The organism is Synechococcus sp. CS-603 (assembly GCF_977929215.1).
In genome coordinates, this window is the sequence record NZ_OZ376778.1 from 663,251 (window position 1) to 720,465 (window position 57,215).

The 57,215-nt window shown below is 66.2% G+C and carries 48 protein-coding genes, 1 tRNA gene, 1 other RNA gene and 1 pseudogene (1 of these 51 cut by a window edge); 24 read left to right on the forward strand and 27 right to left on the reverse strand.

All coding sequences use genetic code 11. From position 1 onward, the window contains the following. Together uvrA and recN are read right to left on the reverse strand one after the other, a co-directional pair. Positions 1-2,246, reverse strand: the 5' portion of a protein-coding gene (gene uvrA / locus ACXMDM_RS03515) for an excinuclease ABC subunit UvrA (protein ID WP_071800620.1). Its footprint begins 790 nt before the window's first position; 2,246 of the gene's 3,036 nt are visible here — the first part of the coding sequence; its start codon is at positions 2,244-2,246; its stop codon lies beyond the left edge, outside the window. Positions 2,247-2,296: 50 nt separating this feature from the next. Next, complete coding sequence (gene recN / locus ACXMDM_RS03520) at positions 2,297-3,997, reverse strand: DNA repair protein RecN (protein WP_071800621.1); 1,701 nt, start codon at positions 3,995-3,997, stop codon at positions 2,297-2,299. Positions 3,998-4,076: 79 nt separating this feature from the next. Between recN and ACXMDM_RS03525 the strand changes: the two genes are divergently transcribed. From ACXMDM_RS03525 to ACXMDM_RS03560, 8 genes are all read left to right on the forward strand, one after another. After that, positions 4,077-5,993: an ABC1 kinase family protein gene (locus ACXMDM_RS03525; protein WP_071800622.1), complete on the forward strand. Its 1,917-nt coding sequence runs from the start codon at positions 4,077-4,079 to the stop codon at positions 5,991-5,993. A 26-nt stretch (positions 5,994-6,019) separates the two neighbouring features. Then, positions 6,020-6,604, forward strand: coding sequence for an alpha/beta hydrolase (locus ACXMDM_RS03530; protein ID WP_071800623.1), 585 nt, complete (start codon positions 6,020-6,022; stop codon positions 6,602-6,604). A gap of 85 nt (positions 6,605-6,689) precedes the next feature. Then, on the forward strand, positions 6,690-7,748 hold the full coding sequence (gene thrC, locus ACXMDM_RS03535) for a threonine synthase (protein ID WP_071800624.1): 1,059 nt from the start codon (positions 6,690-6,692) through the stop codon (positions 7,746-7,748). 605 nt (positions 7,749-8,353) lie between these two features. Continuing rightward, the gene (gene dnaN, locus ACXMDM_RS03540; RefSeq protein WP_071800625.1) at positions 8,354-9,514 is read left to right on the forward strand and encodes a DNA polymerase III subunit beta; all 1,161 of its coding nucleotides are present in this window, start codon (positions 8,354-8,356) and stop codon (positions 9,512-9,514) included. A gap of 4 nt (positions 9,515-9,518) precedes the next feature. Further along, positions 9,519-10,415 (forward strand): RNA methyltransferase, encoded by an 897-nt coding sequence (locus ACXMDM_RS03545; RefSeq protein ID WP_233831191.1) that lies wholly within the window; start codon positions 9,519-9,521, stop codon positions 10,413-10,415. 48 nt (positions 10,416-10,463) lie between these two features. After that, positions 10,464-12,857, forward strand: coding sequence for a phosphoribosylformylglycinamidine synthase subunit PurL (gene purL / locus ACXMDM_RS03550; protein ID WP_071800626.1), 2,394 nt, complete (start codon positions 10,464-10,466; stop codon positions 12,855-12,857). Between the two features lie 113 nt (positions 12,858-12,970). Next, entirely contained in the window at positions 12,971-14,401 is a 1,431-nt protein-coding gene (gene purF / locus ACXMDM_RS03555; RefSeq protein WP_222428268.1) for an amidophosphoribosyltransferase, read from the forward strand. Positions 14,402-14,496: 95 nt separating this feature from the next. Then, entirely contained in the window at positions 14,497-15,108 is a 612-nt protein-coding gene (locus ACXMDM_RS03560; protein ID WP_233831292.1) for a DNA-3-methyladenine glycosylase I, read from the forward strand. Between the two features lie 37 nt (positions 15,109-15,145). Here the strand turns inward: ACXMDM_RS03560 and ACXMDM_RS03565 are convergent, their stop codons facing one another. Together ACXMDM_RS03565 and ACXMDM_RS03570 are read right to left on the reverse strand one after the other, a co-directional pair. Next, the gene (locus ACXMDM_RS03565; RefSeq protein ID WP_071799672.1) at positions 15,146-16,084 is read right to left on the reverse strand and encodes an IS481 family transposase; all 939 of its coding nucleotides are present in this window, start codon (positions 16,082-16,084) and stop codon (positions 15,146-15,148) included. Positions 16,085-16,203: 119 nt separating this feature from the next. Next, positions 16,204-17,640 (reverse strand): four-carbon acid sugar kinase family protein, encoded by a 1,437-nt coding sequence (locus tag ACXMDM_RS03570; protein WP_399252946.1) that lies wholly within the window; start codon positions 17,638-17,640, stop codon positions 16,204-16,206. 38 nt (positions 17,641-17,678) lie between these two features. On the opposite strand from ACXMDM_RS03570, the gene ACXMDM_RS03575 reads away from it, so the two are divergent. Beyond that, positions 17,679-18,863, forward strand: coding sequence for an FAD-binding oxidoreductase (locus ACXMDM_RS03575; RefSeq protein ID WP_071800630.1), 1,185 nt, complete (start codon positions 17,679-17,681; stop codon positions 18,861-18,863). Here the strand turns inward: ACXMDM_RS03575 and ACXMDM_RS03580 are convergent. Together ACXMDM_RS03580 and ACXMDM_RS03585 are read right to left on the reverse strand one after the other, a co-directional pair. Then, positions 18,850-19,770 (reverse strand): aldose epimerase family protein, encoded by a 921-nt coding sequence (locus ACXMDM_RS03580; protein ID WP_071800631.1) that lies wholly within the window; start codon positions 19,768-19,770, stop codon positions 18,850-18,852. The two genes, ACXMDM_RS03575 and ACXMDM_RS03580, sit on opposite strands and share 14 nt — an antisense overlap. Before the next feature lie 19 nt (positions 19,771-19,789). Beyond that, positions 19,790-20,671, reverse strand: coding sequence for an alpha/beta fold hydrolase (locus tag ACXMDM_RS03585; RefSeq protein ID WP_499570097.1), 882 nt, complete (start codon positions 20,669-20,671; stop codon positions 19,790-19,792). A gap of 104 nt (positions 20,672-20,775) precedes the next feature. Here ACXMDM_RS03585 and ACXMDM_RS03590 point away from each other — a divergent pair, with 104 nt between their 5' ends. After that, positions 20,776-21,051: a hypothetical protein gene (locus ACXMDM_RS03590; RefSeq protein WP_499570099.1), complete on the forward strand. Its 276-nt coding sequence runs from the start codon at positions 20,776-20,778 to the stop codon at positions 21,049-21,051. 7 nt (positions 21,052-21,058) lie between these two features. Here the strand turns inward: ACXMDM_RS03590 and ACXMDM_RS03595 are convergent, their stop codons facing one another. Together ACXMDM_RS03595 and ACXMDM_RS03600 are read right to left on the reverse strand one after the other, a co-directional pair. Next, positions 21,059-21,598, reverse strand: a complete 540-nt coding sequence (locus ACXMDM_RS03595; protein WP_071800632.1) for a methyltransferase family protein — start codon at positions 21,596-21,598, stop codon at positions 21,059-21,061. After that, positions 21,579-22,916, reverse strand: a complete 1,338-nt coding sequence (locus tag ACXMDM_RS03600; RefSeq protein ID WP_071800633.1) for a cation:proton antiporter — start codon at positions 22,914-22,916, stop codon at positions 21,579-21,581. The genes ACXMDM_RS03595 and ACXMDM_RS03600 overlap by 20 nt, the downstream gene beginning before the upstream one ends. A gap of 310 nt (positions 22,917-23,226) precedes the next feature. On the opposite strand from ACXMDM_RS03600, the gene ACXMDM_RS03605 reads away from it, so the two are divergent. From ACXMDM_RS03605 to ACXMDM_RS03615, 3 genes are read left to right on the forward strand one after another with little or no spacing between them, the layout of a single operon-like run. Beyond that, entirely contained in the window at positions 23,227-25,662 is a 2,436-nt protein-coding gene (locus tag ACXMDM_RS03605) for a phosphoketolase family protein (RefSeq protein ID WP_071800635.1), read from the forward strand. A gap of 51 nt (positions 25,663-25,713) precedes the next feature. Further along, positions 25,714-28,287, forward strand: a complete 2,574-nt coding sequence (locus tag ACXMDM_RS03610) for a glycogen/starch/alpha-glucan phosphorylase (RefSeq protein ID WP_071800636.1) — start codon at positions 25,714-25,716, stop codon at positions 28,285-28,287. Then, positions 28,256-29,383: an acetate/propionate family kinase gene (locus ACXMDM_RS03615; RefSeq protein WP_071800637.1), complete on the forward strand. Its 1,128-nt coding sequence runs from the start codon at positions 28,256-28,258 to the stop codon at positions 29,381-29,383. The genes ACXMDM_RS03610 and ACXMDM_RS03615 overlap by 32 nt, the downstream gene beginning before the upstream one ends. Here ACXMDM_RS03615 and ACXMDM_RS03620 read toward each other — a convergent pair. The 5 genes from ACXMDM_RS03620 to ACXMDM_RS03640 form a co-directional block, all read right to left on the reverse strand. Then, positions 29,337-29,864 (reverse strand): DUF8661 family protein, encoded by a 528-nt coding sequence (locus ACXMDM_RS03620; protein WP_071800638.1) that lies wholly within the window; start codon positions 29,862-29,864, stop codon positions 29,337-29,339. The genes ACXMDM_RS03615 and ACXMDM_RS03620 overlap by 47 nt on opposite strands. 56 nt (positions 29,865-29,920) lie before the next feature. Beyond that, positions 29,921-30,265 carry a DUF8670 family protein gene (locus ACXMDM_RS03625; RefSeq protein ID WP_071800639.1) on the reverse strand — a complete coding sequence of 115 codons (345 nt, stop codon included), beginning with the start codon at positions 30,263-30,265 and terminating at the stop codon, positions 29,921-29,923. Positions 30,266-30,579: 314 nt separating this feature from the next. Further along, entirely contained in the window at positions 30,580-30,726 is a 147-nt protein-coding gene (locus tag ACXMDM_RS03630; RefSeq protein ID WP_186437625.1) for a hypothetical protein, read from the reverse strand. Between the two features lie 165 nt (positions 30,727-30,891). Next, the gene (locus tag ACXMDM_RS03635) at positions 30,892-31,320 is read right to left on the reverse strand and encodes a type II toxin-antitoxin system VapC family toxin (protein ID WP_071800640.1); all 429 of its coding nucleotides are present in this window, start codon (positions 31,318-31,320) and stop codon (positions 30,892-30,894) included. Next, entirely contained in the window at positions 31,320-31,586 is a 267-nt protein-coding gene (locus ACXMDM_RS03640) for a ribbon-helix-helix domain-containing protein (protein ID WP_071800641.1), read from the reverse strand. Before ACXMDM_RS03640 ends, ACXMDM_RS03635 begins: the two co-directional genes overlap by 1 nt. A 195-nt stretch (positions 31,587-31,781) precedes the next feature. On the opposite strand from ACXMDM_RS03640, the gene ACXMDM_RS03645 reads away from it, so the two are divergent. The 4 genes from ACXMDM_RS03645 to ACXMDM_RS03660 all read left to right on the forward strand — a co-directional run bounded on the left by ACXMDM_RS03645 (position 31,782) and on the right by ACXMDM_RS03660 (position 35,265). Then, complete coding sequence (locus ACXMDM_RS03645; protein ID WP_071800642.1) at positions 31,782-33,083, forward strand: NupC/NupG family nucleoside CNT transporter; 1,302 nt, start codon at positions 31,782-31,784, stop codon at positions 33,081-33,083. 130 nt (positions 33,084-33,213) lie between these two features. After that, positions 33,214-33,672, forward strand: coding sequence for a GNAT family N-acetyltransferase (locus ACXMDM_RS03650; RefSeq protein WP_071800643.1), 459 nt, complete (start codon positions 33,214-33,216; stop codon positions 33,670-33,672). Next, a complete protein-coding gene (locus tag ACXMDM_RS03655) occupies positions 33,669-34,157 on the forward strand; it encodes a hypothetical protein (protein WP_071800644.1) in 489 nt (162 codons plus the stop codon). Before ACXMDM_RS03650 ends, ACXMDM_RS03655 begins: the two co-directional genes overlap by 4 nt. Next, entirely contained in the window at positions 34,150-35,265 is a 1,116-nt protein-coding gene (locus tag ACXMDM_RS03660; protein WP_071800645.1) for an alpha/beta hydrolase, read from the forward strand. Before ACXMDM_RS03655 ends, ACXMDM_RS03660 begins: the two co-directional genes overlap by 8 nt. Here ACXMDM_RS03660 and ACXMDM_RS03665 read toward each other — a convergent pair. After that, a complete protein-coding gene (locus tag ACXMDM_RS03665; protein WP_499570105.1) occupies positions 35,249-36,793 on the reverse strand; it encodes an arginine repressor in 1,545 nt (514 codons plus the stop codon). The two genes, ACXMDM_RS03660 and ACXMDM_RS03665, sit on opposite strands and share 17 nt — an antisense overlap. Before the next feature lie 28 nt (positions 36,794-36,821). Between ACXMDM_RS03665 and ACXMDM_RS03670 the strand changes: the two genes are divergently transcribed. After that, entirely contained in the window at positions 36,822-36,974 is a 153-nt protein-coding gene (locus ACXMDM_RS03670; protein WP_499570107.1) for a hypothetical protein, read from the forward strand. Positions 36,975-37,110: 136 nt separating this feature from the next. On the opposite strand, the pseudogene ACXMDM_RS03675 reads toward ACXMDM_RS03670, so the two are convergent. From ACXMDM_RS03675 to ACXMDM_RS03690, 4 genes and pseudogenes are all read right to left on the reverse strand, one after another. Then, positions 37,111-37,350: pseudogene (locus ACXMDM_RS03675) on the reverse strand (IS1595 family transposase); the annotation flags it as partial. A gap of 155 nt (positions 37,351-37,505) precedes the next feature. Beyond that, the gene (locus ACXMDM_RS03680) at positions 37,506-37,607 is read right to left on the reverse strand and encodes a hypothetical protein (RefSeq protein WP_499570109.1); all 102 of its coding nucleotides are present in this window, start codon (positions 37,605-37,607) and stop codon (positions 37,506-37,508) included. Positions 37,608-37,639: 32 nt separating this feature from the next. After that, complete coding sequence (vapC, locus tag ACXMDM_RS03685) at positions 37,640-38,068, reverse strand: type II toxin-antitoxin system tRNA(fMet)-specific endonuclease VapC (protein ID WP_071800647.1); 429 nt, start codon at positions 38,066-38,068, stop codon at positions 37,640-37,642. Continuing rightward, positions 38,065-38,298 carry an antitoxin gene (locus tag ACXMDM_RS03690; protein ID WP_071800648.1) on the reverse strand — a complete coding sequence of 78 codons (234 nt, stop codon included), beginning with the start codon at positions 38,296-38,298 and terminating at the stop codon, positions 38,065-38,067. Before ACXMDM_RS03690 ends, vapC begins: the two co-directional genes overlap by 4 nt. A gap of 162 nt (positions 38,299-38,460) precedes the next feature. On the opposite strand from ACXMDM_RS03690, the gene ACXMDM_RS03695 reads away from it, so the two are divergent. Continuing rightward, positions 38,461-39,633, forward strand: coding sequence for a Fic family protein (locus ACXMDM_RS03695; protein ID WP_071800649.1), 1,173 nt, complete (start codon positions 38,461-38,463; stop codon positions 39,631-39,633). Positions 39,634-39,802: 169 nt separating this feature from the next. On the opposite strand, the gene ACXMDM_RS03700 is transcribed toward ACXMDM_RS03695, so the two are convergent. Continuing rightward, positions 39,803-39,876: transfer RNA gene (locus ACXMDM_RS03700), tRNA-Arg, on the reverse strand. 126 nt (positions 39,877-40,002) lie between these two features. Between ACXMDM_RS03700 and rnpB the strand changes: the two genes are divergently transcribed. Further along, positions 40,003-40,410, forward strand: an RNA gene (rnpB, locus tag ACXMDM_RS03705) — RNase P RNA component class A. A 27-nt stretch (positions 40,411-40,437) separates the two neighbouring features. Continuing rightward, entirely contained in the window at positions 40,438-41,181 is a 744-nt protein-coding gene (rnc, locus tag ACXMDM_RS03710; protein WP_071800650.1) for a ribonuclease III, read from the forward strand. Here the strand turns inward: rnc and ACXMDM_RS03715 are convergent. After that, positions 41,172-41,357: an NAD(P)H dehydrogenase subunit NdhS gene (locus ACXMDM_RS03715; protein WP_071800651.1), complete on the reverse strand. Its 186-nt coding sequence runs from the start codon at positions 41,355-41,357 to the stop codon at positions 41,172-41,174. The two genes, rnc and ACXMDM_RS03715, sit on opposite strands and share 10 nt — an antisense overlap. A 111-nt stretch (positions 41,358-41,468) precedes the next feature. Here ACXMDM_RS03715 and rimM point away from each other — a divergent pair, with 111 nt between their 5' ends. Both rimM and ACXMDM_RS03725 read left to right on the forward strand, forming a co-directional pair. Further along, positions 41,469-42,101, forward strand: a complete 633-nt coding sequence (rimM, locus tag ACXMDM_RS03720; RefSeq protein WP_071802062.1) for a ribosome maturation factor RimM — start codon at positions 41,469-41,471, stop codon at positions 42,099-42,101. Positions 42,102-42,164: 63 nt separating this feature from the next. Beyond that, entirely contained in the window at positions 42,165-43,691 is a 1,527-nt protein-coding gene (locus ACXMDM_RS03725) for a mannose-1-phosphate guanylyltransferase/mannose-6-phosphate isomerase (protein WP_071800652.1), read from the forward strand. Here the strand turns inward: ACXMDM_RS03725 and selD are convergent. The 7 genes from selD to ACXMDM_RS03760 form a co-directional block, all read right to left on the reverse strand. Further along, complete coding sequence (selD, locus tag ACXMDM_RS03730; RefSeq protein ID WP_071800653.1) at positions 43,635-45,842, reverse strand: selenide, water dikinase SelD; 2,208 nt, start codon at positions 45,840-45,842, stop codon at positions 43,635-43,637. The genes ACXMDM_RS03725 and selD overlap by 57 nt on opposite strands. Next, complete coding sequence (galE, locus tag ACXMDM_RS03735; protein WP_071800654.1) at positions 45,839-46,867, reverse strand: UDP-glucose 4-epimerase GalE; 1,029 nt, start codon at positions 46,865-46,867, stop codon at positions 45,839-45,841. The genes selD and galE overlap by 4 nt, the downstream gene beginning before the upstream one ends. 191 nt (positions 46,868-47,058) lie before the next feature. Beyond that, positions 47,059-49,224: a transglutaminase family protein gene (locus ACXMDM_RS03740; RefSeq protein ID WP_071800655.1), complete on the reverse strand. Its 2,166-nt coding sequence runs from the start codon at positions 49,222-49,224 to the stop codon at positions 47,059-47,061. A gap of 1 nt (position 49,225) precedes the next feature. Beyond that, positions 49,226-51,679 carry a glycogen/starch/alpha-glucan phosphorylase gene (locus ACXMDM_RS03745; protein ID WP_071800656.1) on the reverse strand — a complete coding sequence of 818 codons (2,454 nt, stop codon included), beginning with the start codon at positions 51,677-51,679 and terminating at the stop codon, positions 49,226-49,228. A gap of 116 nt (positions 51,680-51,795) precedes the next feature. After that, positions 51,796-52,686: a transglutaminase family protein gene (locus tag ACXMDM_RS03750; RefSeq protein WP_071800657.1), complete on the reverse strand. Its 891-nt coding sequence runs from the start codon at positions 52,684-52,686 to the stop codon at positions 51,796-51,798. Next, on the reverse strand, positions 52,671-53,753 hold the full coding sequence (locus ACXMDM_RS03755; protein WP_071800658.1) for an alpha-E domain-containing protein: 1,083 nt from the start codon (positions 53,751-53,753) through the stop codon (positions 52,671-52,673). Before ACXMDM_RS03755 ends, ACXMDM_RS03750 begins: the two co-directional genes overlap by 16 nt. Further along, positions 53,747-55,186, reverse strand: a complete 1,440-nt coding sequence (locus ACXMDM_RS03760) for a circularly permuted type 2 ATP-grasp protein (protein WP_071800659.1) — start codon at positions 55,184-55,186, stop codon at positions 53,747-53,749. Before ACXMDM_RS03760 ends, ACXMDM_RS03755 begins: the two co-directional genes overlap by 7 nt. 428 nt (positions 55,187-55,614) lie before the next feature. Between ACXMDM_RS03760 and ACXMDM_RS03765 the strand changes: the two genes are divergently transcribed. Then, positions 55,615-57,180, forward strand: coding sequence for a ferredoxin--nitrite reductase (locus ACXMDM_RS03765; RefSeq protein ID WP_071800660.1), 1,566 nt, complete (start codon positions 55,615-55,617; stop codon positions 57,178-57,180). Positions 57,181-57,215: the final 35 nt, after the last annotated feature.

Here is a 57,215-nt window from a genome sequence, read left to right on the forward strand (position 1 = left end):
TCGATCACGATCACCTTGTCGATCGACTTGATCCCGCGCAGCTCCTGGAGCCCGGAGGGGAAGGGCACCTTGAGGCCGAGCTTGTGCTCCAGGGCCGGATGCAGCAGCTCATTCACCAGGGTGCTCTTGCCGCTGCCGCTGACGCCGGTGATGCAGACCAGACGACCGAGGGGAATGTCGAGATCGAGGTCCTGAAGGTTGTTGCGGCGGCACTGCACCAGGCTGAGCTTGCGGCTGCCGGCGTTGCGGCGCTCCGGCGGTGTGGGGATCGAGCGGCGACCGCTGAGATAGGCACCGGTGATGGAGTCTTCCGCCTCCAGCAGGTTCTGCAGCGAACCCTCAGCCACGATGTGGCCGCCATGTACGCCGGCCCCCGGCCCGATGTCGACCAGATGGTCAGCAGCGCGGATCGTGTCCTCGTCGTGCTCGACCACGATCAGGGTGTTGCCCAGGTCGCGAAGTTTGAACAGGGTGGCGAGCAGGCGGTCGTTGTCGCGCTGGTGCAGGCCGATGCTTGGTTCATCGAGCACGTAGAGCACGCCGGTGAGGCCGGCGCCGATCTGGGTGGCCAAGCGAATGCGCTGGGCCTCGCCACCGGAGAGGGTCATCGCCGGGCGATCGAGGCTGAGGTAGTCGAGCCCCACATCCAGCAGGAACTTCAGCCGCATGCGGATCTCGCGCAGCACCAGATCGCCGATCTGGATCTGGCGCGCGTTGAGCAGGGGAGCTGAACCCTCGGCCGCACCCACACCCATCAGGGCCTCGATGCGCTCCAGGGTGTCGGCCACGCTGACGTTGGTGAGATCCGTGATGCCATAGGGACCCACCTTGACGGCAAGGGCCTCGGGCCGCAGCCGCAGGCCATGGCAGGTGCCGCAGGGCACCAGATCCAGGTACTTCTCCAGCTTCTGGCGGATCGCCTCACCGCTGGCGTCGCGCAGCTGGCGCTCCAGGATCGGCAGGATTCCCTCAAAGGGCCGCAGGTAGCCCGGACCCTTGGCGTAGCGGCTGTCGGCCTGCACGGCGATCGGCTCGGGGCTGCCCTGCAACAGGATCTGCTGCTGCTCCAGCGTGAGCTGGTTCCAGGGCTGTTTGATTTCGAAGCCGAAGGCTTCGCCCACACTGAACAGCAGGGAGAAGTAATAGCTGTTGTCCTTCTCGCTCCAGGGGGCGATCGCCGCATACACCGGCAGGCTCGGATCCGGCACCACCCGCTCAAAGGTGAAGGTACGCAGGTGGCCGAGGCCGTGGCAATCCGGGCAGGCGCCGTAGGGGCTGTTGAACGAGAACAGCCGTGGTGAGAGTTCCTCCATCACCGCGCCATGGACCGGGCAGGCGAAGTTTTCGGAATAGAGCCGCTCCCGCTCCACCCCTTCCGGCGGCTCCTCACCCGCCTTGGGCACCACCTCCACCAGGGCCAAGCCATCGCCCCGTTTCAGGCAGGTGCGCAGCGAATCGGTCAGCCGCTCGGCGATGCCCTCACGGGCCACCAGCCGGTCGACGACGACCTCGATGTGGTGGGCGTGGTTCTTGTCGAGCTCGATGTTGTCGGAGAGCTCACGCACCTCGCCATTGATCCGCACCCGGGCGAAGCCTTCGGCCACCAGGCCGCTGATCAACTTGGCGTGGGTGCCCTTCTTGCCCCGCACCACCGGAGCCAGCAGCTGGTAGCGGGTGCCGTCGGGCAGGGCCAGGATCCGGTCGACCATCTCATCGATGCTCTCCGGCCGGATCGAGCGCTCGCACTGGGGGCAATGGGGCTCACCGGCACGGCCAAAGAGGAGCCGCAGGTAGTCCTGAATCTCGGTGACCGTGCCGACGGTGGAGCGGGGGTTGTGGCTGGTCGACTTCTGGTCAATCGAGATCGCCGGTGAGAGCCCCTCAATGGCATCCACGTCCGGCTTGTCGACCTGGCCAAGGAACTGGCGGGCATAGGCGGACAGACTTTCGACGTAACGACGCTGGCCTTCAGCGAAGATCGTGTCGAAGGCCAGAGAGCTCTTGCCACTGCCACTGACGCCGGTGAACACCACCAGGCTGTTGCGCGGAATGGTGAGGTCGAGGTTGCGCAGGTTGTGCTGGCGGGCGCCCCGCACCCGGATCACGTCTTCGACGCTGCCGTCGAGGTTGAGGGTGTGATCCGCCGTTGGCGCCTGCTTCGGCGAGCCCTTCTTCTTTGCCGCCGGCTTCCCTGCCGGCTTGGGTGCTGTTGTGTCCTGCCCGTTGACGCCAGCCAAGCGACCCATGCCTTCTGTTCGTCAGCCAGTCATTGTACGAAGCCGCACCGGGCGGCGAGTCAGGCCGCGCCCCGGCCCAGCAGGCTGGCGGCGTAGCTGTGGGCCTCACCGGAATCACCACCGGCCAACTCGGCCAGTTCCCGCTGCCGCGCCTGGGTGTCCCGCAGGTGGGACACCCGCGTCAGCGTGCGGCCGTCCTCCACCTGCTTGCTCACCTGGAAGTGGTGGTCGGCGGCGGCCGCAACCAGGGGCTGGTGGGTGACGCAGAACACCTGGCGTTGCTGGGCCAGGCGCCGCAACAGCGCCGCGATCGCGCCGCTCACCCGGCCGCTGACGCCGGCGTCGATTTCATCGAAGAGCAGGGTGACGTGGGGATCGGCCGCCGCCAGGCAGGTGGTGAGCGCCAGCAGGAAGCGGCTCATCTCGCCACCGGAGGCCACCTCCTGCAGCGGGGCCAGGGGCTGGCCGGGGTTGGCCGAGAACAGGAACTGGACCAGATCGGCGCCGTCATCTTTTGGTGCGACGGCCTCCAGCGCCACGCTGAAGCGCACATTGGCGAGGCCAAGCGGTCTGAGTGAATGAGTCAGTTGCTCCTCCAGGAGACGGGCCGCCTCGCTGCGCCTGGTGCTGAGCAGGGCGCAGGCCCGATCCCGCGCGCTGCGGGCAGCGGCCTCAGCGGTCTCCAGGCTTGCGAGCGTCTGGGCTTCGCCGCCGGGGGCCAGCAGCAACCGCAGCTGGTCACGCCGGGCAATCAGGCCGGCGAGATCCTGGCCATGGCGGCGCTCCAGGCCCTTGAGCTGGGCGATCCGCTCCTGCAGACCGGCCAGGCCGGCCGGATCGCTCTCCAGGGCGGCGCCGTAGCGCTCCAGGCCGCGGGCCAGATCCTGCAACTGCTGCAGGGCCTCGCCGCAGCGCTGCTGTAGCGGCTCCAAGCTGCCGTCGAGGGCGGTGATCAGTTGCAGTTCCTGCTCGCAGGCGCCGAGATGGTCGAGAACCGACGGGGCCTGCTCGGCCCCTTCCACCAACCGGCCCAGCAGTAGAATCACCCCCTCCTGCAGCCGCACGCCGTGGGAGAGACGGTCCTGCTCAACTTCAAGCGCCTGCCGCTCGCCTGGATCGTCGAGATGGGCCGCGTCGAGATCCTCGAGCTGCTGCTGCTGAAGCTGGCGGCCTTGCTCCAGTTGCTCGCGATCGGCTCGGGCGGCCTCAAGAGCAGCCGCCGCCTGCTTCCAGCTCTGGTGGGCGGCGCGGACCGGGCCGAGGGCCGCCGCCAGGGGCTCACCGCCAAAGCGATCCAGCCAGCGGCGCTGCTGGCCGGGGCGGGCGAGTTGGCGGGTCTGGCCCTGAACGGTGAGCTCCAGCAGCAGGGGCCGCAGCTCCAGCAGCTGGCTGCGGTTGACGGCCACGCCGTTGAGGCGGCTGCGGCTCTGGATGCGCTCGCCGCTCTGCCGCCACTCACGGCTGAGCAGCAGCTCCGGCTCGTCGCCATCCAGGTTGCCATCGAGCTGCTGGGCCTGGAGCCAGGCCTGCAGCGGCGGCGAAGAGGCAAAACTGGCCTCAATCAGGCCACGGTCACAGCCCTGGCGCAGCAAGCGGCTGCCCTGGTTGGCCGGGCCGCCGCCAAGCAGGGCATCCAAGGCATCGAGCAGCAGCGACTTGCCGGCACCGGTTTCGCCGGTGAGCACCGTAAAGCCCCGGTCGAAGCTGAGCTCCAGGCCGTCAATCAGAGCGATGTTCTCAAGGCGCAGACCCGTGAGCACCAGGGTCTCCGGTCAGGGACCCGACCGTAGCGAGGGTTGGATTCGTTTAGAAGGGAATCAACGATTCCTGAGGGGGCGATTGACTCTCCCGACCACGACGGGGCTCAGCGATTTCACCGAAGCCGCTGGCCTGCTCCGCTACGACCCGGCCGCCATCAGTCGGATTTATGCCGGCCATCCCAGGCGGCTGTTCCGGCGGGTCTGGCAGACCCTGGTGCCGATCGGTCTGTTTCTGCTCGGTGTGGGTTTCGATCGCTTCAGCGGCCGGCTGGCCAACAAGGAGCGTGCCCAGGCCAGGGCGCGGCAATGCACTGAGCTGCTGGCCAGCCTCGGCCCGGCCTTCATCAAGGCCGGCCAGGCCCTCTCCTCACGTCCCGACATCGTGCCGCCGCTGTTGCTCGATGAGCTCGCCGGCCTGCAAGACCAGCTGCCGGGCTTCGACAGTGAGCTGGCGATGGCCTGCATCGAAGAAGACCTGGGGGCAGCGGTGGGTGAGATCTACGCCCAGCTCGATCGTGAACCGATCTCGGCGGCCTCCCTGGGCCAGGTGCACCGCGGCCGGCTCAAGGATGGCCAGGCGGTGGCGGTGAAGGTGCAGCGTCCGGGGCTGCGCGAGCAGATCACGCTCGATCTCTACATCGTGCGCAACATCGCCAGCTGGCTGAATCGCAACGTCAGCCTGATCCGCAGCGACCTGGTCGCCCTGATCGACGAGCTCGGCATGCGGGTGTTCGAGGAGATGGACTATCTCCACGAAGCGGAGAATGCCGAAGCCTTCGCCAGGCTCCACCAGCACAATCCCCGCATCGCCGTGCCGGCCATCTACCGCCAGGCCACCAGCCGGCGGGTGCTGACGATGGAATGGATTGATGGGGTCAAGCTCACCAACCTCAAGGCCGTCGAAGCCCTCGGCATCGACCCCGATGACATGGTCCAGGTGGGGGTGAACTGCTGCCTGGAGCAACTGCTGGAACACGGCTTCTTCCACGCCGATCCCCACCCCGGCAACCTGCTGGCGATGGCCGACGGCCGGCTGGCCTTCCTGGATTTCGGCATGATGAGCGAAGTGAGCCGGGCCTCACGCACCGGCCTGATCCAGGCGGTGGTGCACCTGGTCAACCGAAATTTCGATGCGCTCTCCACCGATTTCGTCACCCTCGGTTTCCTGGGCGAGAAGGTGAACCTGGCACCGATCGTGCCGGCGTTCGAGTCGGTGTTCGGCCAGGCCCTGGAGATGGGGGTGAGCCGGATGGATTTCAAGGCCGTCACCGACGACCTCTCCGGGGTGATGTATCGCTTCCCCTTTCAGGTACCGCCCTATTACGCCCTGATCATTCGTTCGCTGGTGACGCTGGAGGGCATTGCCTTGAGCGTGGATCCGGAGTTCAAGATCCTCGGTGCCGCCTATCCCTACTTCGCCCGTCGGCTGATGGAGGATCCCGACCCGGATCTTCGCCGCAGCTTGCGCGAGATGCTCTTCGACGGTGACGACTTCCGCTGGCAGCGGCTGGAGAGCCTGATCAGCAGCGCTTCCCTGCAGGAGCAGCTGGATGTGGAGGGATTGCTGGATCAGGTGCTGGATTTCCTCTTCTCCGCCAACGGTGGGATGCTGCGCCAGCAGCTGGTGGACGGCCTGGTGGATCAGGTCGATGCGCTCGGTTGGCGGGCGTTTCAGAGGCTGGGTCGGCGACTGCCGAAGCGGTTGCAGCCCCCCGGGCTGCGCTCCAGGCCCGTGGTCGCCATCGAGAGCGATCCGTTACTGAACCTGGAGCCCATTCAACCCCTGCTGGAGATCCTGCGCCAACTGCCGGGTTTCGAGCCCCAACTGCTGCTGAACCGCCTGCCACGACTGCTGGCCGAACCGGACCTGCGCCGCATGGGCGTCAAGGTGGCCCAAGGGTTGGCCGAACGCAGCGTGGTACGGCTGCTGCGGGACGTGCTTGTGACCCAGGAGATCCGTAGCGAAGCGGGATTGACGCCAGCGACAAGCTTCTAGAGTTCGGCTGCGAACAGGAACGCACCTTGCCCAAACGCTCGAAACTCCTTGGGGCCCTGCTCGGTCTCAGTCTCAGCCTGGCTGGGCCAGGGCTGCAGGCGGCCGAGCAGATCGTTTTGGTGAGCGGAGCCTTCCGCCGCTCGATTCCTGTGGCCGATTTCACCCATCTCGCTGAAACAGGCCAGGCCAGGGGCCTTCTGGCCGATCTGCTCAGCTTGAGCCGCCAAGATCCTGCTGAGGTTTCGAAGCTACTGAATCAGCCTGTGTCACTGCCGCTGGTGCTGACCAGCCGCCTGCTGGGCACTCGAATCGGCGAGGTTCTGCTGGAGCGTCTGGCCCGGATCATCGCGCCACTCAGCGCTCCTCAGACTGGCGTTCCGGCACTCCGGGCCGCCGTGATCCTGGGTCTCCATGCAGGCGACGGCACGATCACCCCAGTCGGCTTCCTGCAGGCCTACCCGGTTAATGAATTGGCGATCAGCCTGCCGGCCCTGGTTGCCCTAGCTGACAAGGCCAGTTCGATTGCCGATCTGGTGCGCTTCTTCTCGGAATCACCGCTCGATGGCCTGCGCGAGGAGGCTGAGCCTCCAGCCCAACCGAAGGAGCCCTGAGCCGGCGCGTAGATTCGAATCCGCCCCTTTTGCTTCGATCGTGCCCGTTCTCTCCGCTCTCAGACGTCTGGGCGCGAGGCCGACGATGCAGGACTGGCCAGGTCTGATCGAAGCCTATCGGCGCTGGTTGCCGGTCACCGATCAGACGCCGGTGGTGACCCTGCGCGAGGGGGCGACCCCCTTGATCCCGGCCCCATCGCTTGCTGAGCGCATCGGACGTGGCGTCCGGGTCTTTCTCAAATACGACGGCCTCAATCCCACCGGCAGCTTCAAGGATCGGGGGATGACGATGGCGGTGAGCAAGGCCAAAGAAGCGGGCGCCGAAGCGGTGATCTGCGCCAGCACCGGCAACACCTCAGCCGCCGCCGCCGCCTATGCCCGCCGCGGCGGCATGCGGGCCTTTGTGATCATCCCCGACGGCTATGTCTCCCAGGGGAAACTGGCCCAGGCCCTGGTGTACGGCGCCGAAGTGCTGGCCGTGAAAGGCAACTTCGATCGGGCCCTTTCGATCGTGCGCGAGCTGGCCGATCGCTATCCGGTCACCCTGGTGAACTCGGTCAATCCCTACCGCCTGCAGGGCCAGAAGACAGCGGCCTTCGAGGTGGTCGATGCCCTCGGTGAGGCCCCGGACTGGCTCTGCATTCCGATGGGCAACGCCGGCAATATCAGCGCCTATTGGATGGGTTTTCAGGAGTATCAGGCGGCGGGCCACTGCCGCCGCCTGCCGCGGATGATGGGCTTCCAATCGAGCGGCTCAGCGCCGCTGGTGCTGGGCCACACCGTGGAGCAGCCCGACACCATTGCCACGGCGATCCGGATCGGCAATCCCGCCAATCGCGAGAAGGCCCTGTTGGTGCGCGAACAGAGCGGTGGCGCCTTCCAGGCCGTGACCGACCAGGCCATCCTGGAGGCCTACAAGCTGCTGGGCCGCGAGGAAGGCATCTTCTGCGAGCCCGCCAGTGCCGCCTCGGTGGCCGGACTGCTGCAACACAGTGATGAGCTGCCAGCAGGCGCCACGGTGGTGTGTGTGCTCACCGGCAATGGCCTCAAGGATCCCGCCACCGCCATCGACAACAGCGACGGCAGCTTCCACGCCGGCCTGGACCCTGAGGTGGATGTGGTGGCCTCTGTGATGGGCTTCTGAGCGCTCCGGCGCCGACAACCTGCTGACTGCTTACCGCGATGTCGAGGACATGGCTGAGGGCATCGCCTGCGGAGAACGGCCACGAGCTGCTGAAACAGGCTGGCCACTGCGGGGGTGTCGGCATGCCTCCAATCGCACCACCGCAAACATCTCCAGAGGCCTGAAACCGGTCGTTAGGCCATGACTGCGGCAGAAAAAGCCTTAGCCAGTCGAGGAACTGGCCGAAATCGGGCTGCGGAAAACCGCGCCGGCATCGGGGAGAACCGGCAGAGAACTCGACCGCCGAAGTGCGCCAACGTTTCCCCCAGGCAGGGGAATTTGTGGGAAACGTTTGATCAAGGGTTCATGGTCTTTTTCATTCCCCAATCAACAAAGCTGAAAAACCTTGAAATCACTGGGCTTCAAACGTTTTCCACCGGTTTCCACAACCCCTACGGCTACGGGTCTTTTCTTCTTTTTTTTAATCCTTTTAAACCCGTAGTGAGCAGAAGCAAAAAGAGCGTGATCGCCCTGGCTTGTGGCTCTGTGCCGTTGCGGATGGAGCCCGGTTGTGGAACCGTGGTGGGGCCTGTGGCGGGGTGTCTGTCCCCGATGTGTCAAACGCCATGAAGCTGGTCTGCTCCCAGAGCGAACTGAGCACCAGCCTTCAGCTGGTCAGCCGGGCGGTCGCCAGTCGTCCGACCCACCCCGTGCTCGCCAACGTGCTGCTCACCGCTGATGCCGGCACCGGCCGGCTCAGCCTCACCGGCTTCGATCTCAGCCTCGGCATCCAGACGAGCCTGCCGGCGGCGGTGGAAACCAGCGGCGCCATCACCCTGCCCTCCCGCCTGTTCGGCGAGATCGTCTCGCGGCTCTCGCCCGAAAGCCCGATCACGCTCAGCTGCGAGGAAGGCCAGGAGCAGGTGGAGCTCACCAGCCTCTCGGGCAGCTACCAGATGCGGGGCTTATCGGCCGAAGACTTTCCCGATCTGCCGTTGCTGCAGACCGGCGCCCCGATCCGCCTCAACGTGGATGCGCTGGTGAAAGGCCTGCGCGCCACCTTGTTTGCCAGCAGCGGCGATGAGGCCAAGCAACTGCTCACCGGCGTGCACCTCGGCCTGGAGGCCCGCGGCCTGGAATGCGCCGCCACCGACGGCCATCGCCTCTCGGTGCTGCGCCTCGACAATGCCGCCCAACCCTCTGACAACCAACCCAGCGACAGTGAGGCCAGCGAGAGCTTTGCCGTGACGGTGCCAGCCCGTTCCCTGCGCGAACTGGAGCGCCTGCTCTCCGGCCGTCAGTCGCAGGAGCCGGTGAGCCTGTATTGCGACCGGGGCCAGGTGGTGTTCCTCTGGGCCGACCAGGTGCTCACCAGCCGCAGCCTTGATGGCACCTACCCCAACTACGGCCAGCTGATCCCCACCAGCTTCAGCCGCAGCCTGGAAGTGGATCGTCGCGGTTTCATCACCGCCTTGGAGCGGGTGGCCGTGCTCGCCGATCAACACAACAACGTGGTGAAAATCAGCAGTGATCCGGCCGCCGGCCGCCTGCAGATCAGCGCCGATGCCCAGGACGTGGGTTCGGGCGCCGAGGAATTGGCCGCCGTGGTGAGCGGGGAGGCGATCGCCATCGCCTTCAACGTCCGCTACGTGCTCGAAGGGCTCAAGGCGATGGCCGCCGAACGGGTGGAGCTGCGCTGCAATGCCCCCACCACCCCAGCCGTTCTCGTGCCGGTGGAGGATCCCGGCTACACCTATCTGGTGATGCCCGTGCAGATCCGCAGCTGATCCCGTGCCCCTCCCCCAGCAGTTGCTGCTCAGTGACCTGCTGCGATTGCGGGTGCGTTGCGATCAGGGTCTGGAGCATGGCGCCGGCCTGATCGGCTGGATGCACCCGCCGGTGCACCGGCTGCTGGGCTGGGCGAGCAAGCCTTCCGCCTTCGGTGGCCGCCGTCTGATCTGGCGGCTGAACCAGCTGCGCGGCCTCAGTGAGCTCGAAGCGATGGTGCAGGGGGAGCCAGCTGAAACCGAGCAAAGCGTTCTCGATCGCCTGCCCACCCTGTTCGACGCGGCTTTAACCGGCAGCGATGGCAGCGTGCTCGCCACGGTGGTGGATGCGGCGGTGGAGCTGCGCACGGGCCGGATCCTGCATTACCTGGTGGCCCGCAGCGATCCCCGCCTACCGGGCAGCAGCCGCTGGCGACTGACGCCCGATCGCATCGTCGATCAGCAACCGGGCCTGGTGGCCACCGGCCTGGCCGGCCTCGACGACCTGCCGCTGGCGCGGGCCAGTGTGCGCCAGGAGCTGCTGCGCCGGTCTCGCCGCTGGAGGGATCAGATGGGCGAGGAAACCAGCCGGTTGCGTGGCCAGTTTCAGCAGGTGGGTGATCGCTTTGAGGAGCGGCTGGAGGGCTGGCTGGAAGAGCCCCGTTGGGATGACCCCGATCCCCGCGAGCCCAGCGATTCCGCTGAACCCAGCCCCCACGGCCCCCGGGCCAGCGATCCCCTTGATGACTGGGACGAAGCCGGTTGGTTAGAGCCGGAAGCTGAACGCGAATTTGAACCCGAGCTGGAACCTGACTTCGAACAGGATTTCGAACAGGAGCTGGAACAGGACGATCATCCGGATGCCCCCGCGGCGGCCCGGCGCAGCCACGACTCCAGTCGCGATCCCGATCCCTGGGTCTGAGGGCCGGATCGCCCTCCGTCAGACTGAACTCCTGTCGTCGGCCTTGCCGTGGTTGCTTCCTCGCCTTTTTCGGTGGCCGATGCCCTGCGGCGCGAAGGGCTCTCCCAGGCCGATTACGAGGAGATCGTGCGGCGGCTGGGCCGGGAGCCGAACCGGGCTGAGCTGGGCATGTTCGGGGTGATGTGGTCGGAGCACTGCTGCTACCGCAACTCCAGGCCCCTGCTGAGCGGTTTTCCCACCACCGGGCCCCGGGTGCTGGTGGGGCCAGGCGAGAACGCCGGTGTGGTGGATCTGGGCGAGGGCCAGCGGCTTGCCTTCAAGATCGAGAGCCATAACCACCCCTCGGCGGTGGAGCCGTTCCAGGGGGCGGCCACCGGCGTGGGCGGCATCCTGCGCGACATCTTCACCATGGGCGCCCGACCGATTGCCCTGCTCAATGCCCTCCGTTTTGGCCCCCTCGACGACCCCCGCAACGTTGGCCTGATCGAGGGCGTGGTGGCCGGCATCGCCCACTACGGCAATTGCGTTGGCGTACCCACCGTGGGCGGAGAAGTGGCCTTCGATCCCAGCTACAGCGGCAACCCCTTGGTGAACGCCATGGCCCTGGGGCTGATGGAAACCGAGGAGATCGTCTGCTCGGGGGCGGCCGGGGTCGGCAATCCGGTGGTCTATGTGGGCAGCACCACCGGCCGCGATGGCATGGGCGGGGCCAGCTTTGCCTCGGCCGAGCTCAGCGCCGCCTCTCTCGACGATCGCCCCGCCGTGCAGGTGGGTGATCCCTTCCTCGAGAAGGGTTTGATTGAGGCCTGCCTGGAGGCTTTCAAGAGCGGGGATGTGGTGGCCGCCCAGGACATGGGCGCCGCCGGGCTCACCTGCAGTTGTTCGGAGATGGCGGCCAAGGGTGGCCTGGGGATCGAGCTGGATCTCGATTTGGTGCCGGCGCGAGAAACGGGAATGACGGCCTACGAGTTCCTGCTCTCGGAATCCCAGGAGCGCATGCTGTTCGTGGTGAAACCAGGCCGCGAGGAGGCGCTGATGGCGCGCTTTCGCCGCTGGGGCCTGCAGGCTGCCGTGGTGGGACGGGTGCTGGAAGAGAACGTGGTGCGGGTGCTGCAACACGGTGCGGTGGCGGCCGAGGTGCCAGCCAATGCCTTGGCCGATGACACCCCGATCAACCACCATGAATTGCTCGCTGAGCCACCGGCGGAGATCCAGCGCCACTGGCAATGGCGGGAAGGCAGCCTGCCGCCGGCGCTGCGCGAAGGCATCACCCCCGCTAGCGGCCAGCTCCTGCCGTGGGGCGCGGTTCTCAAGGCATTGCTGGATGACCCCACCATCGCCAGCAAGCGCTGGGTTTACCGCCAGTACGACCAGCAGGTGCAGGCCAACACGGTGCTGTTGCCGGGTGGCGCTGATGCGGCGGTGCTGCGGCTGCGGCCCCAGGACGGGGAAGGGGCGCTTCAGGCCTCCAGCCGGGGCGTGGCCGCCACGGTGGATTGCCCCAACCGCTGGGTGGCGCTCGATCCGCAGCGCGGTGCGATCGCGGCGGTGGCAGAGGCGGCCCGCAACCTCAGTTGCGTCGGCGCCGAGCCGCTGGCTGTCACCGACAACCTCAATTTCCCTTCACCGGAAACACCCACCGGCTACTGGCAGCTGGCGATGGCCTGTCGGGGGATCTCCGAGGCCTGCACGGCCCTGGCCACGCCGGTCACCGGCGGCAATGTCTCCCTCTACAACGAAACGCGCCGGCCCGATGGCGGCCTCCAGCCGATCCAGCCCACGCCGGTGGTGGGCATGGTGGGTTTGGTTCACGACCTCACCCGGGTGACGGGCCTGGCCTGGAAGCAGGCCGGCGACACGATCTGGCTGCTGGGCGTGCCGCTGGAAACCGGCCCGGACAACCAGGCCAAGCAAGCCTCCGAGGATCGACTCGGGCTGGCCGGCAGCAGTTACCTCGAGCGGATCCATGGACGGGTCACGGGCCGCCCGCCCCGCACCGATCTGGCCCTGGAGTGCCGCGTGCAGGCCTTGCTGCGCGAAGCGATCAGCCAGGGCCTGCTGGCCTCCGCCCACGACCTCAGCGACGGCGGCCTGGCGGTGGCCGCGGCCGAGTGCTGCATCGCCTCGGGCCTGGGGGCCGAGCTGGCCTTGCCGACTGGCGACTGCCGCCTGGATCGGCTCCTGTTCGCCGAAGGCGGTGCCCGGGTGCTGGTGAGTGTGTCGCCGGCGCGGCTGCCGCAGTGGCAGGCGCTGCTGGCCTCCAAGCTGCCGGAAGCTGAACCCGGCCAGCCGGCGTTTCCCGCCCAACCGCTCGGCCAGGTGGCCGCCGATGGCCGGCTGCAGATCAGCGCTGGCGGCGCGGCGCTGCTGGGCGAGCAGGTGGACGACCTGGCCGAGATCTATGAGCAGGCCTTGCCCAGTCGTCTGGCTGCCACGGCCTGAGGCACAATGCAAGCAGCACTTTCATGGTGAACGGGCCTGTGGCTTCTGCGCACCCCAGGCTTCACCAGCCCGAGCCGGCCGAACGTCCCGATCTGCCCGAGCGGCCCGACCGGATGGAGGAGGCCTGCGGCGTCTTCGCCGTTTACGCCCCCGGCCAGCCGGTGGCCAACCTCACCTACTTCGGCCTCTACGCCCTGCAGCACCGCGGCCAGGAATCGGCTGGCATCGCCGTGTTCAACGGCGCCAAGATCAGGCTGCACAAGGACATGGGCCTGGTCAGCCAGGTGTTCGATCAGGACGTGCTGGAGCGCATGCCCGGCGACCTGGCGATCGGCCACAACCGCTATTCCACCACCGGCAGCAGCAAGGTCTGCAATGCCCAGCCCGTGGTGCTGATGACCCGGCTGGGCCCCTTCGCCCTGGCCCACAACGGCAATCTGGTCAACGCCACCGAGCTGCGCAGCTCGCTCGACCACCTCGCCGGTGAATTCACCTCCACCACCGATTCCGAGCTGATCGCCTTTGCGCTCCAGGAGGCGGTGGATGGGGGTCTGGGCTGGGAGGCGGCGATCAAGGCGGCGGCAAGCCAGTGCCGTGGTGCCTTCAGCCTGGCAATCGGTACGCCGGAAGGGCTGTTTGCGTTGCGTGATGGTTACGGGGTGCGTCCTTTGGTGTTCGGTCACATCGGCGAAAAGCACGAGGGCCAGTGGGTGGTGAGCAGCGAATCCTGCGGTCTCGACATCATCGGCGCTTCCTATGACGGTGATGTGGCACCCGGTGAGCTGATTCATTTCCAGGCCGGTGAGTCGGTGCCACTGCGGCAGCGCTGGATTGAGGAACCCGCCAAGTTGTGCGTGTTCGAGATGATCTACTTCGCCCGCCCGGACAGTCGCTTTTTCGGCGAATCGCTCTACAGCTACCGCCACCGCATCGGCATGGTGCTCGCCAAAGAATCAGAGGTGGAGGCCGATATCGTGATCGGGGTTCCCGATTCCGGCATTCCAGCGGCGATCGGTTTCTCCAAGGCCAGTGGCATTCCCTATGCCGATGGCCTGATCAAAAATCGCTATGTCGGCCGCACCTTCATCCAGCCCACCCAGGCGATGCGGGAGGCGGGTATTCGCGTCAAGCTCAATCCCCTGCCCGATGTGCTGGCCGGCAAGCGGGTGGTGGTGATCGATGACTCGATCGTGCGTGGCACCACAAGCCGCAAGCTGGTGCAGGCCCTGCGCGAGGCCGGTGCCACGGAGGTGCACATGCGCATCAGCTCACCGCCCGTCACCCATCCCTGCTTCTACGGCATCGACACCGACAACCAGGAGCAACTGATTGCCGCCCGCTACACCCTCGAAGAGATCACCGCGCATCTGGGGGTCGACTCCCTGGCCTACCTGAGCCAGGCCGGCATGCTCGAGGCCGCCCACGACAAGGCCGCCAACTTCTGCACCGCCTGCTTCGATGGCAATTACCCGATTCCGATGGATGATTCAATTCGCTCCAGCAAGCTGATGCTCGAACCGGCCGGTATTGCGGCCACGGTCTAGAACAACCACACCCGTTTAGATCAACCACTTCGACGAGAAGCATCGACCTGGAAAACGGTTCCGATCAAGGGTTTCTGCTCACAGCCGATGACGGTATCTGCCGCTGTTGGTGGGGCGCCAGGCACCCTGACTATCGCCACTACCACGACCACGAATGGGGCCACCCCACCCGTGACGACCAACGCTTGTTCGAAAAGATCTGCCTGGAGGGCTTTCAATCGGGCCTCTCCTGGCTCACCATCCTGCGCAAACGCGAGAATTTCCGCGAGGCCTTCGATGGCTTCGACTTCACCAGGATCGCCGCCTACAACGACGGCCCGGCCGTGGCCCGTCTGCTCGGCAATGCGGGCATCATCCGCCACCGCGGCAAGATCAAGGCCACCATCCACAACGCCCGCCGCGCCCTGGAGCTGGTGGAGGCCTACGGCAGCCTGGCCGCCTACCTCTGGCAGTGGGAGCCGCCTGGTCGGGAGCCCGATCTCGGCAGCGCGCCCGCCCATTCCCCCCTTTCCAGCAGCACCCGCACGTCCAAGGCCCTGAGTGCCGACCTCAAGGCACGGGGCTGGATGTTCGTTGGCCCGACCACGGCCTATGCCCTGATGCAGGCCTGTGGACTGGTGAATGATCACCTGGAGGGATGCGCCAGCTTTGCCGCCGTTGAGGAGCTGCGGGCTGGCTTTGTGCGGCCGGCTTCCTGCCGTCTCTGACTGAACCGCTGCTGGTTAAGTGTGCTTTCTCACCAGGTCATTCAGCGATCAGCAGCCGCTGGAGGCATTGCTGAGGAGTGAGGCCACCGAGAGCCATGTGGCACCTGCTGCCGTTATAGATCCCCAGATAGCGGGGTAGCCAGCGGTTGCGTTCATCCGATGTTTGGTAGGCGATCACATAGGCCCATTCCGACAAGATGGTTTTGATGAACCGTTCGGCCTTGCCGTTGGTCTGCGGGGTGTAGGGCTTGGTGCGGATGGGTTTCAGATCCAGAGCCCGACAGGCTTTTCGCCAGTCATCCGAGCGATAGGAGGGGCCGTTGTCCGAGAGGATCCGGCGACAGGTGATCCCCTGTTCAGAAAACCATCCGACGGCACGGGCCAGGAAGCCAACGGTTGTCGCCTTCTGCTCGTCTGCGAGCACCTCGACGTAAGCCAGGCGGGTGGCGTCGTCGATCGCGACATGTACCTTCTCGTAGCCGGCACCTCGGGAGGAGCCTTGACGACGGTCGCCGGTGATGCGGTGGCCGACCCGCTCAAACCTGGCCAGCTGTTTGATGTCGACATGGATCATGTCCCCGGGGCGCTCCCACTGGTAGCGACGAACAAGACGTTTGGGGTCAAGGTTCTTCAGGCGTCCCAGGCCCAGGCCCTTCATGAGCCGACCAACGGTGGAGAGGGGCGCACAGAGAGCCCTGGCGATGCGGCGGAGCGTGCAGCGCTGGTGCCGCAGGTCTACAGCCTGCTGGAGTTGCTGCGGATCGAGCGTCCGCCGCTGGCTGCGGCGAACACTCCGTCGATCCGCCAGTGCCGCTACGCCGCCTGCTCGAAACCTGGAGAGCCACTTGTAGGCCGTACGCAGGCTGATCCCGGCTTGTGCTGCAAGGGCTTTGAGTGGCACGCCTTCATCGAGATGCCGGCGGATGAGCCGTTCCCGACTGATGGGTGTCAGTCGGGCCAGAGGGTGGCTATGCATGGTGTGTGAGGTCTTGGGACGGTGGTGACACTCCGACCCTGGCGACCTCACACCCCCTTGTCAGCTGAACAACGTGGTGGGACTACACAGTTAAGCCCCATGGATCGATCTGCTGCTGATCAGGGCGGCAAGTCATCGAAACCTTGCATGCGCCGCCAGGCCTGGCGCAGGGTGCCGGCTGTGCCGAGGTTGCCCGGAAAGGTGAGCAGGGGCAGGGCGGGGAAGAGCGGGTGATCGGCTGGCAGCCGCAGCAGTGACAGCCCTGGCAGCAATTGACCCTCCAGCCGCACCGTGCCCAGGTCGAGGCCGGAGCTCAGGAGCGTCTGGCTGGTGGTTCCTCCTTTGCTGATCAGATAGCTCAGCTCGACGGGGAGCCGGGCGGCCAGGCGGGCGATCTGAAGCGCCAGAGCCCGGCCCAGCCGTTGGCGTTCCTCGGCGTCGTGGCAAATAGCCTCCCCCCGGCTGGTGAAAAGCACCGGCGTGCGGCCAGCGGCGATGACGTTGGCCATCACTTCAGCAAGCTCAAGTTCCAATTCCAGCTCAAGTTCCAGGTCCCGATCCAACTCCAGATCCCGCTCTTGCTCGCCACCGAGGCTTTCCGCGCTGGCCGTGTGCGCCTTGCGCAACGCTGCAAGCACCCGCGTCACCGGCAGCTCCACGCCCAAACAAGCCGGCTCCAGCAGCAGCTCCTGCAGTTGCCGGTTGCTGAGCGGCACCCAGGAGCCCACTAGCACGGCACCCGGTGCTCCACTGCGGCGCAGCTGGGCCAGGGCCGCGGGCTCCAGCGGTTGAGGTGGCAGGTTTGCCAGGCCATTCAGCAGGCTGGCCGCCGATTGCAGTAGCAAGCGCCGCGGCCGCGGCCCCTCCCGGCCAGGCAACGGCACCGGCCGCACCACCTGGCGCAGCGCCGCCCCCAGGGCCCTGAGCTGCTCAGGCTTCTCCGCATCCACCACCAGCAGCGGGTTGCCGGCCAAGGCCGCCAGTCGGGCGCTGAGCCCAATGGCGTTCGCGGGCTCCAGTTCCGCCAGGCCGATCCTGCCCACCTGGGCCGCCTTCCGCCTTCCGCCACTCTTGGCTTCCGCCCAGTCGGGCAGAAAGCTGGTGGCGTAGCTGAAGCGGCTGTCGGCGGCAAAGGGGGAGTGGTGCACCGGTTCACCGTGCAGCAGGTGCACCCCCTCCACCGTGGTGCGTCCGCCCTCCACGAAGGCCGGAACCAGCAAGGTGGCATCGAAGGGGCCGAGCTCCTGCTCGATCACCTCCACCTCCAGCGGGAAGTGACCCCGCAGGGTGGAGTCACCGCGGCTCACCAGCAGCCACTGCTCCAGACCGGCTTCGGCCAGGGCCGGTTTCAGGGCCCGGCAGATCTGGCGCACCCGGGCCGCCGCCGCCGCCGGGCCCAGGGCGCGGGTGTCGGCCAGCAGGAAGACCAGGGGGGAGGGATCCCGCAGGCCGGCCAGCAGGGTCGGCCGATCCCAGCGCAACAGCAGCGGGCAGCTGTGCACCGTCTGCGAACCGGTGGGATCGTCGTCGATCACGACAATCTTCAGGGCCGGCACTCCATTCGCTACTCCATGCGCCATGGCACCATCGTGCCGTGATCACGCCTGAGCCCCACGAACTGAGCGAGCTGGTGCGGCAGCTGCATGGCCAGGCGACCCCCTGGCTGCCGGCTGGCTTCGGCAGCCGCCTGGGCTGGGGACCCGCCGTGCAGGACACGGCCACCGTTGTCAGCTGCCAGCGCCTCAACCGCATCCTCGACCACGCCGTCGGTGACTTCACCGTGACCGTCGAAGCCGGCACACCGCTGCGCCAGCTGCAGGAAACGCTCTGGAGCCACGGGCAGTGGCTGGCGATCGACTGGCCCTGGGGCAGTGAGGCCGATGGCTCGGGGGCCGGCTCGGTCGGCGGCCTGGTGGCCCGCGGCCTGGCCGGTGGGCTCTGCCATCGCTACCTCGGTGTGCGCGATCAACTGATCGGCATCGGCCTGATGCGAACCGATGGGGTCGCGGCACGGGCCGGCGGAAAGGTGGTCAAGAATGTGGCCGGCTACGACCTGATGCGGCTGTTCACCGGCAGCTGGGGGTCCCTCGGCCTGATCACCGAACTGACCCTGCGCACCACCCCGATGCCCCCCCAGCGGCGGGGCCTGCTGCTGCAGGGACCGCTCGAAGCCCTCGATGGCCTGCGCCGCTGGCTGCTGCGCTCCAGCCTCACGCCGGAGTTGATCGACTGGTGGAGCCCGGCCCTGAGCCTGCGGGCGGCCCGTGAGCCGAAGAATGCTTTGTTGCTCAGCCTGGCCAGCGTCAGCGCCGAGGCCCTTGCCGACCAGAGCACGGAGATCCAGGGCCGGGCCGAGGCGCTGGGCCTGCACGGCCAGCGCCTCGATCCCGAACGGCTCGAAGCCTTGCGGGCCGTGGCCCTCGGCGAGCGCAGCGCCCAGGGTTGGCTGCTGCGCCTCGGGCTGTTGCCCAGCCATGCCAGCGAGCTGCTGGCCGACCGCGCCCTGCGCGATCTTCCGCTGGTGCTGGGCGCCGGCAGTGGCCTCGGTTACGCCTGGGCCACCGCCGAAGCCCTGCCCGCCTACCGGGTGGAGGAGCTGCGCCGGCTCTGCTGCCGGCACGGCGGCTACCTGACCGTGCTGCAACAACCGCAGTCCACGGCAGTGCCCGCCTGGAGCGATGCCCCCTCACGCGCCCTGATTGAAGCGGTGAAGCGGGAGTTCGATCCGAAGCAGCAGCTGGCCCGCGGCCGCCTGCCCGGGGTGCTCAAAGCAGCCTGAGGGCGTAGCGGCACTGCAGCCTCTGCACGCCGCCGGCGGGCACCACCAGGCGACGGTCGCCACTGACTAAGGCGCCGCGTGGAGCGGTCCAGGGCTCGAGGCAGAGCATCGACCGCGGCGGTTCGGTCCAGATCACCGCCAGATCGAAGGGGGGTGTGGGCTGCAACTCAAGGGCGAGGCCGGCGGCGGGATCCAGCAGCCGCACGGCTCCTGCAGGGGCGGCCAGCAGGTCGACGCCAACCGCCAGCCGCTGCAGCTGGGGCGCGGTGGCCTCCTCGGCCATGGTCAGGTGGTTGAAACAGTGTTCGGGCAATCCCTCCAGCCGCAGAGCGTTTCCACTGGCTGCCTCTTCACCAGCCGCCTCGGCTGTGGCCAGCCCCGGGGCCTGCAAACCCGAGACATTGAAATAGGGGTGGAGGCCGAAGCTGTAGGGCATCGGCTCGTCGCCGCAGTTCTCGATCCGCACCTTGATCGCCAGGGCCGCCGCTTCGAGGCGATAGGCCAGTTGCAGGTGGAAGCGAAACGGGAAAGCGGCCAGGGTCGCGGCTGTGTCAGTGAGGCTCAGCTCCACCCCACCGCCCTTGCCACCTGCGGGCTCAAGCGGGGCGAGCTGCCAGGGCAGATCCCGGGCAAAGCCGTGTTGCTTGAGCTCAAAATCGCCCTGGGGTAAGGGCAGCCGGTCGCCCGGTAGGTTGCCGCAGATCGGGAATAGAACCGGGATTCCCCCCCGCACCGACAGGGCCGGCTCGGCGAAGCGGGCCTGATCCAGGTAGAGCAGCTCATGGCCAGAGCAGCGCCAGCCGCTCAGCAGCCCGCCCCGCTCGGGCACGACCCGGAGCAGGTCGCCGCTGAGTGGATCCTCGTACTGCCAGTGGGGATAGGGCGTGTCGCGTTGGAGCAACGGCATCGCGGTGATCTCGGATCTCTCAGGCCAACTCCAGCTTGGCGAGCCACTCCAGCAGGGCGGCGTTCACCTGATCGGGCACCTCGTCGTGGGGGCAGTGGCCAGCCTCCAGCACCACCTCGGTGGTGGCGGCAGGGGCGTGGCGCTGGAAGTCGCCGCGCCGGCCGACGGCATTGATCCAGGGATCGCGGATGCCCCAGAGCAACAGCAGGGGGGCCTGCAGCTCGGCGAACAGTTCATCGAGCGGCTGGCCGCGGGGGATGTCGAAGACGGTGCGGAAGACACCGAAGGCCCCAGGGTCGAGTGACGGCCGCCGGATCGCCTCCACCAGGGCGTCGTCGACGTTGGTGCGATCGATATAGACCTGGTTCAAGGTGCGGCGGATCGTCGCCGGTCGCCGCAGGTTTTCGAACAGCAACCGCTGCAGCACCGGGCTGCGTAGCAGGGCGCCGCCGATCGTGCGGCGTGCGATGGCGCCCCAGCCGCCCGGTTCGGCTTTTTCATCACTGAACGGTCCGGCTGCATTGATCAGCACCACCCCGGCGGCTTGGGGGCCCAGGGCGGCACCGGCGGCGAGCACGGCGAAGCCGCCCAGGGAATTACCCACCAACACGGTGGGCCGGCCGATCCGCTCGTTCACATAGGCCACCAGCTGGTCACGCCAGAGGCCGCCGCCGTAGGGCAGACCCACAGGCTTGGCACTGCGGCCGAAGCCGATCAGGTCGATGGCATGCACCTCGTGCTGCTCGGCCAGCACGGGGATGTTGAAGCGCCAGTGGTCGGTGGAGGCGCCGAAGCCATGAACCAGCAGGACGGCCGGACCTTCGGGCTGGGCCGGTGCCTGGCAGACGCTGTGGACGGGATGGCCGTGAAAGGTCCAGCCCTCCGCTCGATCGATGGACAACCGATCGATGGACAACAGATCGATGGACAACACGGGCCAGGTCGGGTGGTCGATGCTAAGGATCCATCCCCGGGGTGCGTTCCTTGCTCGATTGGTCCAGCCTGTTGCCAGGAACGGCTCTCTGGGCCCTGGCGCTCTACCTGCCGCTTTCCGTGCCATTGAGGCGGCTGGAGGCGGCCCTGGCGGAGGGCACGCTCAGCGAAGGTCTGCGCCAGATCGCCCTGCTGCTCAGCAGCGTGGCCCTGGCCCTGGCGGTGGGTGCCCTCACCCAGCTGGCCCTGAGCGTGCTGCTTGGTCCCAGCTGGGGCGCCAGCCTCGGACTAATGGCTGTGCTGGCTGGTGCTTTCTGGAGCCTGGCCAGCCGCAGCCAGGACGATTGAATCCGGCTCAATGGCGCCAGTCGAGCCAGGGCAGGCCGGGAATGATCGCGGCGGTTTCGGCTCTGTAGCTGGCGTAGGCGGGATGCTGGGCGATCAGACCCCGCTCCTCGCGCCTGGCTTTGCCGCCGAGCACCGCAATGAGGGCGAGCAACAGGGCCAGGTGCAGCAAGCTGCCCAGCGCCAGGCTCAACCCGAGGCCGCAGATCAGCACCGCCTGATACAGCGGGTGGCGGCAGCGGCCGTAGGCGCCGCTGGTGACCAGGCCAGCGCCGGGTTTCGGGTCAGGCAACGGGCTGAGGCTCGACCCCAGGCGCAGGAAGGCTGCGGCGGCCAGCAGCAGGCCGATCGCCAGCAGGCTCCAGCCCACCAGCGCCAGGGGCCAGGGCCACACCAATCCCAGCGATAACGGCGCCGGGGTGGCCGGCAGGAGGTTGAGAAGGATGAGCACGCCCTGGGCGGCCAGCCACCATTCGCCCTGGCGGTTGTCGCGCAGGCCTGCCCAGCTCAGGCCCCAGCCTTGAAAGGCCTCAGGCAGGTTGTTCGGCAACGTCGGTCTTGCGGCTCAAGACCAGTCTGAGCAGAACCGGCGCCAGGAAGGTGGTGCCGATCACCATCAGCAGCACGGCCGCCTCCAGCGACGGGGTGAGCAGTCCAGCGCTGGTGCCCAGGCCCAGAAAGATCAGTCCCACCTCGCCGCGGGGCATCATGCCCAGCCCCACCACCAGGCGATTGGTGGGCTTGTCGCTCACGAAGCTCCAGCCCGACGCCAGCTTGCCGAGAACGGCCACCACGAACAGGAAGGCCGCAATCACCAGGCCGGAGCGGTTGGCGGGGTCGGCCGGGTTGATCACCGAAAGATCCATGCTGGTGCCGATCAGCACGAAGAAAATCGTCGCGAATAGCGACACCAGCGGAACCACGGCGGTCTGAATGGCGTGGGTGCGCTTCGAGCCACTCAGGATCAAGCCAGCGGCGAAGGCGCCCAGGGCGGCCTCCAGGCCGATCGCCGTGGCGGCGAAGCAACACAGACAGAGCACCAGGAAGGAGGCCACGATCACTTCGCCCGGTGCCTTGAGCTGATCGAGCACCCAGTCGAAGGCCGGTGCGGCGGTGCGGCTCAGGGCCAGGGCCACCACCACGAACAGCGCCGCTGCGATGCAGAGCTTGACGATCGGACCGATTTCCAGCTGGCCGCCACCGGCCAGTGCCACCACCACCGCCAGGATGACGATGCCGAGGATGTCATCGAGCACGGCGGCGCCGATCACGATCTGACCCTCGCGGGTTTTCAGGTATTTGAGTTCGCCGAAGACGCTGGCGGTGATGCCGATGCTCGTCGCTGTCATCGAGGCGCCGGCGAACACCGCCGGGATCAGATCCACCTGGAAGATCGCCATCAGGCCGAAGGTGCCCAGGGCAAACGGCAACACCACACCGGCGAGGGCCACCGTCGAGGCCTGGGCGCCGACGGCGACCAGTTCATCGAGCTCACTTTCGAGGCCGGTGAGAAAGAGCAGGGCGTAGAGGCCGAGGGTCGAAACCCCCTGCAGGATCGGGAAGGTCTCGTCGTAGATCGGCTGGACCGAGTCAGGCGGGATGGCGGAGAGGGTGCTCACCAGCCGGATCAGACCCTGGTTCAGTTCCGCGTGGGTTTCCGGTGGTACCACCAGATGGAGCCCGGAGGCGCCGATCAACACACCCGCCACCAGTTCGCCAAGGATGGTGGGCAGCTGGAAGCGCACCAGCAGTTCAGCGAGGGCGCGGGCCGCCACAAAGATCACCAGAAAGCGACCGACCCCGATCAGGGTTTCGGCCACTTCTATTTGGTGGTTGCCCAGTTCGAGCAATAGGGAAGGAACGATCATTCAGCCAGCTGACACCCTGGGTGGGAGTTGGAAATGCGGCGACCTTAGGGTGTTTGCCAGCGAGCTGACCGTCCAGCCCTGCGAACAAGCCATGGGCGTTGTTTGATGGGCTTGCCTGCATGGGCGCAGTGCAACGGGACGCCGCCGGCGATGGATCCGCCGTGATCGGGCTGCCCAGTCCGAAAAAGCTGATGTTTCATGCAGCCAAGAGCCAGGCCAGGGATGCTGAAGGCTCACCCGTTTTGCCAAAAGTTGATCAGGGCTTGAGCCAGCCAAGCCCTGATCAACTGTCTCCCCTGCCGCCATTCCCATGACAAAAAGCCTCACCACGGATCTTTCCCGCGAAACGGCTCCCCTGGGCACAGAGGAACTCAGCCTGGTCGATGCCTGGTGGCGCGCGGCCAACTACCTGGCTGTGGGCATGATCTACCTCCAGGACAACCCCCTGCTGCGCGAACCGCTTGTCCCGGAGCACATCAAGAACCGGCTGCTCGGCCACTGGGGCTCGAGTCCTGGTCAGGCGTTCATCTGGGCCCACGCCAACCGGCTGATCCAGGCCAACGATCTCGACATGATCTACCTGTCGGGGCCTGGCCATGGTGCCCCCGGCGTGCTCGGACCCACCTACCTCGACGGCAGCTACAGCGAGATCTATCCCGACAAATCCCAGGACGCGGAAGGGATGCGCAGCTTTTTCAAGCAGTTCTCCTTCCCCGGCCACATCGGCAGCCACTGCACCCCGGAAACGCCCGGCTCGATCCATGAGGGCGGTGAACTCGGTTACGTGCTCTCCCACGCCTGTGGCGCCGTCTTCGACAACCCCGACCTGATCGCCCTGGCCTGCGTCGGTGATGGCGAGGCCGAAACCGGCCCTTTGGCCACCTCCTGGCACATCAACAAGTTCCTCAACCCGATCAGCGACGGCGCCGTGCTGCCGGTGCTGCACCTGAACGGCTACAAGATCGCCAACCCCAGCCTGCTGGCCCGGATCGGCCACCAGGAGCTGGAGCATCTGATGCGGGGCTACGGCTGGAATCCGCTGTTCGTCGAGGGGCATGAGCCCGAGGCGATGCACCAGGCGATGGCCGCGGCGATGGATACGGCCGTCAGCCAGATCCTGGCGATCCGCCAGCAGGCCCGCCGTAGCGGTGAGGCCGTGCGGCCGGCCTGGCCGATGATCGTGCTGCGCTCCCCCAAGGGCTGGACGGGCCCCAGCGAACTGCATGGCAAGAAACTGGAGGGCTTCTGGCGCTCGCACCAGGTGCCGCTGCCGGCGCCCAACAAGGATCCCGAGCAGTTGCAGATGCTCGAGACCTGGCTGCGGAGCTACCGCCCCGACGAACTGTTCGATGCCGGCGGCACCTTGATCGCCGAGCTCCAGGCCCTTTCGCCCAAGGGCTCCAGGCGGATGGGATCGAGCCCGCATGCCAATGGCGGCCTGCTGCGCCGCAAGCTGCGCCTGCCACCGATCGAGGCCTATGCGGTGGCGGTGGAGCACCCCGGCCAGAGCGAGCACGAGAACACCTACCCGCTCGGTGAACTGCTGCGCGACACCATCGTCCGCAATCCCGACGGGATGCGGGTGTTCGGCCCCGATGAAACCGCCTCCAATCGCCTACAGGCGATTTATGAGGTGAGCAAGAAGGTGTGGATGGAGGAGCTGCTGCCGGAAGATGCCGGCGGTAGCGAGCTGGCCCGCAACGGCCGGGTGGTGGAGATGCTCTCGGAGCACACCCTGGTGGGAATGATGGAGGGCTACCTGCTCACCGGTCGCCACGGCTTCTTCCACACCTACGAGGCCTTCGCCCACGTGATCGCCTCGATGTTCAACCAGCACGCCAAATGGCTGGAATCCTGCATCCACCACGCCACCTGGCGCGCACCGATCGGTGCCTGGAACTGCCTGATCTCCTCCACGGTCTGGCGGCAGGATCACAACGGCTTCACCCACCAAGACCCGGGCTTCATCGACCTGGCCGGCAACAAGAGCGGCGAGGTGGTGCGGGTGTATCTGCCGGCCGATGCCAACAGCCTGCTAGCGGTGGCCGAAGAGGCGTTCCTGGAAACGAACGTGTGCAACATCATTGTTTCTGACAAGCAGAAGCACCTCCAATACCTCACCATCGAGCAGGCCCGCCAGCATGTGGCCAAGGGCATCGGCCTCTGGAGCTGGGCCAGCAACGATGACCGCGCCGAAGAGCCGGATGAACCCGATGTGGTGATGGCCTGCGCCGGCGACATTCCCACCAAGGAGGTGCTGGCGGCCGTGGAGATCCTGCACCGCGAGATCCCGACCCTGAGGATCCGGGTGCTGAACGTGGTCAAGCTGTTCGCCCTCTGCGAGCCGAGCGAGCATCCCCACGGGCTGTCGGATCGCGATTTCGACAGCCTGTTCACCACCGACAAGCCGGTGATCTTCAACTTCCACGGCTATCCGTGGCTGATTCACCGTCTGGCCTACCGGCGCACCAACCACGCCAATATGCATGTGCGCGGCTACAAGGAAAAGGGCAACATCAACACCCCACTGGAGTTGGCGATGAACAACCAGATCGACCGCTTCAACCTGGTGATCGACGTGATCGACCGGGTGCCATCGCTGGGCTCCCGCGCTGCCCATGTCAAGGAGCGCATGAAGGAGGAGATCCTTCGGCACCGTGCCCATGCCCACATCCATGGCATGGACTCTGCCGAAATCACCGGTTGGCGCTGGGGGCTGGGAGCTGGCACCGAGGCGCCCGGCTAAGTCTTACCCGGCCCCGTTTTCTCCCTTCCCCTTTGCCAGCCCCGTTTCTCCATGACCCCTATCGATAGCGCTCCCCGTCAACTGATCCTGCCCACGCCGGGCTGCCTCAAGGACGAGGAGCGCATCGGGCTCAGCGCCGACGGGTTGTTCGAGGGCATGACCGAGCACCTGTTCTTCACGCTCGGCAAGCTCGCCCCGACGGCCAACCACCACGACTTCTACCTGGCGCTCAGCTACGCGGTTCGCGACAGGCTGATGACCCGCTACCTCGCGGGAATCGAAGCGATCAGCGCCACGCCCACCCGGGTGGTGGCCTATCTCTCGGCCGAGTTCCTGATCGGTCCGCAGCTGGGCAACAACCTGCTGATGCTCGGCATCCGCGAAGCGGCTTCCGAGGCGTTGCAACGCTTCGGCATCACCGATTTTGAGTCGATCCTGGAAGTGGAAGAAGAGCCGGGGCTGGGGAACGGCGGTCTCGGCCGTCTGGCGGCCTGTTATCTCGAATCCCTCTCCAGCCTGGAGATCCCCGCCACGGGCTACGGCATCCGCTACGAGTTCGGCATCTTCGATCAGCTGATCCGTGATGGCTGGCAGGTGGAGGTCACCGACAAATGGCTCAAGGCCGGCTGGCCCTGGGAACTGCCGCACCCTGATCAGGCCTGCTATGTGGGCTTCGGCGGCCACACCGAGGTCTACCGCGATGAACGGGGCCACGAGCGGGTGCGCTGGATTCCCGGCGAACATGCGATCGGCATCCCCCACGATGTGCCGGTGCTGGGCTACCAGGTCAACACCTGCAACCGGCTGCGCTTGTGGCGGGCTGAAGCCACCGAGAACTTCGATTTCTACGCCTTCAACATCGGCGATTACGACGGCGCCGTGCAGGAGAAGGTGAGCATGGAGAACCTCTCCAAGGTGCTCTACCCCAATGACGGCACCGCGGAGGGCCGGCGCCTGCGGCTCAAGCAGCAGCACTTCTTTGTGAGCTGCAGCCTCCAGGACATGCTGCGCAGCCTCGATCTGCGCCAGTTGCCCGTCAGCGAATTTCCCGATCACTGGGCGGTGCAGCTCAACGACACCCATCCCTCGATCGCCGTCGCCGAGCTGATGCGGCTGCTGCTCGATGAGAAGCACCTGAGCTGGGAAGAGGCCTGGTCGATCACCACCCGCTCGCTGGCTTACACCAACCACACCTTGCTGCCGGAGGCCCTGGAGAAATGGGGCCTTGATCTGTTCGGCAGCCTGCTGCCCCGCCACCTGGAGTTGATCTTTGAGATCAACCGACGCTTCCTGCAACAGGTGCGCCTCAAGTACCCCGGCAATGATCGGCTCCTGCGCAGTGTGTCGATCATCGACGAAGGCGGCAACAAGGCGGTGCGGATGGCCAACTTGGCCACGGTGGGCTCTCACCACGTCAACGGGGTGGCGGCCCTGCACAGCGAACTCGTGCGCACCCAGCTGTTTCCTGACTACGCCACCCTCTGGCCTGACAAGTTCATCAACGTCACCAATGGCGTCACGCCCAGGCGCTGGATCGCCCTGGCCAATCCGTTGCTGCGCGAGCTGCTGGATGGCTCGATCGGCACCAACTGGATCCGCGATCTGTCCGAACTGAAGAAGCTGGAGCCCTTCGCTGCTGATCCAGGCTTTTTGGAGCGCTGGGGACAGACCAAACTGGCTGTTAAAACGCGGCTTTCCGATTACATTCACCGCCAGAGCGGCCTGTTGGTGGATCCCTCCTCGCTGTTCGATGTGCAGGTCAAGCGCATCCACGAATACAAGCGCCAGCACCTCAATGCCCTGCAGGTGATCGTTCAGTACCTGCGCATCAAGAACGGCACGGCCGATGGCCAAGCCCCCCGCACCGTGATCTTCGGTGGTAAGGCAGCACCTGGCTATTTCCTGGCCAAATTGATCATTCGCTTCATCAACGGCGTCGCCGAAATGGTGAACTCCGATCCTGATATGGAAGGGCGCCTGCGGGTTGTTTTTCTACCTGATTACAGTGTCAAGCTGGGCGAGCGGGTCTATCCGGCCACGGATCTCTCCGAGCAGATCTCCACCGCCGGCCTGGAGGCTTCCGGCACCGGAAATATGAAATTTGCCATGAATGGTGCCCTCACGATCGGTACCCTCGACGGGGCGAATGTGGAAATTCGCGAGCAGGTGGGAGCGGAGAACTTCTTCCTGTTCGGCAAGACCACCGAGGAGATCGAAAGCCTCGGGGATGGCGGCTACCGCCCCTGGGACTTGATCGGTGAGATCCCCGAATTGCCGGAGGTGCTGCACTTGATCAAGCTCGGTCATTTCAGCAATGGCGATGTGGAGTTGTTCAAGCCCTTGCTGGACAACCTCACCGGCCGCGATCCCTTCTTCCTGTTCGCCGACTTCGCCGATTACCTTCGCGCCCAGGACGCGGTCAGCGCCGCCTGGGCGGACCGCGAGCAATGGAATCGGATGTCGCTGCTGAATTCGGCCCGCAGCGGCTACTTCTCCTCTGACCGCTCGATCCGCGAGTACGCCACGCGCATCTGGCAGGCCGATGCCTTCCCCGTCACGATCAGTTGTGCCATCGATGGGGATGGCGACAGCAATGGAAACAGCGACAGCATTGGAGAAGCCTGAATCCGGCGTGGATCTGGTGCTCGTCTTCAATCTGGGGAGCTCCAGCCTCAAGGTCCGCCTGATCGATGCCGGCGGCGACACTCTCTGGCAGCAGAGCTCCAGCTTCGAATCCGGGCAAGGAGGTGACGGGCCGCTGCTTGGCTTGGATGCCTGGCTGCCTGAGGCCCTGGCGCCCTGGTTGGAGCGGATCGGTCTGGCCGCCCACCGGGTGGTGCATGGCGGCGACTGGTTCACGACCCCGACGTTGATCACACCGGCGGTGGAAGAGGAGCTCAGCGCCCTCATCCCCCTGGCGCCGCTCCACAACGCCGGCGCCCTGGCGGCAATCCGCTGGCTGCGGCAGTGGCGTCCGGCCCTGCCCCAGTGGGCCTGCTTCGACACCGGTTTTCACAGCACCTTGGAGCCGGCTGCTTTCACCTATGCGGTGCCGGAGTCCTGGCGCTGGGCGGGCCTGCGCCGCTTCGGTTTCCATGGCCTCAACCACCAGCACATCAGCGAGGTGGTGATGGCCCAGCACGGCCATCACCATCCGTCCGGCCTGAGGCTGATCAGCTGCCACCTGGGCGCCGGCTGCTCGCTGGCGGCGATCCGCGATGGGCGCAGCATCGACACCACGATGGGCTACACCCCTTTAGAAGGGCTGGTGATGGCCAGTCGCAGCGGCTCAGTGGATCCGGGGTTGCTGCTGCACCAGCTCCGCGCCGGCCTGACGGTCGAGGAATTGGAGCGGCAGCTGCAGAAGGAGAGTGGGCTGCGGGGCCTCTCGGGTCTCAGCGGTGACATGCGCCAGCTGCGCGAGGCCGCAGCAACAAACCATGCCGGGGCCGCGCTGGCCCTGGAGGTTTTCCTGCACAGGCTGCTGCAGGGCATCGGCGCGATGGCGGCAAGCCTGGGCGGTGTTGATGTGATCGCCCTGACGGGTGGGATCGGCGAAAACGACACCATGATCAGGTCCGAACTGGCCGAACGGCTGGCCTGGCTGGAGCCTTTTGCTTTGGTGGTGGTTCCCGCCGACGAGGAGGGGATGATCAATCGACTCTGCCGGCGTGCTAACTACGATCAGGCAGGTCAGGGGTCTGATGCAGCAGGCGATTGAGCCGCAAGCGGTCAGCATTGAGCGGATCGGGTGCCAGTTCGCCGGCCACCTCGCGGAATTTCTGCTCCACTTCCTCCGGTACCCGCACATCGAAGATGCGCTCCATCAGCGCTTCGATCGAGAACAGATGGGCGTTGATGTTTTCGAGATCGGCAATCGCCTGCTGAACCTCGTCGGGTTCGTCAGCGGCTGTGCTGCCTGGGGAAGCAGGGGCTGCTGCGCCAGGGGCAGCGGCACCAGCGCCGGAGCCGGCCGGACCTCCGCTGGCATTGATCGAGCGCGGCGCGGTGGCCTCACTTTCATCCTCCCCGTGTTCCTTCTGCAGCTCCTCCAACACCCGGCCTGCCAGGGTGCGAAACGACTGCAACGCAGCCCAGTTGAGCTCCTGCTGCTGGCGCAGCGTGGCATGTTCGCGGATTAGTCGGTCATGTTCCCGATAAAAACGCTGACAATCCGGACATTGGCAGGGCTCTTCAGGCACCGAGCTCCCTATTTCCTTCGGGTTCCATCATGGCATTGCGTGCAGGCTTTCAGCGATCAGGCCAGACCAGGACAGGAATCGGCTCCACCCTCTCCTTCTTCCAAGCGGTGGTGGGAGGTTTCCTCCTGGGCGGCTGGCAGAGGGATTTCGATCGAACTCACCACCTGGAGCACGTCCCGCAAACGCATCGAATCGGCAAACCAACCCATGGCCTGCCCCATGTCGCCATGACGCTCGGCCTCTGAGGCCTGATCTTCATGGGCTTCGGAGAGCAGGGCCAACCAGCAGAGGCAGCGTGCCTGCACCACAGAAAGGTCCAGTTCGGCGGGCTGGCTACGGGCGATGCGCTCGCTTTCCTGCTGCACCAGCAGCCGCAGCCGCAGATCGTGGAGCTGGGTCATCAGATAGGGACGGACGACTGAACCAACGTTAGTCACGGTGACTGGGTTGTGCAGAGCGCCACAGGTGGTGGATCCGCCCAGGTTGTCTTCGTCTGTGAATGAAGATTTGCGGGCAGAGGCGCCAGCGCATCAATGCTGCTGGGCCAGCAGTGAGATGGCCGGAGAGTTTTCATTGAAAATGGAGCAATGAGCCCTGAAGATAGCTGTTTCTGATGACATCGACACTTTGATGACAGGAATGCCTTGGTGACAGGCAACTCTTAACGATTAGCGAGTTTTGATCATTGCAAGGCTGGGTCGTCACCCCTTGCTGGTTACAGGCTGGCCTCTGCTTTGGCTTCTTGCCCCACCGCGAAGGTGGCGAGCACCTCGTGGCAACGGCTGATCTGCCGCTCCCTCAACGTGGAGCTGATGTTGCCTTGATCCGCCATCGATACTGATCGTTCCCCGGTTTGTGTCATCGGGCCAATCAGATGGCTGGATGCTCAGAGCGTCCAATGCCAGGCACAACGTTCTCTTCGTAAGTTCACGCTGCACCAGCACCCAATGCGGTAGTCCCAGGCTCTGGAAGATGCTTTGGCAGGCCGTGCCTGGAGGCCTGGGAATTGCCCTGCTGATGCAAGAGCTCAGCCGATCGGAACGCGGCAGAATGGTTCACGCCGGAAACGCCGGTAGATATCGAAGTCGCTGTCCAGGCTGAGGATCTCGGCAACATCCAGCCGTTCCGAGAGCGTCACCAAGGTGAGATCGGCAAAATCGCCGGGTAGATCGGCATAGCGGTGATTGAGTTCCGCAATGCGGGCGTAATCCTCCCGAAGCAGGTTGATTGCCTCGATGCCACCGCGGCTGACGGCCCCAAGCAGGTGGTTCTGAGCCGACAGGACGCGGGGATCACCTGGATTCCCCAGCAGCCAGAGCACCTCGGCGATGCAGATCGGTGAGGTGATCAGCTGCGCAGCGGTCTGGTCAAAGAAGCTGACGACAGCTTGATGCAGGGGCTCCTGCTGCTGGTAATAGCTCAGCAGGATGCCCGAATCAATCAGGATCCGCCGCATCAGCGCCGTTCCGCCTGCCTTGCTGTGAGTGTCTGGCCAAGCCGCCGGCGCCGCTGCTCACGCTCTGCACTGCCGGGCGGCAGGGTATTGAGGAAGGACTCAGGGTGCCCGCCAATCCGCTGCGCGATCGACGGACTGGGTTGCCGCTGCTGCCAACACTCGCGGATCAGTTGGCGGATCAGGGAACTCCTGTCCTGGCCGGTTTCCGCCAGGAGCTCCTTCAGGCAGTGCTCGGTTTCGTTGTCCAGCCGGACGGTGAGCGGCATGGTGCGCAGGGACTACGACCCGTATGACGAAGTAATTGATTGTAGTACCGATGCTTGGGACGTCGACCGGCTTGACGCGAGACAGGTGTTCTTGACCTGAAGCTGGCCGAAAATCCCCGTATCACCCAGACCAAGCCGTTGAACGGCACTCCCTCCGTAAGTTGACGCCGCACCAGCACTAAAGGCGAAGGGCCCATGCTCTGGCAAACCGTGCGAGGAAGCCTGGGGATCGCCCTGCTGCTGCTGGTGGCCTGGTTGTTCTCGCAGGATCGGCGGGCGATTCCCTGGCGGCTGATCGGGGTGGCCCTGGCTACGCAGGTGGGGCTCGGTTTGCTCCTGTTCCAGCTGCCATTCGGGCGGGTGGTGTTCTCCTCGCTCAATGGAGCGGTGGTGGCGCTGCTGGCGCCGGCCCGTACGGGCGCTGAATTTGTGTTTGGCCCGCTGGCGGTTCCTGCGGGAGAAGAGGGCAGCCTGGGTTTGATCCTCGCTTTTCAGGCCTTCCCAATTGCGATCTTTTTCGCGTCTCTCACGGCCCTGCTCTATCACCTGGGGGTGATGCAGAGAGTGATTCACACTCTGGCCCGCTTTTTTCGCCGGAGTCTGGGGATCACAGGTGTGGAGGCCACGGCGGCCGCCAGCAATGTGTTCGTGGGAATTGAATCGATGCTCACGATTCGCCCCTATCTGGCCACGGCCCAGCCCCATGAGCTGGCCGTGGTGCTCACCGCTGGCATGGCCACCATCGCCAGCACCATGTTGGGGCTCTATGTGGGTGTGCTCCAGCCCTATTTCCCAGGCATTGCCGGCCATCTGATCACCGCCAACCTGCTCAGTGCCCCGGCGGCGGTGATGATGGCGCGTCTCCTGGTGCCGGCACCACGGAGGCCGGAGACGGTGGCAGGCAGCGCATCGCGGCCGTTGCTGCCGGAGCTGGTGGACGAGGGGCGCTACAGCAGCAGTGTGGAGGCCATCACGCAGGGCGCCAACGACGGCCTCAAGCTGGCGCTGGGCATCACCGCCGTGCTGATCGCCTTCGTGGGGCTGCTCGCCCTGGCCAATGCGGGGGTCGGCTGGATGGGCGGCTGGTTTGGCCAGCCGCAGGTCACGCTGCAATCCCTGCTCGCCTGGCTGTTTCTTCCCTTGGTCTGGATGATCGGGTTGCCCTTCAACGACGCGCTACCAGCCTCGGAACTGCTGGCCCTGCGGCTGGTGGCCACGGAGGTGCCGGCGTTTGTGAGCCTGGCCGGCAGCCTGCAGGCGGGCGAATGGAGCGATCCCCGCTCGGTGGTGATCCTCGCCTATGCACTCTGCGGCTTTGCCCATCTCCCCTCACTGGGGATTTTTGTGGGTGGATTGTCTGCGCTGGCTCCCGAGCAGAAGGGAGTGGTGGGAACCCTCGCCTGGCGCGTGCTGCTGGCTTCCACGCTGGCCTGCTTGCTCACCGGGGCCATGGCCGGCTTGCTGGGCGGATTCACCGGATTTTCCCTGGCCACGTGAGCGGCCTGTGCACAACAAGAACCTGATCAATCGCCAATTCAAGCCATCGGGATGAGCCTCCCCAACAGGCCAGAGATCGTTGCTGGGGCTCCGATGCTTGGATGGCTGGATCTGATTCAGGCAGGGGCCGATGGAATGGCAACAAGGGGCCTTCACGCTCTCCTGTGATCCCGAGCGCATTCAATTGGATGTGGTGCTGGAGTTCCTGCGTCAGTCGTATTGGGCCAGCGGGATCACCACCAGCCAGGTGCAAGTTTCCATACAACATTCGTTGAATTTCAGCCTGTTCCGAGGGCCCGATCAGATCGGCTATGCGCGGGTGGTCAGTGATCGCTCCACCTTCGGCTATCTCACCGATGTGTTTGTGCTGCCGGAGCATCGGGGCCAGGGTCTGGGCAAATGGCTGGTCAGCTGCGTGTTCTCCCACCCCGAGCTGCAGGGGTTTCGCCGTTGGATGCTGGCCACCGAGGATGCCAAAACCCTCTACGCCCGCTATGGCTTCAACGCCTTCGACGACTCCGGCATGATCATGCAGAAGTTCGACCCAGACGCCTACAAGCCCGCCTCCATGCCGCCTGCCGCACAATGACCCATCTCGGGCTGGGGCTGATCCCGCTGGTGGGGCTGTCGATCTCTTTGTCGCAGGTGTTCGCGCTGCTGGCCAATCGGCTCACCCCCCGCCAGATCGCGCTTCAGCTGGTGCTCACTGCCCTGCTGCTGGCGTTGGCGCTGTTGATCGTCTGCCTGCTGGACATGCTGCTGCTGGCGGCGTTCGGTAGCCAGCCGGTGCCGCCCAGCACCTTTGTGAACGCCATGGTGCCCGCCCTCTGGCCTGGCCTCTTCTATGTGCTTGCCGCGGCGCCGTTCATCGGTGATCTCATCGCCGTGGCCATCTGGGCCCTGATCCAGCTCAACGTGATCCTGCTGTTGCACAACTTGTTCGCAGTTCCCTATCAAGAAGCGCTGCTACTCGCCACACCGGGCTATGTGCTCGGCCTGGTGGTGGTGGCGATCCTGTTCCGCCAGAGCTGGAACGCCGGCTACCGCCGCCTGATCGCCGATCTCGATGGCTGAGCCTGGCCCTTCCACTGCCACCACCAACTCCTCCGCCGCGTTCCGTGGCCTGCTGCGCAGCCATCGCCTTGGCCTGCGGGGTCTGGTGGTGGTGCTGCTCGCCGTGGCGATCTGGGTGTCGCTCAGCCTCGGCGTTCTGTTGCCGGTGCTCGGCTCGGTGTTCAGCGGGCCCGACCTGCGTCTGCTGATCAGCGTGGTTGCAGCCCTGCTACTGCTGCTGATCCCCACCGCAGGCATCTATTCGCTGATCGGCCAATACGCCTTCTGGGAAGGCTGGCTCACGGGCCTGCCCAGACCCGCCGACCTGTTTCGATCTGCCCCCTCGCCACCCTCGGCTGCACCAACGCGCTTCCTGGTGTATCTCGATGGCATCCACCAGGTGGAGCGCGACCATCCACCGCGGGTGCTGCGCCTGCTGGAGGAGATCGAGCGGGGCCTCGATCCGGGCACGGTGCTGTTGAAGGGGATGGAGTCGTACACCGTGCTGCCGGTGAAGCTGGCAGACGATCGTGGCAGTGCCTGGCTGTGGCGCCGGCTGTTTGCCCTGCAGGAGGAGCACCCCCTGGCCTGGATCCGCTTTCTCGCCGCCTTCCTGGTGCAGGCCAACAACGTGATCAAGGTGGGCATCTCCTCTGATCGGCGCTACGGACCTATCGCCAATTACCTGCTGGCGCTGAAGATCGTCCACAGCCTGCTGCCGCTTGGCTTCGTAATCGGGCAGCAGCAGCAGCTGGTGCTGCTGGGCTACAGCGGTGGCGGCGAGATGGCGATGGGCGTGGCCGACTATCTCCACCAGCTCAGCCGCAGCCCGATCCGCATCCTCGCCTTCTGCGGGGTGTTCAGCGGCAACCAGCAGCTTGAGCATGTGGAGTCCATTGAGATGGTGGTGGGCAGCCGTGATCCGGTGGCCGCCTTTGGCCGGCTCGCCTACCCCGGCCGCCTGGACTTGCTGCCGCTCTCTCGCTGGAACCAGGCCCGGCGGCGGGGTCAGGTGTCGCAACGGATGCTGCGGGGCATGGGCCACAACGGCGAGTACGGGCCGTTCTCCGATCGCTTCCGCTCTTCCCTGGCCCGCTGCCTGCTCGACCTGCTCAGCCGCCCGGCCTGAGCAGAAAGGGGCTGGAGAGGGGCGCACTGCTACCGATCCGCGCGCTGGCTCCGCCGATGGCCGCCTCCCCGTGGATCGAGAGGTCGAGCGGCAGGCTGCCCAGGGCACGGTCATGGCGCGCCAGGGCCCGTGCGTGGCCGTCGCTCCAGCGGCCTCCTGTGCCGGCCATTGCCCGCGCCTGGGTGCTGGCGCCACGCAGCCGTTCGCGCCAGAGGCCGCTCAGCAGGATCGGGAAGAGGGAGCAGCGATCGCGCATGGCCTGCTGCAGCAGCGCCGTGCTGTCGATGCAGAAGCCGAGGCTGCCGTAACCACCGAGGCTCAGACTCTGCTGCGTGGCGATCCCGTTATGGAGCAAGGCCACCACCTCGCAGAGCTCGATCAGCTCCAGCAGCTCCTCGCCCTCGAAGGGGGCATCCAGATACCGCACCGTGCCGTTGGTGCGGTCGTTCTGCCAGGGGCGATGCAGATCGTTGAGACCTTCCCAGCCGCACAGCCCCTCCGTTCCCTGGTAGTACTGCAGCAGCAGGGGAGCGGCCCCAGCGGGCCGGCACGACGCCAGCTCCAGCTCCAGCTCCAGGCTGCTGTGGGGCAAGAGGATGCGCTGCTCCGGCCGATTGGGCCGTGGCGCAGCGGCCGGATCGAGAAGGCCGGTACGCAGCGGCAACGCCAGGGGCACCTGGGCCCAGCCGCCAGTGGCCAGCGGCAGGCTGGCACCCAGCCCGAAGCTGGCGACGCTGCTGCGCAGACGGGCCCGCACCGTCCAGCCCTGGGCCTGCAGCGCCGCGATCAACGACCGTCCCGTGCGGCAGCCCTCCAGGCTCCAGGCCTGGTCGGTGAGCAGGTTGGCTGCCAGTCGGTTGAAGGCCTGGGCCAGCAGGGCGTTACGCCGCCGGCAGGGTTCGCTCTGCAGAAATGCCAAGCCGGTGTTGCGCAGGCGCAGGCCCCCAGGGGGGTTGGGGCTGCGACCACGATCCCCGGAAACGGTGGCCACAGAAACAGTGGCTTCGAAGTCAGTGGCCGCGTTGGTGGCGGTTAAGGCAGTGGCCATCAACTCGCTGAGGGCGCCAGGCAGCGGCAGGGTGGCGCCGCCCCAGCGGATCGTTTCGGCCCGCCAGCGCTCCAGTGCCGACGGCTCCCGCCCCAGCCCCGTTCGCAGGATGGGCAGTTCGTCCACCAGGGCATGGAGCAGGGCGGGGCTGAGCAACTGGCCCTCCAGCAGCTCCGCCAGCGAGCGCAGCCGGGCGGGAACCTGGGCGGCGCTCAGCCGCCAGCGCTGGGGCAGCATCCACAGCAGCGGCAGGTGGACGCGGTGGCGGAGCGATCGCCCCAGCTGATCGAGAACGTCCTCACGGCTGACGCCCCGCCGCAGCACGGTCTGCTCCAGGGCCTGCTCCAGCCCGAGCAGGGGCACCGGCGAGGGCCAGGCCGGGTCAATCGCCAGGGGATCCGGCGGCGAAGACGACGCCAGCGACACTCCGACCACCAGCGCTCCGCAGCGGATTCCCAGCATGGCGGCGCCGTGCTCCAATTTCAGCGCCAGTCCGTGTCCTGCCGCTTTGGATCGTCGTCACTGGGTGCTGCTGTTCGCCGCCCTGGCCTGCCTGGGCGGGCTCTTCCTCTGGATCGCCGCAATCGACCTGGTTCTCGATGAATCCCTTCCCCCCGCTCCTACGGCCCAGCCGGCCCCGGAACCAGGGGGCTTGAGGTAATGACCAATGCGTCGTTACAGCGAAGCCGTTAAAGCTGATGTGAGAAGCCGGATGAGCCCGCCGCACCGGCAGAGCGTGGCCAGGATTTCAGAAGACCTGGCGGTTGCAAGGAGAGGTGGTGCCGGCATCCCACGGGGCCTGCCTTGCCGCCCGGCAGTTCTCCGCTGAGATAGGCCTCATCCATCTGGATCTTTCCCCGCAGCACGTAAGCGTCTTCCCGCTCACTCATGGCCCGCTGGATCTTTTTATGCAGCAGCCAGGCTGTGTCGTCGTTGACGCCTAAGTGGCGGCTCAGTTCCAGAGAGGAGATCCCCGTTTTGGCCTGACCGATCAGATAGAACGCCAAGAACCAGGTGGTGAGCGGGCTTTCTCCAGCGCCGCCTCACACGGCTCCTCCGTTCCGTAGTGGCACTGGAACTCAGGCAGGGAAAGGTCTTAGTGGAACTGGATACCGCTTCGAGCCATGAGTGGAACAGTATTTGTGTGCTGCTCTAGCCGCGCTGGCTGGGCCCGGCGGAGCAAGCTGGGTCATCAAGTTTGTCCTTTCTGGTGTAGGCAAGTGCCTTCATCGTCCATCGTGAGGATCTTCAGAAAGATCGTTCGGTCTTTCTTTGGATCGACGGATGCGGGCATCAGCCTGCCGAGGATGCAAGCTCGAACCAGGATCAATGGCTACCGTCCCCACCATTGACCCAATCGAGAGGAACCCAGTTTTCAAGGAGCAGGCCGGGAACCTGGGCAAACTCGCGGCTGTTGTTGGTGATCAGCGTGGCCTGCTGGCTCAGGGCATGGGCCGCAATCATCGTGTCGAGAGAGCCGATTGGCGTGCCCCGGCGTTCCAGTTCGGCACGCAGGTCGCCATAGGCCCAGGCGGCGCGCTCATCAAAGGGCTGAAGTGTGAGAGGGGCTAGAAACATCTCCAGGGCCTGGCGGTTGCGCGCTGAACCACTCTTGGCCACACCAAAGGCCAACTCGGCGGCCACCACACTGCACAGACCAATCTCGCCCATCCGGTACTGCTTGAAGCGCGCCAGCACTGACGCTGGCCTGGCATTGATGATGTAAATGCAGATGTTGGTATCGAGCAAGATCATGGGCTGAAGGCTTCCCGGATCTGTATCTCGGGTTGCTCGCGCTTGAGCTCAAAGCCAGGCTCGAAGGCCTCCAACGCGGCCTCCATGGTTTGCCAGGGGTCGTCGATGGGCAGCAGCAGCACGCCACTACCGAAGTGCTTCACCACCACCTCGCTACCGCTGAAGCGGTACTCCTTCGGTAGACGCACCGCCTGGCTGCGGCCCGATTGAAAGAGCTTGGCAGTGTCCATGGCAGGGCTCTGATCGGGTAGTGACCCACGATAGATACCAAGGCTGGAAATTGGCTCCTAGCGACAGGGCCAGCCGTGAACACGGACAGGCGCCCTTATTCAAGGTAAGCCCCTTGCTCTTTAATAGAATGCAAGCCTGTTCAAGGTTCTCGAAGCAGCCCCATGCAGCGTGACGACGCGGGCCGCTATGAGGTCACCAGCGCGGCTGGTGAGTCCGTTCGAGCCTTTGTGCCGGCGCCGTTGCCGCCGGATCCACCCGTGCTGCTCGAGGGTGCTCTCCAGGCGCTGCATGAGCGGGCGCTGCTGGCTTGCGGGCGCCTGGACGGGGTCTCAGCCCTGCTGCCGGATCAGGCCCTGTTTCTCTACGCCTATGTGCGGCGGGAGGCCCTGCTGTCCTCCCAGATCGAGGGCACCCAGTCCTCGCTCTCTGACCTCCTGCTGTTTGAGCTGGAGGAGGCCCCCGGCGTTCCCACAGGCGATGTGGTCGAGGTTTCCAGCTACGTGGCGGGGCTTGAGCACGGCGTGGCACGGCTGCGGGAGGGCTTCCCGCTCTCCTCCCGCTTGCTGCGGGAGATCCACGCCCGGCTGCTGGCCAGGGGTCGCGGGGCCGATCGGCTGCCCGGGGAGTTTCGCCGTAGCCAGAACTGGATCGGCGGAACCCGCCCCGGTAACGCCAACTTCGTGCCTCCGCCACCTGGCCTGGTGGAGGCCTGCATGGGCCAGCTCGAGCAGTTCATCCATGGCACGCCTGGCGGGGCCCATGCCCTGCCTGTGCTGGTGCGGGCCGCTCTGGCCCATGTGCAGTTCGAAACCATCCACCCCTTCCTCGACGGCAATGGCCGACTGGGCCGGCTGCTGATCGTGTTGATGCTGATCGATGCCGAGGTTCTGCAGCTGCCACTTCTCTATCTCAGTTTGTTCTTCAAGCAGCACCGCAGCCGCTACTACGACCTACTCAATGGCGTGCGCCAGAACGGCGACTGGGAGGCCTGGATCGATTTCTTCCTGGAGGGCGTCGAGAGCACGGCGACAGCCGCTGTGACAACGGCCCAGCGGCTGCTGGCGTTATTCTGCTCCGACGAAGCCCGTTTGAGCGGGATGGGGCGATCCGGCCCCAGCGTTCGCCAGGTTTATGCGGCCCTCTGCCGGCGGGCACTGAACAGCATCGGCCAGCTCAGCGCCGCCTGTGACCTGAGCTTTCCCACCACGGGCAAAGCCCTGGAAAGACTGGTGGCACTCGGTATCGCGCGGGAAAGCACCGGCGGCCAGCGCAATCGCCTTTTTGCCTACGACGCCTATCTGGCGATCCTCAGCGAGGGCGCGGAGCCGCTTTGACCCAGCCAGGGGTCGAAGGCAGGCACAGGATTGGCCTAATCATTTGACTAATGGTGGTCGATCCGGGCCGATTTGCCTAGTTCTTTGCCTAACGGCGGCGGTGGGCGGGAGTCGAGTTTACGGCCTTGACTTACGTGAAAACCCCTGTAGCGACTGGGCTTTAGAAGCACGGGGCTGGCGGGACTCGAACCCACGACCTACGGTTTAGGAAACCGTCGCTCTATCCGGCTGAGCTACAGCCCCCAGGTGGTCATTATCAGCCTCGGACGCTCCCAGCCGCTGGCCCGCGCGGTTGACACTCGGCTGCTCCTTCCTCTCTCGACCTTTCCGTTGAAGCAGGCTGGCACCCCGGCCTAAAGTCTGGGGTTGAAAGCAGGCGAGGTGGTCGCAATCGGAGTGGAACATTGGCCTGCGGGTCGGTGGACTGGGTCCGGTTGAGGAAAGTCCGGGCTCCCCAATGGCCAGGCCTGCTGGGTAACGCCCAGTGCGGGCGACCGTGAGGACAGTGCCACAGAAACACACCGCCGATGGCTCCGGGTTCGCCCGCTGCACAGGTAAGGGTGCAAGGGTGCGGTAAGAGCGCACCAGCAGCATCGAGAGGTGCTGGCTCGGTAAACCCCGGCTGGGAGCAAGGCCCAGGGACAACGGTTGGCCATGACACCCGTCCCGACACAAGTGCGCCGCTCGAGGCCGTTGGTAACAGCGGTCCCAGATAGATGATCGCCCCGGCAGGCTTCGGCCTGCCGAACAGAACCCGGCTTACGTCCTGCTTTCACCCCATTCCCGCGCCCCGCTCGCCTGCGCATGCCCCCAACGCGCTCCCAGCTGATCAGCTTTCTCGCTGAGATCGGCGTGCTCGAAGCGGCTGGGCCCGAGCCAGGCGCGCTCCCGCCGATTGAGCCCGATCTGGCGCCGATCGAGGAGGCCCTCACCCACAGCTCGGCTGGTCTGGCCTGGAACCACGAACGGCTCGAATTCCTCGGGGATGCCGTGCTGCGCCTGGCCGCCTCGGAGTATCTCCAGCAGCACCATCCCGAGCTCAGCGTTGGCGCCTGCTCGGAATTGCGCGCCCAGATCGTCTCCGATCGCTGGCTGGCGGAACTGGGCGCAACCTGCGGCATCGACCGGGTGGTGCGCCTGGGGCCACTGGCCATCGGCGACCAGGCCGCCAGCCGCACGATCCGCGCTGAATCCTGCGAAGCTCTGGTGGGCGGGCTCTACGAGGCCTGGGGCAACCTGCGGGCGGTGCACCGCTGGCTGGCCCCCCACTGGAAGCGCAGCATCGCCGAACTGCTCGCCGATCCCCATCGCCACAACTGGAAATCGGGCCTGCAGGAATGGAGCCAGGCCGAAGCCCGGGGACTGCCCAACTACCGGGTGGAGGAGCGCAGCCAGCTCCATGGCGATCCCCGTCGCTTCCACTGCTGGGTGGAACTCGAAGGCAAGCGCCTGGCCGAGGGCTGGGGGGGATCGCGACGGGAGTCTGAGCAGCAGGCGGCCCGGGCTGCCTTGGCCGGAATCGAGCTGCCGGTGTCAACTCAGCCCTGATCGAGGGCGCTGAGCGGAATCGTGACGAGCTTGTCCCAGTTGCCGCCCTCGAAGAAGACCGCAGCCCTCGCTCCGCTGATCCGCTGCACGAAACCGCGGTAGCCGTTGTAGATCGAGCGGCCGTCACGCACGGTCACGGTGCTGCCCGGCAGGATCGGCAGGTCAGACGCAGCCATCAAATCGATGCATCGGGTTCGTCCATTATCGAGCCTGGAAGCTGAAAATGGTTGATGGACAGCGGCGATCAAGCGGCGACGGGCGCAGGGGCGGGCTCAGCGAAAGGCACAGTGGCGGGCTCAGAGGAAGACGAGTGGCTGGTGGTGGGCCGCGTCGTCGGGGCCCAGGGCCTGCAGGGTGAACTGCGCATGCTGCCCCGCACCGATTTCCCGGCACGGTTCACCCGGCCTGGCCGTCGCTGGTTGCGCCACAAGCGCGAAACGCCGCGGCAGGTGCAGTTGCTCAGCGGCCGTCAGCTGCCTGGCCGGGAGCTGTTCATCGTGCGCTTTGAGGGCATCCACAGCCGCGAGGCGGCCGAAGCCCTGGTCGACCATGACCTGCTGGTGAGCGCGGAGGATCGCCCTCCCCTGGCCGAAGGTGAATTCCACCTGCTCGACCTCCAGGGACTGGCCGTGCGGCTCGCGCCGGAGGGCACCGTGATCGGAACAGTGGTCGACCTGATCCACGCCGGCAACGACCTCTTGGAAGTGGAACTGATCGCCCCCGAGAGCCACGAGCAGCCCCCAGAGCCAACCCAGGATTCCGGCCAAGCTGCCGGCAAAACTTCTGGCAAGACGTCCGCGAAAACGTCCGCCAAGCTCCGTCGCGTCTTGATCCCGTTTGTGCTGCCGATCGTGCCGCGGGTCAACGTCGGCGAGGGTTGGCTGGAGATCACGCCGCCACCAGGGCTGCTCGACCAATAAGCAACGAGATTTCCGGACTATTTTTGCCTTCATCAACCTCGGCGCGATGCGGATGTTCCGACCATGAGCCCAGCTGCCTCCCTGGTGCCGGTCATCCTCTGTGGCGGCACCGGTACCCGCCTCTGGCCGCTCTCACGCGCCTCCTATCCCAAGCAGTACTGGCCCCTGGCCGGCCTGGGCGAAGAAACCCTGCTGCAGCAGACCCAGCAGCGGCTCGAAGGGCTCGCCAATCTGGGCGCCCCGTTGCTGATCTGCAACGAGGATCACCGCTTCATCGTCGCTGAGCAGATGCGGCAGATCGGTGTGGATCCCGCCGCCATCCTGCTGGAGCCGATCGGCCGCAACACGGCTCCGGCGATCGCGGTGGCGGCCCTCCATGCCACGGCCTTTGGCGACGACCCCCTGTTGCTCGTGCTCGCCGCCGACCACGTGATCCGCGACGCTGCCCGTTTTCGCGCCACCGTCGAAGCCGGCCGCGCCGCCGCCGAAGCCGGCCAGCTGGTCACCTTCGGCATCGTGCCCACCGCCCCTGAAACCGGCTACGGCTACATCGAGGCGGTCGAGCCGTTGCCAGCCCGGCTCGCCGACTCCGGGGCCATCCCGCCGCCGGTGCCGATCGCCCGCTTTGTTGAGAAACCCGATGCCGCCACGGCCGAGCAGTTCCTCTCCACCGGCCGCTTCACCTGGAACAGCGGCATGTTCTTGTTTCGGGCCAGCGCCATCCTGGCTGAGCTTGAACGGCTCTCTCCTGAGCTGGTCAGCAGTTGCCGCGCCGCCCTCGATCACGACAGCGCCGATCTCGAGTTTCTGCGGCTGGAGCGCGAGGCCTTTGCGCGCTGCGCCAACGTGGCGATCGATGTGGCGGTGATGGAGCGCACCCTGCTGGGGTCTGTGTTGCCCCTGGAGGCGGGCTGGAGCGATGTGGGCAGCTGGAAAGCGCTCTGGGAAACCGCCGATCAGGATTCCGCCGGCAACGTCTTGCGGGGGCGGGTGATCAGCGAGGGCAGCCGCAACTGTTACCTGCGCAGCGAGCATCGCCTGGTGGTGGGCCTCGGCGTCGATGATCTGGTGGTGATCGAAACCGATGACGCCGTGCTCGTTGCCCACCGCGACCGGGCCCAGGAGGTCAAGACGATCGTTCGCCAGCTTGAAGCCGCCGGTGCCTCTGAAGGCAAGGCCCACCGCCGCATCTACCGGCCCTGGGGCCACTACGACGGCGTGGTCGAAGGGGAGCGCTGGCAGGTGAAGAAGATCCTGGTGAAACCTGGGGCCTGCCTGTCGCTGCAGATGCACCATCACCGCGCCGAGCACTGGGTAGTGGTCAAGGGCACGGCCGTAGTTGAAAAGGACGGGGTCGAGGAGTTGGTGGGCGAGAACGAAAGCACCTACATCCCGCTTGGCTCCAGGCATCGCCTGTCCAACCCAGGCAAGATCCCGGTGGAGCTGATCGAGGTGCAGAGCGGCCCCTATCTTGGCGAAGACGACATCGTCCGTTTTGAAGATCGCTATGGCCGCAGCGACGTCCAGGCCAGCTCAGCGCGCCAGCACCCGGCCGATCACAGCGGCCTGCTCGAAGCCACTGGCCCTTAGCTCCCCTAGCGCGGCGGCGGCCCGCTCGGCTGGCAAGGCCGCCAGCAACGGGCCGCAGGTCTGGGGATCGATCAGCAGCTCTTTGAGCAGCTCCGGCTGTTGTGCTGGCGGTCTGAACCGCACCAGCCCGCACTCCAGCCATCCCAGCGCCTGCCGGTTGGATGGCGCCAGGCTGCTGGAGAAGCCATCGGCCAGCAGCGCCCAGACACCTGGCAGGACCGCAATCGCCTCCCCATCGAGCTCAACGGTCAGCTCCCCGGCGGCGAGCATTTCGCCCAGGTGGCCCAGCAGCCCGAAACCGGTGATGTCGGTGCAGGCCGTGCAGCCGTGGGCGGCCAGCTGCTCCACCAGCACCGCCTGGCTCTGCTGCATCACGGTCAGGGCCTGATCGATCCAGCTGGCGCCGGCGCCGCCGGCCATGGCCGCGGCGAACAGCACTCCCGTGCCGATCGGTCGCGTGAGGATCAGGGCATCGCCGGCCCGGAGGCCGCCCTTGGCCCAGAAGCGGCAGGCCGGGGTGCTGCCGTTGACGCAGAGGGCCAGACTCAGCCCTTCGCCAGCCTGTAGCTGCTGCAGGGTGTGGCCGCCCAGCAGCTCGGCGCCAAGGTCGTCGAGCACCGAGCGCACCCCGGCCAGGGTCTGCAGCAGCAGGTCTTCCTGGAGTGAATCGGCCGCTCGGGGCAGGGTCACCAGGGCCTGGGCACTCTCCACCCGGCCGCCGCAGGCCCAGAGGTCCGAGCAGGCATGCAGGGTGGTGAGGCGGCCATTCAGCCAGGGATCGTCCACCAGGGCGGGGAAGCCATCGAGGCTCTGCAGCAGCCGGGAGCCATCGGCTGCGGCCGCGATGATCACCGCGTCTTCGGCGGTTTGTGCGGTTGCGATCCCGCCTGACTGGCCTCCGGCCAGGCCGGCCAGCCGCGCCAGGGCACGCGAGAGGGGCGCGGCCGGCAATTTGGCCGCACAGCCTCGGCAGGGCATGGCGATAGCCGACTGGCCGGCCTGGCCCATTGCCGCCACGTCTTCGAAGCCGTCCATGAAGCGCTGATCGAGGTGTGCTTTCCAGCGCCACAGCCAGCGGCTCGGGCCCACGGCCAGGGGCCCCCAGAACGCGACCGCCCTGGGTTGAGCGGCCTTGTGTCCTGCCGTATTTCCAGGGCCGGCGCCGAGCAGCCGCAAAGCCTGCCGCTGGGGACGCCAGCGGCGCAGAGGCGTGCCAGCCGGGCTCAAGCTGCGGCGCAGATTGGTCGCCAGCACGGGTGCGGCGCGCACCGCCCACACCCCGCTGGGCGGGCGCGGTGCCGTTCGGATCAGGCCGCAGTCGCCGCTGGCGAAAATCGCCGTTTGGCCCTCCACCTGCAGGCTGGATTCGGTCCACACGCGGCCGCTGGCCGGATCGGTGGCCAGACCGGCGGCCGCCAGCCAGGCCGGTGCCCGGCTGCCCGTGCAGAGCACCCGCTGGGTTTCGGGCTCGGCGGCTCCGATGCGGATGCCCGCGGCGGCCAGCAGCCTTTCGCCGCAACGGTTCGCTGCCGCTGAGCCCAGCTGCAGGCCCGTGGGCCGCGGCTCGATCGCCAACGACCGCCCCGGGCCGAAGCGCCTGCGCAGGGCGAGGGCCACCTCCAGCCCGGCCGCCCCTCCCCCCAGTACCGCCAACGCGGCGGAGCTGGAATCCTGGGCGTCACACCAGCCCAGAAAGGGCTCCAACGGCTTGATGGCGATGTCCCGGCCACAGCCGTCGCCTCTGCCGTCGCCTCCGCAGCGCGCCGGGGCAGGGGCGCTCACAGCCCCGACATCAAGGCTGAGTCGGTCCCAGCGCAAGGGGGGGCGTCCCGCCAGCTGCAGCTCCTGCCTCGTCAGGTCCAGGCCGGTGATCTCGGCGCAGACGAAGCTCACCCCCGCCTGTGCGCAGAGCCGGCGCAGATCAATGCTGCAGGCCTCCCGGGCATAGAGCCCGGCGATCAGGCCAGGCACCATGCCGCTGTAGAGGGCGCTGCTGCTGCGGCTCACCAGGGTGATCAGGGCGTGGGCAGGAGGGCCGCTTCTGCTGTTACCCCTGGCTCTGGCCATGGCCCAGGTGCGCAACACCAGGGCGTGGCTGTGACCACCCCCGGCCAGCACCAGGTGGTGGGTGGGCGGGGTGGTGGACCTCAATAGCCGGCGGGATTGGCCCGCTGCCAGGCCCAGCCATCGCGGCAGATGTCATCGAGTCCGCGCTGGGTGCGCCAGCCGAGGCGTTCGCCGGCCAGGGCGGGATCCGCCACCGTGATCGCCACATCGCCCGGCCGCCGCGCCACCAGTCGGTGGGCGATCGGGTGACCGCAGGCCCGCTCAAAGGCGTGCACCAGCTCCAGCACCGAATGGCCCTGGCCGCTGCCGAGGTTGAGGATGAGGTGCTGGGGCGCCTCGGCGAGCAGGACGTCGAGGGCGGCGCGGTGACCCTCAGCCAGATCCATCACGTGGATGTAGTCGCGCACGCCGGTGCCATCGGCGGTGGGCCAGTCATGGCCGAAGACCTCGAGATGGGGCCGCCGCCCCACCGCCACCTGGGTGAGGAAGGGAAAGAGATTGTTGGGATGGCCGCCGGGGTCTTCGCCGATGCGGCCACTGGGGTGGGAGCCCACCGGATTGAAATAGCGCAGGCAGGCGATGCGCCAGCCGTCTTCGCTGGCCGCCACATCGGCCAGCAGCCGCTCGGCGGCGGCCTTGCTGTGGCCATAGGGATTGACCGGTCGCAGCGGCGCCGTTTCCGGGATGGGCACCGTTTCCGGCAGGCCGTAGAGGGTGGCGCTGCTGCTGAACACGATCGTGCGGCAGCCCGCCTTCGCCATCGCCATCAGCAGCCGCTGGGTGCCGCAGACATTGACATCCCAGTAACGGAGCGGATCAGCCACCGATTCCGCCACGGCCTTGAGGCCGGCGAAATGAATCACCGCGTCGATCGGCACGCTGCCGCCGAAGGCCCGCGCCAGGGCTGCGGGATCGCGGATGTCCCCCTCGATCACCTCCAGCCGATCGCCTGCGTCTGCGCCGGCCAGCTCGGCCACCCGGCGCAGCGCTTTGGGAGAGCCGTTGGAAAAATCATCCAGCACCACCAGCCGGTGGCAGGCCTCCAGCAACACCAGAGCGGTGTGACTGCCGATGAAGCCCGCTCCCCCGGTGATCAGCAGGGTGGGCATGGCTGGATTGGCACAACACCATTGAGCCTAACAAGCGATTGCCGATCTCCTTGCTGTTTATCTAAAGCCGTGGCCATAAATCAAGCATTTTTGCAGTTAATAAAAAGCAGCAGATCCTTGCCAAGGAAGTAACCAATGCTGGACATCTGCGCCAAGTTCAAGCCTGGTTCAAGCCAAAGCTCCAATCTGGTTCAGGCCAGGCGCAGATCGAGCGTCCGGCAGCCTCCAGCTGGCTCCGGCCAGTCCGCTGCATCGCTGGCCCAGGGGGGCGCTGCCTCTTCACTGCTTTCTGCCGCGGCCGCTTCCTGCGAAGGGCTCAACGGCTGAAAAGCATCCCCTGCCTCGCCCGTGCCATCGAGCACGAAGCGCGCTGGGAGATCCTGCAGGTCTGGGTTGCCTTCAATGGCCAACTGCAGGGGCAGGTGGGGCTCAATGCAGGGATGCAGCGAGGGGTAGAGGCTGCTGTGCCGGTAGCGCAGCCCCAGCCAGCCGTCGCCGAGGGGCAGCACCCGGCCGTTGAGGCGCAGGCGGTGGTTGGCGAGAAACGCTGCATTGGCCTTGATTTCCAGGCGCTGCAGCGAACTGTCCACGAAGCGGCTCGTGCTGCCGCCCTCCACCGGGGTGTCGCAGAGCAGGGGCCAGGGCTCCAGGGCCCGGCGGATCTCCAGGCTGGCTCCGTCGCGCTGCCAATCGAGCAACAGCGGAAAGCGCCACTCCCAGATCTGGCGGAACGGAGCCGTCTCAAGCGGCAGTCCATCGCCGCCGAGGCGGGCAATCAGGCCTTCAAGGTCACTCCAGAGGGCGGCGGGGAGAAGGAATTCGTCGTGGAGCCGCTCACCGAACGGCTCCAGACCGCTTGGACGATGGCTGGGCTCCAGCAGGTGGGCCGCCAGCGCGGTCCAGAGCAGGGCGATCGTGGCGGTCCATTGCGGCTGCGGCAGGCTTTCGATCGCCCGGAATTCGATCAGGCCCTGGCAGCCGCCGCCCCAGGCGGGATTCCAGAATTTGTCGAAGCTGATTTCACTGCGGTGGGTGTTGCCGCTGCGATCGGCGTGGATGTGGCGCAGGGTTTCGCTGATCAGTTGGCGTTGATCGCCCTCCGGCAGCGCTTCGATTGCGGTGTGGGCCAGGGTCAGATCGAGGCGGCTGGCGCTGCCTTCATCGAGCCGGGGTGACTGCGAGGCCGGACCGACCGAACGGTTGCCGAACAGATAGGACAGGCTGGGGTGGTGCTGCCAGAACCGCAGGATTCCAATCAGCCAGGCGGGCCTGCCGAAGAATGGGTTCTGCTCCAGGCTTGGTCCGCCCCAGAGCAGGTGATTGCCACCGCCGGTGCCCTCGATCGAGTTGCCGTTGCGCTTCCAGGAACGCAGTCCAACCAGCGCGCCGACGGTATCGAGGGTGTGGATCCAGCCGGCGTACTCGCCCCAGCTGTGGCAGACCGGCAGGTTCACCTCCAGCACACCGGGATCGGCCGTCAGGCCGAGCACCTGCCAGTGGCCGTCCATGTCGATCGGCAAGACGCCGCTCAGCTCCGGCCGACTCCAGCCGGCACTGGCCGTGGCGATCACCTCCAGCAGTTGTTGCAGCGGCTGGCGGGCCAGGGGAGGGAGGAACAGGGTCCAGCCATCGGCTGTGATCTCCAGGGTGAGCACCTGGCGCAGCACGCCCTCCGGGAAGGATTGGAGCGGCAGGCGCAGGCCGGCGGGCCCCGTGGCCATCAACAGGTTGCGCAGCTCCTTGGCCAGGGGCCAGCGGGCCGCCTGCCAGCCGGGCGGCTCAGCGGCCTCGGCCGGATCCTCCGGTTCGCTGATGTGGCAGAGCGCCGCGGCCCAGACCCGGCTGTCAGCGGCGAGGGGATCGCGCAGCTTGAGCGGGTGCAGGCGGCAGCCCAGGGCCGTACCGATCGCCTCGAGAAAGGCCTCGGCCTGCTTGGCAGGCAGGGGTTTGGCCTTCTTGAGCTTCTTCGGTCGTCCCTTGGCCGGGGAGGAGGCGGGATCGGCATCCTGGGGCCAGTGCACCACTGGCGTGGCGTCGGGCCCGGTGATCAGCCGCAACGCCCAGCGCGGATTGACTTCGCCGTCGTAACGCTTGCCCGGGCAATACATCAAGGTGCTGCCAGGCCAGACCCTGAGACGCAGCTCCTGGGCCAGGGCGCGGGCGTAGGTGAGTTTGGTCGGCCCATCGGCTGCCACCGTCCATTCGGCGCCTGTCGGCTCAAAGGGCACATAGGTGGGCTCACCGCCGAGGGTGAGGCTGATGCCGGCCGCCTGCAGCCGGACCTCGGCGGCAGCAGCGGTTGCTTCCATCCAGTCCCCGGTCTTGGCCATCGACGGCGCCAGTTCGGTGATCAGCATCTCAGGCTTGGTCCGCCTGTGCCGAGGGGATCAGGGCGCAGGTTGTGATGGGCACTGGAGACACCTTCCAGATGCGCTCGGCGTACTCGTTGATCGAGCGGTCGCTGCTGAAGAAGCCGCAGCGGGCACAGTTCAGCAGGGACATCTTGCTCCAGCTCTCGCTTCGCACCCAGGCCTCATCCACCGTGTTCTGGGCGCGGCGGTAATCGCCGATGTCGGCCATCACCCGGAAGGGATCACTGCTGCAGAGGTTGGCCAGCAGCGGATGGAAGAGGTCGCGGTCACCTTCGCTGAAGTGGCCCGAGCCGATCAGGTCGATGGCCTCGCGGGCGATCGGGTCGTTCTCCAGCCAGGGCATCGGGTGGTAGCCATTGCGGTTGATCGCCTCGATCTCTTCGGCGGTGTGGCCGAACAGGAAGAAATTCTCGTGGCCCACCAGATCGCGGATTTCCACATTGGCGCCATCGAGGGTACCGATCGTGACCGCCCCGTTCAGGGCCATCTTCATGTTGCCGGTGCCGGAGGCCTCCTTGCCGGCCGTTGAGATCTGCTCGGAAAGGTCGACCGCTGGATACACCTTCTGGCCAAGGCTGACACTGAAGTTCGGCAGGAACACCACCCGCATCCGGCCGTCCATGGCGGGATCCATGTTGACGATTTCGGCGATGCCGTTGATCAAGCGGATAATCAGCTTGGCCATGGCGTAGCCCGGGGCCGCCTTGCCACCGAAGATGAAGGTGCGCGGCGGCAGATCCTCACCGTTGCGCAGGCGCAGGTAGCGCTCGACGATCTGCAGGGCGGCCAGGTGCTGGCGCTTGTATTCGTGGATCCGCTTCACCTGCACATCGAACAGGGAGGAGGGATCCACCAACACCCCCAGGTCCTGATGGATGGTGTTCGCCAGGCGCTGTTTGCCCTGGTCGCGCACGGAATGCCAGCGCTCCAGGAAGCTGGCGTCGTCGGCGAACGATTCCAGGCGCTGCAATTCGCCCAGATCACGGCGCCAGTTGGCGCCGATCGCCTCATCGAGCAGGCCGGAGAGAGGGGGGTTGGCCACGGCGATCCAGCGCCTGGGCGTGACGCCATTGGTGACGTTGGTGAAGCGCTCGGGCCAGAGCCCGGCGAACTCGGCGAACAGCTGGCTGCGCACCAGTTGGCTGTGCAGCTCCGCCACCCCGTTGACGTGGTGGCTGCCCACCACCGCCAGGTTGGCCATGCGCACCTTGCGCTGACCGCCCTCCGAAATCAGCGACATCCTCTCCAGCAGGCCCGGTTGGCCGGGGTAGCGGATGCGAACCATGCGCAGAAAGCGGCTGTTGATTTCGTAGATGATCTGCAGTTGGCGGGGCAGCAGCCGCTCGAACAGATCCACTCCCCAGGTTTCCAGCGCCTCGGGTAACAGGGTGTGATTGGTGTAGCTGATGCTGGCGGTGGTGATTGACCAGGCGGTGTCCCAGTCCACGTCGTGCTCATCCATCAGCAGCCGCATCAGCTCAGCCACGGCGATTGCCGGGTGGGTGTCGTTGAGCTGAACGGCGAATTTGGTGTGGAAGTCGGTAACCGCCAGCCCCTGCCCCTTGAGGATGCGGAACATGTCCTGGAGGCTGCAGCTCACGAAGAAGATCTGCTGGCTCAGGCGCAGCTGTTTGCCCTGCTCCATCTCGTCATTGGGATAGAGCACCTTCGAGAGCGTTTCCGACTGCATCTTCTGCAGAACCGCCCGGGTGTAGTCGCCGGCGTTGAAGGAGGCGAAATCGAACGCTTCCGGGGCCTGGGCCGACCAGAGCCGCAGGGTGTTGGCGGTGCTGACTCCATAGCCAAGGATCGGCGTGTCGTAGGCGACGCCGATCACCGTGTTGTCGCCGATCGTGACCGGGTAGCTCCACTCCGGGCGCACCACTTCCCAGGGGTTGCCCTGGGCCAGCCAGGGGTCGGTGCTCTCCACCTGATTGCCGTAGCGAATCTGCTGGCGGAAGATGCCGAACTCGTAACGGATGCCGTAGCCGATCGCCGGCAGCTCAAGGCTGGCCATTGATTCCTGGAAGCAGGCCGCCAGGCGACCCAGACCGCCGTTGCCCAGCCCCGGTTCCGGTTCTTCCTCGATCAGCTCCTGCAGGTCAAGGCCCAGTTCGCTGCAGGCGGCTGCGGCGGCCTCGCGCAGGCCGAGGTTGACCAGGTTGTTCTCCAGGTGAGGGCCGAGCAGGTATTCGGCCGAGAGATAGCTGACGGTCCGGACGTGGGCCTGGGTGTAAGCCTCGGCGGTATCGACCCAGTTGTGCAGCAGTTGATCGCGTACCGCCAGTGCCAGGGCGCGGTAGTAATCGTGCTGGGTGGCCAGCGAGGGCGACTTCGCCAGGCTGGAGAAGAGATGGTGGCGCATCCCCTCGGCCAGGGTGTGGCCGTCAGAGAAGGGAGCGTTACCCCGGTTGGCGGGGGGTGCGCTGGTCGTTGCCATCAAGCGTGACGTGTTGCTGAGACCTTCATGGTGCGGGAAGGGTGATCAATGCTGCTCCAACGGTTACCGATTCCTGTTGAGGATGGATGGCCCTCAGGCTTTGGTTTGGGTTTTGCTCAGAAGTGCAGCAGGTTCGGCAGCGTCGGTACGGCGTCAAGCATTTCCGCTTCGATCAACCAACTCAGCTCGCTCTCCACACCCAATGGCCCGCTGAACGAGCCGGAGATCGCGGCGGTAAGGGTGGATTTCGAGGAGGTGGCCAGTGGGATGTAGCGATCGTCGATGGCCCCCATGCCGCTGGGATCGAAGCCCCGCCAGCCAGCACCCGGCAGGTACACCTCTGCCCAGGCGTGCAGGTCGTAGCGCTCCGGTTTCGGCTCCACCAGGTGGTAGCCACTGACGAACCGCGCCGGCAGCCCGACGCAGCGGCAGGCTTCGATCATCAGCACCGCCAGGTCCCGGCAGGACCCCACCCGTTCCTTGAGGGTGCGTCCGGCCGGCCAGGCCGGACCGGTGTGCCGTTGTGTGTACTTGACCCGGTCCTGAATCATTTCGACCAGTTGCTGCAGAAACATCAGGGCGCGCTGATCGCTTCCCATCAGTGCTTCCTGGGCCAGTTCCACCGCCGCCGGCTCGTGCTGTCCGTTGGGCAGCCAACCCTCCAGGCTGCCCATCAGATCCCCGTTCAACTGGCCCACGGGATAGGGCAGTTCCGGTTCGTTCAGGGCCAGGCAGGCCTGCAGCAAGGGAGCCACCTGGGTTTCCACTTCGCTGATCGCCCGGACCTCAAGGCAGTCGGTGGAGCCGAGGAAATGGGCGCGCAGGATGTCGTCACCACTGGCGGCGATCAACGGATGCAGGCCGTGGGGATCGGGGGAGAAGGCCAGATCAAAGGCCAGCAGCCGCTGAAAACCATGGGCGCGCGGCTTCATGCAGAGGCGATGGGGTCCCAGCAGCACCGGCGCGCTGTAGCGATAGGTGAGGGTGTGGGTTATGCGGGCGCGCATGCCTGGGACGTGGGAGCGGTGGGGAGGGTGGAGCTCGCAGCGACAACGGCGGATTCGGCCCCAGTGTCGCCATTGGACGTGTCGCCACTGAAATCGGACGGCATCGAGGCAGTGGCCGGCGCCGGTTGGCTGGTGACGAAATAACGCTCGTCGATGCGTTCATGCAGGGTGTTGAGATCGCTCTGGAAGTGATCGATCGCCTCATGCAGGCCCCGACCGACCAACTCATCGATGCGCACATAGCTCCAATTGGCGAGCATCAGGCCACTCAGGCATTCCAGGTCGTCGGGTGGACCTGGCACGGGGTTGCCGCGAATCACCCGCAGGGATTTGTTGATTCCCTCCAGGCAATAGCGCACGGAGCGGGGAAAAATCGGGTCGAGCAGGAGGAAAGACGCCACGGCCTTGGGGGCGATGGCCTTCTGCTGCGACTGCCGGAACATCTGGTAGGCGCCGGCGGAGCGCAACAGCGAGATCCACTGCAGCTCATCGACCACACCGCCGACCACCTCGGCGGCTGGCAACAACAGAAAATACTTGACATCGAGAATCCGGCTTGTCTTTTCGGCGCGCTCGACCAATCGGCCCAGTTTGCTGAATTGCCAGGAGAGATCACGGCTGAGCGTTGCATCGGTGATGCCATAGAACAGCTGGCAGGCGTAGCGGATCTGGTGCAGTTGCTCCTGGGCTGGCTGCTGCCAGAACTGGTCGCTTTCGTGAATGGTGAGATAGATGTCGTTGAGCTGCTCCCACATCTCGGAGGTGATCACCTCGCGGATCTGACGGGCGTTCTCCCGGGCCGAGGCGATGCAGTTGACGATGCTGCTGGGGTTCTCCGGGTGGTTGATCAAAAAGCCCACCACGTCGCTGGGGCGGCCCTGCGGACAGAGCTCGTCGAAGAGCTCACGATCGTCGCTGGCATCGATCAGGGGCAGCCAGGGCTCGGCGCTGCCCGGCGGGCAGTCGAGGGCCATGGCTTCGCTGACCTCAAGGAAGCGCGACAGGTTTTCCGCTCGCTCGATATAGCGGTTGATCCAATAAAGGGAGTCGGCGACGCGGCTCAGCATGTGGCTTCATCCACGATCCAGGTGTCCTTGCAGCCCCCGCCCTGGGAGGAGTTCACCACCAGTGAACCGCGCCGCAGGGCGACACGGGTGAGGCCGCCGGGGCTGACCCAGGCGCCCTTGCCGCGCAGCACATAGGGCCTGAGATCCACGTGACAGGGGTAGAGCTCACCTTCACTCAGCGAGGGCACCGTTGAAAGTTCCAGGGTGGGTTGCGCAATGAAATTACGTGGATCGGCCTGAATCTTCTCAGCAAAGAGCTGGATCTCCTCGGCGGAGGCATGGGGGCCGATCAGCATGCCGTAGCCGCCCGCTTCACCGACGGATTTGACCACCAGATCCTTGAGGTGGGCCAGCACGTAGGCCCTGTCTTCAGCCCGCGCGCAGATGTAGGTGGGCACGTTTTCGATGATCGGCTCCTCGTCGAGGTAGTAGCGGATCATCTCCGGCACATAGGCATAGATCAGCTTGTCGTCGGCCACGCCGGTGCCGGGGGCATTGGCAATCGCCACCCGGCCGGCGGCGTAGACCTCCATCAGCCCGCGCACCCCCAGCATCGAATCGGAGCGGAACACGGCTGGGTCAAGGAAATCGTCGTCGATGCGCCGGTAGATCACATCCACCAGCTCCAGGCCGGCGGTGCTGCGCATCCAGACCCGGTTGTTCTCACAGACCAGATCCCGGCCCTCCACCAGCTGGATGCCCATCTGCTGGGCCAGGAAACTGTGCTCGAAGTAGGCGCTGTTGAACACCCCTGGCGTGAGCAGCACCACCTTGGGGGTGTCGGTCCAGGGGGCGAGCTTGTGCAGGGTCTGGAGCAGGTGGGAGGGGTAGTCGTCGATCGGCTGGACGGTGGGCCCGGCGAACAGGCTCGGGAACATCCGCTTCATCACCCGCCGGTTTTCCAGGAAGTAAGCCACGCCCGATGGGCAGCGCAGGTTGTCTTCCAGCACCCGCCAGGTGCCCTGTCCATCACGGATCAGGTCGAGACCGGACACATGGCACCAGCGCCCGAGCGGCGGCTTGAAGCCCCGCATCTGCGGCCGCCAGCCATGGGAGCTCTCGACATCGCTGCGGGGAACGACCCCGTCCTTGAGGATGGCCTGGTCGCCGTAGACATCGGCGAGGAAGTGATCGATCGCTTCGAGCCGCTGGATCAGGCCCCGTTCCAGGCGCTGCCAGTCGCCGGAGCGGATCAGGCGGGGCAGGGGATCAAAGGGAAGGATGCGCTCGCCGCCATCCTCGCCGGAGCCGTTGAGCCGGAACGTGGCCCCGAGCCGCTTGAGCAGCAGACCGGCGGCCACGTGGTTGCGGTTGATCTCCTCGATGCCGAGCTGGCCCAGGGAGGAGAGCAGGGGTTTGAGTGCGGCCCGGGGCTCGGCCGTTGCGGTGAAGTACTCGTCATATCCCTTGCGTGGCAGATACTCGGTGAACATCGATCAGCCTTGGGCAGATGGAGATCATGAAGAGCGTCATTGACAGCCCCAGTGATCGTTGCTACTGATTCAACTCGGGTTGGTGATCGATCCCCCGGCTGTGTGTTCAGAGCCGTAACGATCACGACACCGCCTGGCAGCCCTGCCCTGCATGATCAAAGCGGCTCTCGACGATTGGGCCGGCCCTTCAGGGCCTTGTTGACCATTCCCCAGGCGACGCACCTCTCATTGGCGTCAGCCGGCTGTTTGCGGTTCCACCTCTGCTGGGGCCCGGCTGCAGGCGCCGCTGTTGCTGGATCTACCGGTGCTGAATTCGCTGGCACCTTGAGCTTTGGCTCCATTGGGTTTGCCGCTGCGTGATTAGCGCCGTCACGCCATTTTTCCCACGTTGTTCGGGTGTGCCTGTTGGGCGTGCCGTTTGTATCGCCATGACTTCCGCTTCCCCTCCGGCTTCAGAACATCTGCCAGCGACGCTGACCAAGGTGGAGCAGGCCAAGGCTGACCTCTGCGGCCTCGACCTCCTGCCCCGCTTGCCCCAGCTGGCCCGCAATGGCTGGGAGGCCCTCGATGAGGCCACCCTCACCATTCGCCTCAAGTGGTTGGGGATCTTTTTTCGGCCGGTCACACCCGGCCGCTTCATGCTGCGCTTGCGGCTTCCCAACGGGGTGATCACCGCCGAGCAGCTGGAACTGCTGGGTGAAGCGATCGATCGTTGCGGTGAGCACGGCAGCGCTGACATCACCACCCGCCAGAACCTGCAGCTGCGGGGGCTGCTGTTTGAAGACATGCCGCCGTTGTTGGACGCCATGGAGCGGCTCGGCCTCACCAGCCGCCAATCCGGCCATGACAACCCCCGCAACATCACCGGCAACCCTCTGGCCGGGATCGACCCCGAGGAGATCGTCGACACCCGCCCGCTGGTGCAGGCCATCCAGGATCGCCTGTTCTGCGCCGATGGCCCGCGCAACCTGCCCCGCAAGTTCAACGTGGCCGTCGGCGGTGCTCCCGACAGCTTCCTGCTCCACAACGACCTGGCCTTCCTGCCGGCCCATCACGACGGCCGGCTCGGCTTCACCGTGATGGTGGGGGGCTTCTTCTCCGCCCAGCGCAATGAACTGGCCATCCCCCTCGGGCTCTGGCTGGAGGCCGACCAGCTGCCCGATTTCGCCCTGGCGGTGCTGCGCCATTTCGAGCAGTGCGGCAACCGCAAGCTGCGCAACAAGAGCCGGCTGATGTATCTGATCGACGAGTTCGGCCTGGAGGCCTATCGGGCGGCGGTTCTGGAGGTGTATGGCGAGCAGGCCGGTGCCCCGGCTGAGGCCCGGATCCAGCCCCACGACGGCCGCCACCTGGTGGATCGGGCCCCCCGCGATGGCCTGGGCTGGAATCCACAGGCGCAGGAGGGGCTCGGCTGGCTCGGGCTCCACGTGCCGATGGGCCGACTGGATGGGGAGTCGATGCTGGCCCTGGCCGGCCTGGCCCGCCGCTATGGCAGCGGCGAGCTCAGGCTCACCGAGGCCCAGAACGCCCTTCTGCCCGATGTTCCGCTGGCTCGCCGCCAGGCGCTGGAGGCGGAGCCGCTCCTGCAGCGCTTCCGCCCCGACCCCGGCGCCCTGCAGGCCGAAGCCGTGAGCTGCACCGGCAGCGCCTACTGCAGCTTTGCCCTGATCCCAACCAAAGGCACCGCCCAGGCGCTGGTGGAGGAGCTGGAGCGACGGGTTGACCTGCCTGAATCGGTGCGTACCCACTGGACCGGCTGCCCCAACGCCTGTGGCCAGCCCTACATGGGTCAGATCGGCCTGATGGGCGCCAAGGCCCGCAAAGACGGCGAGATGGTGGAGGCGGTGAAGATCTTCCTTGGCGGTGCCATGGGCGCCGAACCCCGGTTGGCCGAGCTGCACCACAAAGGGGTGCCCCTGAGCGAACTCCCCGATGTGATGGAGGAGCTGCTGGTGGAGCACTTCGGTGCCCGGCGGAAGCTGGCCGGCGGCTGAGGCCGCTGGCTGGCGAGGCTGCCATCGTGGAACCC

Bases quoted from the DNA above. Each gene is read 5' to 3' on its own strand.
- ACXMDM_RS03615 (WP_071800637.1), top strand. From the start codon at position 28,256: ATGGAAACAGCGACAGCATTGGAGAAGCCTGAATCCGGCGTGGATCTG.
- ACXMDM_RS03640 (WP_071800641.1), bottom strand. From the start codon at position 31,586: ATGCCGCTCACCGTCCGGCTGGACAACGAAACCGAGCACTGCCTGAAG.
- ACXMDM_RS03650 (WP_071800643.1), top strand. From the start codon at position 33,214: ATGGAATGGCAACAAGGGGCCTTCACGCTCTCCTGTGATCCCGAGCGC.
- ACXMDM_RS03765 (WP_071800660.1), top strand. From the start codon at position 55,615: ATGACTTCCGCTTCCCCTCCGGCTTCAGAACATCTGCCAGCGACGCTG.
- thrC (WP_071800624.1), top strand. From the start codon at position 6,690: ATGCAGGACTGGCCAGGTCTGATCGAAGCCTATCGGCGCTGGTTGCCG.
- ACXMDM_RS03625 (WP_071800639.1), bottom strand. From the start codon at position 30,265: ATGACCCAGCTCCACGATCTGCGGCTGCGGCTGCTGGTGCAGCAGGAA.
- ACXMDM_RS03680 (WP_499570109.1), bottom strand. From the start codon at position 37,607: ATGCCCGCATCCGTCGATCCAAAGAAAGACCGAACGATCTTTCTGAAG.
- ACXMDM_RS03580 (WP_071800631.1), bottom strand. From the start codon at position 19,770: ATGCCGTTGCTCCAACGCGACACGCCCTATCCCCACTGGCAGTACGAG.
- ACXMDM_RS03715 (WP_071800651.1), bottom strand. From the start codon at position 41,357: ATGGCTGCGTCTGACCTGCCGATCCTGCCGGGCAGCACCGTGACCGTG.
- ACXMDM_RS03565 (WP_071799672.1), bottom strand. From the start codon at position 16,084: ATGCATAGCCACCCTCTGGCCCGACTGACACCCATCAGTCGGGAACGG.
- ACXMDM_RS03610 (WP_071800636.1), top strand. From the start codon at position 25,714: ATGACCCCTATCGATAGCGCTCCCCGTCAACTGATCCTGCCCACGCCG.
- ACXMDM_RS03695 (WP_071800649.1), top strand. From the start codon at position 38,461: ATGCAGCGTGACGACGCGGGCCGCTATGAGGTCACCAGCGCGGCTGGT.
- ACXMDM_RS03630 (WP_186437625.1), bottom strand. From the start codon at position 30,726: ATGACACAAACCGGGGAACGATCAGTATCGATGGCGGATCAAGGCAAC.
- ACXMDM_RS03645 (WP_071800642.1), top strand. From the start codon at position 31,782: ATGCTCTGGCAAACCGTGCGAGGAAGCCTGGGGATCGCCCTGCTGCTG.
- ACXMDM_RS03600 (WP_071800633.1), bottom strand. From the start codon at position 22,916: ATGATCGTTCCTTCCCTATTGCTCGAACTGGGCAACCACCAAATAGAA.
- ACXMDM_RS03760 (WP_071800659.1), bottom strand. From the start codon at position 55,186: ATGTTCACCGAGTATCTGCCACGCAAGGGATATGACGAGTACTTCACC.
- ACXMDM_RS03755 (WP_071800658.1), bottom strand. From the start codon at position 53,753: ATGCTGAGCCGCGTCGCCGACTCCCTTTATTGGATCAACCGCTATATC.
- ACXMDM_RS03655 (WP_071800644.1), top strand. From the start codon at position 33,669: ATGACCCATCTCGGGCTGGGGCTGATCCCGCTGGTGGGGCTGTCGATC.
- galE (WP_071800654.1), bottom strand. From the start codon at position 46,867: ATGCCCACCCTGCTGATCACCGGGGGAGCGGGCTTCATCGGCAGTCAC.
- purF (WP_222428268.1), top strand. From the start codon at position 12,971: ATGGAGGAGGCCTGCGGCGTCTTCGCCGTTTACGCCCCCGGCCAGCCG.
- vapC (WP_071800647.1), bottom strand. From the start codon at position 38,068: ATGATCTTGCTCGATACCAACATCTGCATTTACATCATCAATGCCAGG.
- ACXMDM_RS03635 (WP_071800640.1), bottom strand. From the start codon at position 31,320: ATGCGGCGGATCCTGATTGATTCGGGCATCCTGCTGAGCTATTACCAG.
- ACXMDM_RS03745 (WP_071800656.1), bottom strand. From the start codon at position 51,679: ATGGCAACGACCAGCGCACCCCCCGCCAACCGGGGTAACGCTCCCTTC.
- ACXMDM_RS03660 (WP_071800645.1), top strand. From the start codon at position 34,150: ATGGCTGAGCCTGGCCCTTCCACTGCCACCACCAACTCCTCCGCCGCG.
- rnc (WP_071800650.1), top strand. From the start codon at position 40,438: ATGCCCCCAACGCGCTCCCAGCTGATCAGCTTTCTCGCTGAGATCGGC.
- ACXMDM_RS03605 (WP_071800635.1), top strand. From the start codon at position 23,227: ATGACAAAAAGCCTCACCACGGATCTTTCCCGCGAAACGGCTCCCCTG.
- dnaN (WP_071800625.1), top strand. From the start codon at position 8,354: ATGAAGCTGGTCTGCTCCCAGAGCGAACTGAGCACCAGCCTTCAGCTG.
- ACXMDM_RS03750 (WP_071800657.1), bottom strand. From the start codon at position 52,686: ATGCGCGCCCGCATAACCCACACCCTCACCTATCGCTACAGCGCGCCG.
- ACXMDM_RS03740 (WP_071800655.1), bottom strand. From the start codon at position 49,224: ATGCTGATCACCGAACTGGCGCCGTCGATGGCCAAGACCGGGGACTGG.
- ACXMDM_RS03725 (WP_071800652.1), top strand. From the start codon at position 42,165: ATGAGCCCAGCTGCCTCCCTGGTGCCGGTCATCCTCTGTGGCGGCACC.
- ACXMDM_RS03690 (WP_071800648.1), bottom strand. From the start codon at position 38,298: ATGGACACTGCCAAGCTCTTTCAATCGGGCCGCAGCCAGGCGGTGCGT.